Raw genomic sequence first — 44,417 nt, 5'->3', positions numbered from 1 at the left:
TTGCCGCCGTTACAGAGTGGCGGCCTATTTCTTCGCGCAGGGGCTCCGCCATTCGGCTACCTGAAAAGGGGCCCTGACGCTACCTGCAGTACGGGGATCTCCTCGGCGTCTGGAGTACCTAACTTGCCATGAGAGATGCCCGGCTGAATCGCTACCGGCGGCACCATTTTCCCTTTCGAGCTGCAGCGTCCGTCGCAACGGTGGGCGGCGAAGCGGTTCACCAACATCCGATACTGGAGCGAGCCATCACTCGACGGGGCACTTCCCGCGTGGACGACCACGACGAATTCTGTTGAGGAAGAGGAATATTCGATTCGTGCGCAATCGCTTCGTCTGAGCCGGGGAGGGCGACTCGTGACCCACGCGCACCGGCGCAGGATTGTCCGGCGATACCAAACCCGACAATTTCCCTGCACGTCGCCCCTATTCTGCATCCTCGTCGTCGCGGTGTGCGGCCTCGATCACCTCGGGCGAGACCGGCCGCTGTAACCACGTCCTCATCCGCACCAAGCCGCCCGCGACGGTGCCAATGGCCATCACCGCCGCGATGATCCAGAATGCAGTGGACATAGCCCCAGTGTCCGCCTTCGACAGGCCGGATGGGTCGATACGCGCCCCTTCGCCATGAGAGCGATCGCCCACGGATTTCGGATCGACGTCCGGCGGCTGCGGTCCGGGGCGGTCGCGGTCAGCTCACGCCGCGGAGCGTGACTCGCTGGGTCGGCGGCGCAAGTCCACACTGCGCAGGGCGGCCGGAACGAACGCCTGGTCGAGAGTGCCGACGTCCGTGCCGGGGGGAACGATCTCGTCGATCCGGTCCAGGACGTCGTCGGACAGGACGACGTCGACCCCGGCCAACAGGTCCGCGAGCTGCTCCGTCGTGCGAGGGCCGAGCAGTGCGCTGGTGACGCCGGGATGGGTGATCGCGAAGGCCATCGCCAGGTGGGTCAGCGGCAGCGCGGCTTCCTCAGCGAGGGTGATGAGCTGTTCGACGGCGTCGAGACGCCGCTCGTCATTGAACACGTTGAGGAAGCTCGCCCGACGCACGTCGGTCTCCTGTCCTCTGCGCACGCGCCCGGTCAGCATGCCCTGGCCCAGCGGGCCCCACACCAGCACGCCCATGCCGAATCGCTTTGCCAGCGGCAGGATCTCGGCTTCGATGCCGCGATTGAGGATCGAGTACGGCGGCTGCTCGGTGCGAAACCTGGCCAGTCCGCGACGCTCGGCGACCCATTGGGCGTCGATGATGTCGGAAGCCGGTGAGGTCGAGGTCCCGATCGCGCGGACCTTGCCGCTGTGGATCAGGTCTGACAGCGCGGACAGTGTCTCCTCGACGTCGGTGTCGGGATCGAGGCGGTGCACCTGGTACAGGTCGATGTGGTCGGTCTGCAATCGGCGTAGCGAGTCCTCGACCGCGGTCATGATCCAGCGCCGCGAGGCGCCGGCGTGGTTGGCGGCCTCGCTCATCGGGCGGCCGAACTTGGTGGCGAGGACGACGTCGTCTCGACGACCCTTGAGGGCCTTACCGACGACCACCTCCGACGCGCCGTGCGGCGGGATCGAGTACGCGTCAGCGGTGTCGATGAAGTTGATGCCGGCGTCGAGCGCGGTGTGGATGAGGCGGATCGAGTCGTCATGGTCGGGATTGCCGATCGCTGCGCCGAGCAGCATCGTGCCGAGTGCGTAGGGGCTGACGTGCATGCCCGTGCGTCCCAGGGGTCGGTACTTCATTCGTCTGTCCTCGTCTCGGCGCTCTCGCCGGCTGGTACCACTCGGGGAGCGCGCGGTGCCGTACCATCAAAACGGAATGCCTTTCCGTTTATCCGACGATACGGAAAGCGTTTCCGGATTACAACGGTCAAAGTTCGTCGTGACGCAGGAAAGGGGAGTGCGGCATGCCTGAGGCCCGGATGGGTGCGGCCGACGCGGCCGCACCGGCGTCGCGGCGTCCGCGCGTTGATGCGCAGCGCAACAGGTCGGCGCTACTCGCCGCCGCGAAGGTCGTCTTCGCAGCGGCGGGCGTCGACGCGCCGGCGAAGGACATCGCCGACCGGGCCGGAGTCGGAGTCGGAACGCTCTACCGGCATTTCCCGCAGCGCGCCGATCTGGCCAAGGCCGTCCTCGACAGCGAGATCGACGACTGCGCCCAAGCCGGCCCAGCCTTGAGCGCCGAGCACGAGCCCGGTCTCGCACTGCAGAAGTGGCTGCTGCGGTACACCGCGTTCCTGGCCACCAAGGACGGCTTGGCCTCGGCCCTCGCCTCGGGAAGCACTTCGTTCGACACCCTGCGAAACCACATCCTCGACACGCTCGAACCCACCCTGCGAGCGCTGCTCGACGCCGCGACAGCCGACGGCCAGATCCGACCGGACGTCGGCCCACGCCAACTCATGTACGCCGTCGCGAAGCTGTGCTTGCCCGCCGCGGGCGAGCCTGCCGACGACCGCCAGAAAATGGTCGCAGTCCTGCTCGACGGGCTGCGCTACGGCGCCTGACCCGAGTCGGAATGACTGCCCGGTACGGCCAGTCTTGGTGGTGGACAGAACACCGACATACCGTTGTCGCAGCGGTGTCCGACGCTGGCACCATGACTGAGAACACGAACACGGTGCAAACAGACACGGCTGCTGCGGATGCGGCATTGGCGGTGTGGTTGCAGATGTGGAACGCCGACAGTGAGATCGCGCGACGGATCTGCAGTGAGGATTTCCGGATTCACTTCCTGATCCCCGAGGAGGACGGGTCCAACCCGGGCGACGACGTTCTGGGTGGGGACGGTTTCGCGCAGTTCCTGGATAAGTGGCGCCGGCGGCATCCCGGTGTGGTGTTCACCGAGGCCGCACGGGCAGTAGACGGCGCGCACGGCCGGATGCTGTGGAACATGCAGGCCAGGGATGTTGCAGCGGGCGGGATCGACGTCTTCGACTTCACCGACGATGGGCTGATTCGCGAGGTGTGGTCGGTGAACGGGACGCGCGCGCACCTGACCTGAGACCGGGGGAGACTCACCTTCATGAGGAGAGCCGAGCGGTTGTACGCGCTGGTGGATCTGCTGAGGGGATCACGCCGGCCATGGTCGGCCGCTCGGCTCTCGGAGGAGTTCGAGGTGTCCAAGCGCACCATCGAGCGTGATATCCAGTCCCTGCAGCTCGCGGGCGTGCCGATCTATGCCGACCACGGGGTGTCGGGCGGGTATTCGATCCTGCGCGAACACTCGTTGCCGCCGCTGAATCTCACCGTTGCGGAGTCGTTGGCGGTGCTCGCGGGGCTTGGTTTGGTGGAGACCTCGCCCTATGGTGCGGCGGCGCGTCGGGCAAGGGCGAAGGTTCTCGCGGTCAGCCGCGAGGATCAGCTCGCGCCGATCGACGGGGCGTTGGCGTCGATGTTCGTCATCGATGCTCAGCCGTCGTCCGAGGCGGCGGTCACGCTGATTCCGGAGGCGATCGCCGCGCGAAGGGTCGTACGGTTGAGCTATACCGCCAAGGATGGCAAGACCGACACCACCCGGGACGTGGAGGCGCTGGGTCTGCTGCGCGGAGGTGCTGCGTGGTTGTTCGTCGGATGGTGTCGACTGCGCGAGGGCATCCGCGGGTTCCAGCTTGACCGCATCCGACATCTGGAGATCACTGACGAGGTGTTTCCCGAACGCGATCCTTCAGTGCTGGATGAGGATCTGTCGCGGTGGAGCACGCGAAGGCTCGGGTGACGCCCCGATCCGGCTAGCGAACCCGGATCGCTCCTTAGGCGAGAAACGTTTGGCGACAGAGGATTACGCCGGCACGGTAGTGACCGCGGGATCGGACTCGATGGGACCGGACGGAAACAGCAGACCGCAGACCAGCGCGCCGGCGGCGAAGATCACCGCACCCCCGAAGAACGTGGTGGTGTAGCTCTCCATCGCGGCCATCGCCTGGGTCGCTGGGTCGGGTACCCGGCCCTGCAGGTAGTCCGACGCTGCGGCCGCGGCCAGCGCGCTCAGCACAGCCGTGCCGATCGACCCGCCGATCTGTTGGAACGTGCTCACCGCCGCGGAGGCGACACCGGCATCCTCGGCCTGCACCCCGGATGTGGCCGCCGCCATCGCGGGCGCCATCACCAGACCCAGGCCCAGGCCCGTGATCACCAGACCCGGCACCACATGCGTCACGTACGAGCTGTCGAACCCCAACCGCGTGAACAGGAGCAGGCCGACGGCTGCCAGCAACATGCCCGTGAACACCGAGAGCTTGGGTCCCACCGCGGCGGTGACCTTCGCCAGCGCGGTAGCCGACACGGCCAGCGCCGCGATCATCGGCAGGAACGCGAACCCGGTCTGCAGCGGTGTGAACTGCTTGACCGTCGACAGGTAGAAGGTCAGGAACAGCAGGACGGCGAACATTCCTGCGCCGCAGACCAGCAGTGCCGCGTAGGCGCCACCTCGGGTGCGGTCGGCCAGGATGCGCAGCGGCAGCAGGGGATTGGCGACGTCGCGTTCGATGAGCAGAAAGATGCCGATGAGCGAGATGCCCAGGCCGATGCAGCCCAGCGTCACGGCGCTGGTCCACCCCTCTGCTTCGGCGTTGCCCAGGCCGTACACCAGCGCAACCAGACCGCCGACGATGACCAGCGAACCGGGCAGGTCGAGGCGGGCCCGGGCCTCCGAGCGGCCCAGTGCCGGGACCAGGACGATGGTGCCGATGACGGCGATCAGGGCCAACGGCGCATTGACATAGAGGCACCAGCGCCAGGACAGGTACTCGGTCAGAGCGCCGCCGAGAATCAGGCCGATCGCGCCGCCACCACCGGAGATGGCGCCGAAGACACCGAATGCCTTTGCCCGCTCGTCTTTTTCGGTAAACGTGACGGTGAGCAGCGAAAGAGCGGCCGGGGCAAGCATGGCGCCGAAGACACCCTGCAGCGCACGGGCGGCAATCAGCACTTCGACGCTGCCCGCCACGCCACCGAGCACCGACGCAGACGCGAAACCGATCAACCCGATGAGGAACATCGGCTTCCGTCCCACCAGGTCGCCGAGGCGGCCACCGACCAGCAACAGAGACCCGAAGGCCAGGGCGTATCCCGTGATCAGCCACTGCCGGGCGTCGTCGGAGAAGCCCAGGTCCAGCTGGGCCGACGGCAGGGCGATGTTGACGATGGTGGCGTCGAGCACCACGACCAATTGAGCCAGCGCAATGACGCCCAGGATCAACCACTTCGAACCGCCGATGGTGCGCTTCGCGCCAGAGTCGGGTGCGCGGTGCCGACCGCCGGCGCGCGGTTCTGCCGGGCGCGTTGAGCTCAGAGTGGTCACTTGGCCTCCAAAGCGGAAAGTTTGTTCCGTTTCAATGTAGGCTATCCGGAAGAGTGTTTCCATTTCGAAGAGTGGGGTAGCGACGTGGCGTTCAGCACAGCGCGCGGGCACCGACAGCTCGACGACGTCTCGTATCCTGGCGGCGTGCCGCGCCCCGGATCGACCGCCGACTCCGACGGCAAGACGCTGCGACGTGACGCCGCGCGTAACCGGCAGCGCGTTCTCGACGCCGCGGCCGAGGCGTTCGCCGAGGTGGGATTGGACGTCGGCTACGAGGAGATCGCGCGGCGCGCCGGGGTCGGGGTGGGCACCGTGTACCGCCGGTTTCCTGAACGCGCCGAACTCGTCATCGCGTTGTTCGAGTCGCGCGTCGATGTGCTGGTCGACGTGGCGGACGCCGCCCTGGAAAAGCCCGACGGTCTAAGCGGTCTGCGATGGTTCCTGGAGCGGGCGGTGGAGATGCAGGTCGAGGATCGCGGACTGCAGGAGCTGGTGGCCGGCAGTTCATTTCGCGATGAGCGCTTGGTACGGGTGCGCCGTCGGATTGAGCCCGCGGTGGCGAGCCTGCTGGATCGCGCCAAGCGGGAGGGTGCCGTTCGCGCCGACGTGGAGCCATTGGACATCGGCGCGCTCATGATGGTGGTCAGCACCATGCACACCCCGAGCCAGCCCCAACTGTGGCGGCGCTATCTGGAATTGGTGTTCGACGCGATGGCGCCGAGCCCGGAGGGTTCGCGGCCACTGCCACTACGCGCCCCGACCGAACACGAACTGGAAGAGTTGGCGATCAGCATGCGCAAGGGACACTGAGCACCGGACGGCGCACACTGCCAATAGGCGAATGACTCAGGTTCGCAAGGTTGGGGCCAGGGCGGCATCGAGGATCCTCGCGTCGCGGGTCGCGATGGTGAGATTTCGCCGTAGAGCCTGGGCGACGATCACGCGATCGAAGGGATCCTTGTGCTCCCAGGGGAGTCGGCCGGCCAGGATCGCATCGGGAGACTCGATGGGCAATTCGGTTGTGGTCATATCAGCAATGATGTCGGCCCAGGCCGACAGGAGTGCCTCACCGTCAAGGCGGCCCAACCGAGTCTTGATCGAGATTTCCCAGGCCGAGGCCGCGGTCACGCACACGTTGGTGTTCGGATCGGCGATGATGGCCAGCGCGGAGGCGTCCAGCTCCGACGGCGTACTCGCCAGCCATAGAAGTGTGTGCGTGTCCAGCAGCACGTTCACGTTTCGGCGCTTTCCCAGCGCGCCAGTTCCGAATCTGGCAGGGGCTCGTCGAAGTCCTTGGGCACCAGAAGGTTTGGCAGCTGCCCGAACTTTCGCGGCATCAGTTCGACGGGCACCAATTTGGCGACGGGGCGGCCGTGATTCGTGATCGTCACGGACTTGCCCGTGCGTTCCACTTCGGCAAGAAGGGCATTGAGCCGGTTCTTGGCCTCCGTACTCGTCACCGTCGTGTCCACAAATCGACGCTACCAGGATCACGCTAGTCGCGCTAGCGCACCTAGCGTGATCCTGGGCGTTGCCTGCGGCGTGCAGTAGGTCCCAGCCAACGAGAGTCCCGGGGCGCAGCACCTCGGGCTCCGAGGTCTACTTCAATGGCTCGGGCGTAAAGGTGGCGTCGATACCGCCCACGGTCATCGTTACCTGACCTTCCATCACCATGACCTGCGCCGAGACCCGGCGATCGACGCTCTGGGCCAGTTGTTGCACCGGCGCGTGCGGAATCTGCACGACGGACAGATTCGGCAGACCCGCCACTTTGGGTCCCACGGTGCGCCACCAGGTGGCCACGCCGGCGGCGAATGGGAACAGCAGCACCTGGTCGGCCTTGCTGGCCGCCTTGCCCAAGACCCGTTCATCGGGCTGACCGACGACAATCCACTCCAGGGTCCGCTCCGTGTAGTCCGAGAGCCGCAAGTCCGGCACGCCAGGGGTGGACAGGCCCGCGCCGAACGCCAACTCACCGTCGACTTCGCTGAGCCGGTGTGCGCGCAATCCAAACGCCAACAAGCGCACCACCATCCGCTCATCGGTCTCACTGGGATGACGGGCCACGGTCAGCGCGTGATCGGCGTAGTAACCGTGATCGACATCGGAGACGCCAAGTTCGAATTTGAACACTGTTGCAGAAAGGGCCACGTCATAGTGTCCACCCTGGCGAAGCTCACCGATTAGTCGGGCCGCTCTCGTAGCACCTGTGACTGCAGATCCTGTGGGCAAGTTCGGCAGGGTCGGTGCACTCGTGGTCGATCGCAGCGATACGGGCCGTAGGCGCGTACAGCACTCCGAGAAGTCGAAAGCGCGAAGGACGGGGCAGATTCGGGGTGGGGTCAAGCCACTGTGGCGAGGAGGGTGGGTAGCCGTAGCCCGCTGACATCCCGGCACCGGGGCACGGAATCACTCCGGTCGCTGATACTCAAGCTGCAGATGCAGGCAGAATGCTTCTGCGACAGGCTCACTCGAACCTATGTATCTCACACCATCTGCGCGGCCGGAGATTAACCGCGTTCCAACGCGGCCGTCAGCGTTGGGCTGCCAGGCACGCTTGGGTGGTCAGTGTCTGCAGCCTCGGCGCGGCGTTGTCGAGATGGGCTTCCGGCAGAGCGTGGGTGGGCCATGGCCAAGGCGTAGGTGAGCCGATATTGCGCCGGCAACGCCGCGAAATCGGAGGCGGTCAGGTCCCGCTCAGCATCCCCAAGAAACTTTGGCCGAGAAGCTCATGTAAGGATTGATGGATGAATCGGATCTGCGTTTTCTCCGGCTCGAATTTGGGTCGCCATGACCAATATCGCACATCGGCAATGGAACTGGGCGCACTACTGGCTGAGCGCCAGATCGGTCTGGTTTACGGGGGAGCCGCCGTCGGACTCATGGGAGCAGTTGCAGATTCGGCTTTGGCCGCTGGCGGCGAGGTTATCGGGGTGATCCCGCGGGCCCTTGTTGAACACGAAGTCGCGCATACCGGCCTGCAGGATTTGCGGATCGTCGATTCCATGCATGAGCGCAAGGCGTTGATGGCTGAGCTGTCCGATGCCTTCATTGCCCTGCCTGGAGGAATCGGCACTCTCGAAGAGATTTTCGAAGTGTGGACGTGGACTCAGCTTGGCGCCCATGCAAAACCGTGCGGGTTGCTCAACACCCTCAACTTCTACGACGGATTGCTGGCCTTCCTCGACCATGTTGTCGACGAGAGTTTCTTGAAGCCCGTCCATCGACAGATGCTTCTCTCTTCGGATTCACCCACTGACTTGCTGAATGGACTACTCACCTATCAACTCTCAACGGAGACGAAGTGGATCAGGCGCGATGAACGCTGATGGCTCTGGCCCACGCGTCGGATGTGGTGCAGCGATCGTCCAGGACGGTAACCTGCTGCTTGTCCGCCGCAGGCGCAATCCGGAGGCGGGTTGCTGGGGCCTCCCGGGAGGCAAGGTCGACCCGTTTGAGCCCGTGGCGGCCGCGGTGACGCGCGAGATCCGCGAAGAACTCGGCATCTCCATCGAACCGAGCCTGCTCCTATGTGTCGTCGACCAGATCGATCGTCAGGCCGGCCAACACTGGGTGGCTCCGGTCTATCTCATCGAACGCTATGACGGCACACCCTCCGTTCTCGAACCGCAGGCGTTGTCGGCGATGCGGTGGTTCGATCTCGATAATCTGCCCGAGCCGCTGACCGAGGCGACGCGGCAGGCCGCATCGGCTCTTCGGCGTCGCACGTTGTTGAATTGAACTAGGGCCAGCATCTGAGTCCAGTCTCAATGTCGCCGGGACAGCGCAGAACAAAACCATTGGTGTGCAGGGCAATAGGACGTACTTTACTGGTAACGCTGCATATTCATTTACTGCATATCCGATCTAGGTCTACGAGCGCTGGCGCGACCCCGAACTTTGTATATACTGATCCTCAACTTGGTATATACACTGGGAGGCTTGTCGGATGACAAAGCGACTGATCGATCTCGACGATGACCTGCTGGCCGCCGCGCAGAAGGAGCTCAAAACGTCCGGCGTATCGGACACCGTGCGCATCGCATTGCAGCAGGCAGCAGCCTCGTCTGCTCGTGCACGCCAGATCGCTTGGCTGCAAGCCGGCGGCCTAGGGGAGATGGCGGACCCCGATCAACGTGGTGACGTGTGGCGCTGATCGCTCGGCACCTCGTCGATACCAGCGCGGCAGCACGGATGAAGCACCCCGAGGTTGCCTCCAGGCTGGCCCCGCTCATTGAGGCCGGATTGGTCGCAACCACCGCTCAGCTCGACGCCGAGGCGCTCTACAGCGCCCGCAGCCCTAAAGACTATGAACAACTCCGGTCAGACCGCCGTCTGGCCTATGAGTACCTGCCAACCGATGACGAGCACTGGCAGATGGCACTCGGCGCGCAACGGCAGCTCGCCAGCACTGGTCGCCACCGCGCCGTCGGCATGGCCGACCTCCTGATCGCCACCATCGCAGGGGCCCATGATGTGACGCTGATTCACTATGACGCCGACTTTGAGATTGCCGCAGAGGTACTACCATTCCGGCATCAATGGGTTCTGGAACGGGGGACCATCTAACGGTGCGACGTATCAAAACCATTGGTCGGCAACGTAATATGCAGTGATTTACTGGTAACGCTGCATATTCGATTCCTGCACATCTTCCGGCGAGTGCCTGCAGAGGTCGCGCAACACTTCCGTAGGTATGCGATCTTGTCGCGGGTGGCGGGCGTCTCCGACGGCGTTTTCGATCCGCTGATCGCTCAGAACGCGTCTTCGGGCAGATCCATCACCCCGAAGTCGGCACCCGCAACAGTCACGCGAGCCGCCGCTATCTGAGGCAATGCCGTGCGAGCGAAGAACCGCGCTGCGGTTATCTTGCCCTCGTAGAACTGCTGGTCCTGATCCGAAAGCACGTGCAACAGAGCGTCATTGGCTACCTGAGCCTGCCGCAGCAGCAGCCAGCCGGGGAGCGGCGCGGCAGTCCCAACAGTGCCGGAAACCAGTGGGGCTGGTCAGCCGCTTGTGGCATCCACAAATTCAGCGAGGCTCTCACACCACGAAAGCTTGTAACACCGAAAGGCTGTCCTCGTAGATGTGGTGGCGGGTGATCAGCCCGTGCTCCACAGTGAGGTGCAATGCGAAAGCGGCGTCGTAGCTTCGCCCAGTCGGTTTGGCGGTGTTGTGGAGCTCGCCGAGCACGATTGCGTCTGCGCCGTCGACCAGCACAGAAAACACCTCCGCAGAACTCTGATTCGTGATGTGATGCTCGATGATGAGCTTGAAGTGCTCGTTGACACCGGCACGGTCGGATCGCTGCTGGATCCACGGGACGACAGCGGCGTAGTCTCCGGCCGGCCAGTTCAGCTTCCACGAGATCGACTCGGCATATAGCTCGGCTATCCTTGCCGGGTCGCCGGCGGCGATGCGGCGAAGCAGTTCGGCGACGACCTCACGGGTATCCACCGTACGAGTGTGGCATTCGTCGGCGAGTCGAGCCATTACGTCGCAGGTCATCTGTCGTTGGGCGCATTGGGCGGCAGCGCAGTACACAGTCACTTACTGGTAACCCGCCATATTCGATTCCGCCGCATTCCCGGACCCACGCGCGTGGGGTACATGTGGTCGGTCGAGCCGGGGAGAGCCCGGATGCTTGTCGCGATCAACCTCAGTAGGGTGTCCGCGGCGTAGCGAGGGGCGTAGTCCGCAGTTCGCTGATTTTCTCGGGAAGTACCGGTTGATCGAATCGGAGGATTTGTGGTCGGGCTCGGGCATCTATTGGTCGACGTGTCTGCGGAGTTTGTTCAGGACGCCCGATATTTCTACGCCGTCAGGCCCGCAGGGCGCGGGCCACGCACTGCTGAGGAGTTAAGCGCGGCCAGATCAGCAGGACTGCACCAGCCTCGTCGGATCCTCCTGCAGATGAGTGTGTAGTGCGGGCTGGGGGAGTCCCAGTCCCCAGTCCGAACCAGGCCAACAACGATATGCTCGTTGCCATCGGCGCGGCGATGGCTGCGGCGGTGCGCTAGTCGGATGCATTCTGGATTCGCAAATCGTTGTGCCGCAATATTATTGCGGAAGGCAGTTGGCAAACGCCGCCATCGTGGCCGGCCAAGCGCGCGGTAGGCTGGGGCCGGTATTTCAGCTTCGTTCATCGGCAGTCCTTCACGAACGTGCTGCTCGGTGAGACGCCATTTCAGGAAGCACCCGCTACACGCGACTAGCGGTCCAATTGTCTAGCTGCCAGGGCAGAGCAGATTTAGAGCGGACCCTTGGATGGCGAGTCTCTGAATATTGGTGAGAGGCTAGACGGAGTCGGCGAGAATGGCATCCATGCGCGTCCGGGCCGTATCGACATCGGGCGAATACATCGCAGCAGTACATCGCTGATAGCCCGTCTCTTCCGCCGCGATGGGGTCAACGATATTCACGCCCAGATTTTTCCGAAAGTGGTTGAGCCACCTCTCTTCATTTGGGCTGAAAAATCGTGGGTCTGCGTCGGCAAGTGTGCCGGCGTCAGCATCGTGAGTGCGACTACGGCTACCCCAACGCCCATCAACTTTTCAAGAGGAACCTTGCGACCGCGTGTAACCCTGTGCTCCAATCGGTTTCGAAGATGCTGGGATGAAGAAGCCTGAGATTAGTAGCGCCGCACCGACGACCCCTAGGCCTATCGCTAACAACTGAAAGATGCCCTTTTTTCCTTCACACTGCGGTTATCGACCGGCAACCACCACCGCCGCGCCACAACCACCTCCGCGCTCGACTGGCCAGCGATTCGCGTCGTCAGGAAGTTCCTGCCGCACAAGTGCACCGGCTAAGAAGATGCCGCCCCAGCGACTCACGGGGAGAAGGCCCGACCGCTACGCCTAGCCGCCATGCGCTCAGTGAAGCTCCACACTTTGCTATTGCTCTAGTCCGGTGGGGACTGGATGGTGGTTCGCCGGTGGTGGAGTTCTATCGCATCGTTGATCACCAAGAACGCGCCCTGTATCGCTGGCTGAAACCACTTGCGATTGAACGCCGCGCGGTCGTCGCGCAGCTCATCGGCCCAGTAATGCCCCGGGCCGATGCAGGTATCCGACTACTCGTGCGTCGGCACTCCCGCCGTCCAAGGATTCAGTCATGACGACAACATCCGCACCCTCGGAGGTGTTCTCCACCACCTGGCCGACGCGTGTGCTATCGGCGGCGGTGATCGATGACGATCCGGCGTTCGTGGCACAGCACATCGGGGAGGTTCGCCGCCTCAATGCACTCTCCTATCGACGGTTCCCCGCGCCAAAGACGCTCACCGGCCTGTTCGATTTCCTGCCGGAAGTGGTCTCGCTGGCTCATTGGCAGACGCCGTTCAAGGATCAGCTGGACCGGGGCACCTGTTACGCATTCGCCACGTGCGCGGGCATGGAGGCCGCTTACCGACGCCAGCATCACGTCACCCTCGACTTGTCCGAGCAGTTCGCATTCCACATCAACAAGGCGGGCGAACTGATCCCAGGGTTCCACAGCAGCCCGAAACTGCTGCATGAGAACAACAGTTCGTTCTGGGGCTTCCAGGGCTCCTCGGACATCGTCACCAAACTCGCCCGCAGCGCCATCCCGTTGGAACGCCACGCGCGGTATCTGTCACACAGCGACATGAACACGCTGCGCCTCAACACGCCCGGTGCGGGCGCACTGATCTCCGAAGAGTCCACGCCGCAAAGCCAAATCGATGCCTTCGAATACACGCAGGGGCACATCCCGCTGGCATCGCGATATCGGGCCCGGTACCGCGTGACCGGCTTCCGGTCGCTGGGCGACGACCCCTCGGACATCCTGATCCAGGCCGTGCTGTCGCAGGGCCACGAGGTGATCGCCGATATTCCAGGGCACTGCTATCTCATCGTCGGTTATGACCGGGGCAGTCGCGAATGGCTCGTGAAGGATTCGAGGGGTCAGAACACCTTCATTCGAGTGCCCTTCGGTGCTCCGGCGATCCTGGGGGCGCACTACATCACCGCGGTGTGCCCGCCCGAGAGCTCAGTGCAGAAGGATGCCTGGTGGATCGGCCGCTGGAACGTCGACCACGACGGCTGGACGGGCCACCTGGTGATCCGCCGGACGACCGATTACCGCCAGGCAGAGGGCAAGCCGACCAAACTGGGGACCTATTTCCGCGACGGCAAGGGATACGCCGTCAACGGATACGTCGAGGATGACGGCCAGCAGTTGCACTTCTGGGTTGCCGACTCGACCAAGCGGGTGCCCGCGGGCAAACTGACCGGTCAAGAGTTCCGCGCGTATGTGTTCTCCTGGGATCCAGACAACGCTGCCGGCCAGACATGGTGGTCGGGAATCCCGTTCGGGGTAACCATGAGTCGGGACCCTATTCACACGCTAGGAAACCGGGGATTCGATGCCAGTCAGTGGATCGGCACCTGGGACATGAACCACGACGGGTGGGGGGGACGCTTGGAGATCTCGTCGGTCGCGCCGCTTCGCGTCCGGTACACACCGGACGCCGGGGAGTCGCTCGACGTGGTGGGCAGCCTGGTCTCCCCGCACGAACTGCGCCTGATGATCATGTTTCCCGACGGCATCCAGCCATTCACCCTGTTGGCCCACACGTGGGAGCTCGGCCGGTTCTCCGGTGTTACACGGTGGGGCGGCGGACCCTTCAACTGGGGTGGGCGCCGGTTCGGCGTCCAGGGCGTGAAGCGCTGATCCTGTGGCGGCGCTATTACCCGCGCCACGCCTCGGCGGCTGGGCCAAGACCGAGGGCGCGTCGGTAACCCGAGTTCGAAGCGCTCACTAGACCCACATCGTTGTCGGACCACAAATACGCGCCACGGCCGAGTCGACGGGCTGTACGGCTACCGATAGTCCGCGGTCTCGGGAAGCGCGGCCAGTACCCGGAGAATACGTACGTGAATCGATTTCTGCAGCTCCAGTTGCTCGTACTCGAACGCTATGCACCGCAGCAGCAGGCGCTCGAGTTCTCGAACTTCGATGGAGGTTGGGGCGAGCGCCACGATCCCCAGGTTCGATGCGAAAGCCGCCAGATCTATTGAGATCGAACAGACAGGAAGTGGACGAAACACGCGGCGGGTGGCGGTCACTTGAGGCGTCCCTGATTCATCAGGTGACCATGGCATGCTTTACGGGTAACCCTGCATATTCGATTGCTGCATAATCGTTGACGAGATGCCCACGTGTCGTGCGCGGTTCCCGTCAGGTGCGGCGTATGAGGCTGGCACATAACGTGAGCAAGCGCTCGATCGCCGACGCCGTGCTGTACGGCGCCCTGCTGACGATCGACGCGATGGCTACGCCGACGGCGCCGAGCGCCTCATGAGAGGCGCAGCCACGCTGGCGAAGTCGATGATCCGTGCCCCGATTTCACGTACCTGCTGCTGCGTGAGTTGACGGTACGGCTGCGCGGAGACCGACATAACGGCGGTGCCGTGCTCATCGAAAATCGGTGCCGAGATTGTGGCGAGGGGATGGGCATCCACCTCGGGCAACTCGTCGGGTAGAAAGTCGACGACTGTCAGGTCGGCGACGGCACCGGCCAGACGAACCGAGACCGGATCCGGCCCGTTTCCATTGTCGAGGGCCAGCAGCGCGGTGTACACGCGCAGCAGGGGGTCGCTGAGGCGTTCGATACCGAATCCGCGTTCCCGAACCTCTGTCAGCACCTTTGGCATCCGCGCCCGGTAGACATCATTGGCCGCACCGGCGGCGTCCATCCAGCGCTCGTGCGCGGCTGTGGGTGCCCATGCGACGAACTCGCGGCCGAACGGTGCGACGAAGGGCAGGCGCACCCCGGCGCGAACAGGGGGAGGATTGGCTCCGGGAGACGCCGCGTCGATGACGGTGATGGAACCATCGCTCACCTCCGAGATGCAGACCGCCATGCCGAGCTCGGTGCACAGCTTGTGCAGAGGCGCTCTGAGAACGCGTGACAGCGGTGTCGCGGCCGACGGTGGGGTAGGCAGGCCCGGGCCCGGTGAGTATTTCCCGCTGAGTGGGTCACGCAGAACCCACTCGCACACGCGCAGTGTGTGCAAGATGGCGTGCCCGGTGGATCGGCTGATCCGCAGCTCACGGCATATCTCAGCCAATGTCAACGGGGTGCCGGCACGATCGACCAGTAACTCGACGACTGCGACGACACGTCGGGTCGGGGGCGAAAGGTCTTGACCGTCGGGGTCTTCCTCGCCTAACTTCGCGTTCATATAGTCGAATCATAACTCGAATATTCGACACACTGCCATTCTGAAGAGGATGCCCGCGATGGCGCAAACAGTTCTGGACATCGACGATCTGACAGCGCCGGTGCTCGATCCGATCCAACGGCAGGTCCTCGAACACATGGCTGCGGTATCGGTCGAACTCGATCCGGCCACCCTGATCGACGAGGCGATCGAGCGAACTGGAATGGACGACTTCGGCCCGGGCGACTTTCGTCCCCGGCTGGAGGCATACGCCGCGGCAGTGGACGCCGATTCGGGCAACACGAACCTGAACAGGCTGATCATCCGTAACCGGATCATCCGACTGCTGTCACAGCGGTTGCTGCTGGCCGACCTCTTGCGTCGCTACCCGGAGATCCACGCCATCGAGATCGAAAGTCCGTTCATCGTCGTCGGTCTTCCCCGCTCGGGTACAACGCATCTGGTGAATCTCATAGCGGCCGACACCCGTCGGCGCGCGCTGCCGTACTGGGAAAGCCAGGAACCCTTTCCGTACCTGGGTGAAGGTCCCGACGTCGGCGGCGTCGACCCGAGATTCACGCGCAGCGTCGAAGAGCACGAATCGGCCAAGATGATGACGCCCCTGGTGCAGGCGATGCACGACCGATTCCCGCAGGCCATCGAGGAGGAAGTCGAGCTCCTCGACCTCGACTTCGCGAGCTATGTCCTGGAGTGGCACGCCCGGGTGCCGCAATGGCGAGACTTCTACCTCGGGCTCGACCAGCGCGAACATTACGGCTACCTGCGGACTGTTCTGCAGGCGCTGACCTTCCTGCGTGGTCCACGCCAGTGGGTCCTCAAATCGCCGCAACACTGCGAGCAACTCGGACCGCTGATGCAGACCTTCCCGGACGCCACAGTGGCGTTCACCCACCGAGACCCCGTGGCCGTCATCCAGTCCGCCGTGACCATGCTGGCCTACGGGGACCGGATGCGCCGCAAAGAGATCGACCCCGAGGGACTGGTGGAGTACTGGATCGACCGGATCGAACGGTTGCTGCGCGCCTGCGTGCGCGACCGCGAATTGATCGGTGCGGACCGCAGCGTCGATATCCCGTTCCATCAGCTCAACGGCAACGAGATTTCGATCCTGGAGACGCTGTACGAGTGCAACGGAACGGAACTCACGCCGGAGGCTAGTGCGGCTTTCCAGAGCTACCTCGACGCCAACCCCCGGGGCAAGCACGGCCAGGTGCGCTACGACCTCGCACGGGATTTCGGGCGGACCCCTGAAGAGATACGGGCGAGGTTCGCCTTCTACTTCGACCGGTTCGATGTGCGGGCCGAAGTATGAGCACATTCGAGCCCATTTATCTGAGCCGGCCGGGAGGCGACGCCATCGTCGGCGCCGGGGCGCCCGCCGAAGAGGTCGCGCCGGGGATCTGGATGTCACCGGGCCTGTCGAACTCCTTCCTGTTGACGACCGGCGAGGGCCGGATCGTGGTGAACACGGGGATGGGCTTCGAGGGGCCGGTTCACCGCGCCAACTACGACGCCGTCGATTCGTCGCCGATCCGGTACGTCATCCTCACCCAGGGGCATGTGGATCACGTGGGCGGTGTCGGCACTGTCGCCGACCCGGACAGTGACATTGTCGCCCAGTCGAACTGGGAGATGTGGCGACGGGACAACGAGATTCTGGCCGCGTTCCGCGCGCAGAATTCTGCCTTCGCCTGGGTGGACAAGGTGATGGACACGATCAACCACGCCACGGCTCGATTCGGTACGCCGCCGCCACAGAGTGCCCCCACCCCGACCATCGTGTTCGACGACGAATTCCTCATCGAACTGGGCGGGCGGCACCTGCAGCTCTATGCGACACCAGGCGGCGAAACCACCGACAGCCTCGTCGTGTGGCTGCCCGACGAGGGTGTCTGCCTATGCGGCAACGTGTTCGGGGCGCTATTCGGGCACATCCCGAACCTGGTGACGATCCGCGGCGACCGGTACCGCGATGCGCTCACCGTCGTCGAGTCCATCGACAGGGTGCGGGCGCTGGGAGCGGAGACGCTTCTCACCGGCCATTTCGGCCCGATCGTCGGCAAGGAACGGATCCACTGGGAGTTGACTCGCCTTCGTGACGCCGTGCTGTCCATCCACGACCAGACTGTGGCGGGGATGAACGCAGGCAAGGATGTACACACGCTGATGCGTGAGGTGGTGTTGCCGCCCGCGCTGCAGGTCGGTGAAGGCTACGGGATGGTGCGGTGGAACGTGCGAGCGATTTGGGAGAACTACGCAGGCTGGTTCCACCACCGCTCTACGACCGAGCTCTACGCCGAGGGCCCGGACTCCGCAGAGCACGCGCTGTTGGAACTTGCCGGGACAGAAGCTGTTCTGGGTCGGGCGGCAGCCCTCCTGGAGGCGGACGAACCCGTTCAGGCCATCCACTTGGCCGAGATCGTCAACCGCAACTACCCGGACGACCAGGATGCGCGGCAGCTTCTGGTCGCTGCACACAAGCGGCTGCTGGGAGGCAGCACCAACTTCTGGGAGTCGGCATGGCTGCACAAGAAGATCGAGGAGCTCGCATGACGAATCGTGTTCAGTTCGACTTCACCGGCACCACCGCGCTGGTGACGGGCGGAACCAGCGGGATCGGTCACGCGACAGCGTCGCTGCTGCGTGACAGCGGAGCGACGGTGACCATCACCGGCACCCGGCAGGGGCCCGACGACTACGACGACGTCGACCTCTCGGGCCTGGACTACCGGCAGCTGTCGCTGACCGATGACGCCGGCATCGCCGCCCTCGCCGCGTCGTTTACCGAGCTGGACATCCTGATCAACAACGCGGGGGCCAACTTTCCCGGTGGGCTCGACGAGTCCACCCCCGAAGGCTTCACTCTGTCGGTGGAGGTGAACCTGTTGGCGCCGTTCAAGTTGACCGAGCGGTTACACGACGCCCTGAAGCGATCGACGGCGCCCGGGGGAGCCAGCGTGGTGATGCTCGCGTCGATGGCGGCGATCCGGTCGGTACCGGTGGTCCCCGGATACGGGTCCGCGAAGGCAGGTGTGCTGGCGTTGACCCGCAATCTCGCCGTGAAGTGGGCGGCCGACGGCATCCGGCTCAACACCGTCGTACCGGGAGTCGTCGCGACCCGGATGACGGCGCCGATGGATTACGTGCCGGAAATCAAGCAGGGGCAGGTCGACCACATTCCCCTCGGTCGGTTCGCAAGACCCGAAGAGATCGCGTCGCCGATCGTGTACTTGTGCACTGAAAGTGCTTCGTACTGCACAGGATCGGCATTTGTCGTCGACGGCGCCTACAGCGTGCTGTGACCGGCACAACCCGATGAGACAGGTTTGATTGGTATGACTGAAACAGAAGTTCTGTACAACACGTCGACCCCGGAGTTCCAGACCGACCTTTGGGACATCTACCGCACGATGCGCGATGAGCATCCCGTGTACCACGACCCCGACCAAGGGTTCTACGCACTGACCCGGTTCGACGATGTGTGGGCTGCCGCAGCAGACCACGAGACCTTCTCCAGCAAGGTTGCGGAAGCCAACGAGCTGCTGCCGCAACTCATCTTCATGGATCCGCCCAGGCAGACCGCGCTGCGCAAGCTCGTATCTCGCGTGTTCACCCCGCGCCGGGTCGCCGGGATGGAAGCCGATCTCAGTGCGTCGATAGAACGACTGATCGACACCATCGCAGCCAAAGGCACGTGCGAATTCCAGCACGAATACGCCGCGGTCATCCCGAGCGTCGCGGTCGGCGGGATGATCGGCCTCGACGAAAAGTATCTCGCCCCGATGCGCGCATGGACCGAGGCGTTCATCGGGTTGACGGAGAACAACGAGGATGCGCTCAACGCCGCCGTGAGCATCTACACGACGTTCGCCGAACTTCTCGAAGAGCGCCGTCGTGAACCGCGTGAAGACATGATGACCGCACTGCTCAACGCGGAAATCGACGGCGAGCGGCTCAGTGACGAGGAGTTGCTCGGATTCTGTTTGCTGCTGGTACTCGGCGGCAACGACACCACAGCCAGCCTGATCGGTTCCGGCACGGTGCTTCTCCTACAGAACCCGGATCAGCTGGATCTGCTGCGCCACGACCCGTCACTGTGGTTGTCCGCGGTCGAGGAGATCAACCGTATCGAGGCTCCAACCCAGGCCCTGCCCCGGACCGCAACCCGCGACGTCGAGTTGCACGGCGTACGCATCCCGGCCGGCTCACGGGTGCTGCTGGTATGGGGCGCAGCCAATCACGACGAACGCGAGTTCCCGGATCCGGAGCGATTCGACGTGACACGACGTGCCCAGCGCCACGCGTCATTCGGTCACGGTGTGCACTTCTGCATGGGCTCAGGTCTCGCGCGCTTGGAAGCCCGGCTCGCCTTCGAGCAATGGTTCACGCGCTTCCCCGAGTGTGAACTCATCGGTGCGCCCACGCGGATGGTGTCCACCTGGGCGCGGGCGTTCGAGTCGATTCCCCTTCGCGTCAACGAGAAAAGGACATCCCAGCCATGAGGTCAGCCATAGTCTCCGGTGCAGGTACGACCGCGATCATCGACGTTCCCACACCGCAGGCAGGCCCCGACGAGGTCCTCGTCCGCATCCGCGCGTGTGGAATCTGCGGGTCGGACACGTTCTACATCTCCATCGGGGGTCTTCCACCGCATCAGGGCAGCATGCCTCTCGGGCATGAACCGGCCGGCGAGGTCGCCGCCGTCGGTGAGAACGTGACCGGTATCGCGGTCGGCGACCGCGTCGTCATCAATCCGATGGCCGTACCCGACGACATCATCGGAAACGGGGGATCCGCCGGTGGCCTCGCCGACTACCTGTTGGTCAAGGACGCCGTGCGGGGCCACAGCATCGAGGTCATTCCCGACTACGTTCCCTACCAGGTCGCTGCGCTCAACGAACCCATGGCCGTGGCCCGGCACGCGGTGAACCAGGTGGCTCCCAAGCCCACAGATCGCGTGGCGGTGTTCGGCGCCGGGCCGATCGGACTCGGCGCGACGATAGCCCTGAAATCCCTTGGAGTCGGCCATGTGGTTGTCATCGACCTGCTGCAGACTCGCCTGGACAAGGCAATGAAGGTCGGGGCGGATGCGGTCATCAATTCGGCCGACGAAGACGTCGTCGCGCGGTTGATCGACCTGCACGGCCCGGGTGAGTCGATCTGGCCGGGAAAGTCCGGCACGGACATCTACCTCGATGCCGCTGGTGCGTCCGAGGTCGTCACGACGGCATTGGCGGCGGCGCAGCGCGGAGCCACCCTTGGGATCGTCGGTGTGCACAAGGAACCGGTGACCGTCGATCTCATGAACGTGATGAGCAATGAACTCACCATCGTCGGCTCGATGGGCTACCCGGACGAGATCTTCGAAGTCACGAAGGACATCATCGAGCACTGGGAGAAATACGCCGTGATCGTGAGCCACACCTTCGCCTTCGACGACCTCGATGAAGCTTTGCGCTGCGCCGCCACGCCCGGCGCGTCCGACAAGATCGTCATCACCTTCGACTGAGGACGGCGTAGGCCCCCGGCTCGCCGGCCGACGGGGAGATCAGTGAGGAAGTCCTGCAACGCGGCCGAAACGACGGGAGGGAGTGGTGGCCGGCACGAGCTCAGGGATGATCCATCTGATGCAGTATGCAGTGCTTTAGTTGACATAATGTGGCTTATCGGCACAATGCTGACTTGCGAGAACAGACCACGTGGGCCTTGCGCGTCGTTTGTGCAGGTCTGCGCTGATCTGGGCGATCTGTCCACCGCTGCAGTTTCTGTCCAGCCCTCTCCGAACTACCCCGTACCGTCGGTCGGCTGCTCGTCGCCAACTGTCGCCATCATCGTCGCCCGCGGCGGGCCATCGTCTGTATCGGCTGAGGTCGGGCTAGGCCGGCCTGGTGGTCATCGCAGACTCGGCCCGCGAGGCTTGTCTGACGGGATTGCCAGTGGTTAGCGCCCTCGGTCCCGGCCGTCACCGGAGCCGTTCGGTCGATTCAATACGTCACAGTGACAAATTGAGTCTGCGCCGCTGGACCTAATTGCGCTGTCCTGCAAACGCATCCGTAGCTTTGCGGGTGTCGGAACTTGAACGTCCCGTTGATGTCCGGCCGTGCAATCACTCACTCGCGGCCGCGATCTGAATTCCCTCCGGTCGTCGGGTTGTTTCGCCACACGTGTTGATCGATGATGTTTCCGCGTGCTGCGGGAGTCCCCCGGGACTATGCCACCCTTCCCCGTTTCACGCTCGAATAGCGTCACTGTGACGAATTGGGGGCGCATGGCCGGAACCCAATTGCGCAGCACCACATTGACTTTCGTCAGCATCCAGCAGGCTCCCTAAGGTTCCACCTGGTTCGTATCTGTTCGGCGAACACGAGACTTGACGTCGCTCTCTTTTCCGGTCACGTGTCGTCAAGCCCTGCAAGCTATTTCCGATCAGGACGGCGCGGCCCCGCGCACGGCGGCGGCCAGATGATCGTGTCGCCGCTCTCGCGGACGCCCCACTTACGCTTCGAGGGCTGCCGCATGTCCGGGTGTGAATCCTCGACCGGGGTGATCGCCACCGCGACCCACACCGCGGTCAGCGTCGCAGCGGCCACCGCGGACACGCCGGACGAAATCGCCAGGATCGGACCCGCCGAGCTGGTCTGGCACCACCAATACGCGCCGACCCCGGCGACCGTCGACAACCCCGACAGGTAGGCCGCCGCAGCGCACCACCGGAACCGGCGACGCCGCAGCGTGACGACCGAACACATCGCGCCGCCGGCGGCCAGCACGGACGCGGCCAGCGGGACCGTCCCGACGTCGTGGCCGACCACCCATGTCGTGATCCCACACGCAACCAACACCAGGACGGCTACCCACGCCACGCGACGCGCCCATACGGGCAGATGAACGTCCTCGAGCACCCGGTGTTCGATCTGCCTGAGGGCCGCCTCGAGCGATCGGTCGCGCTGCCGCAGACGGAACACCACACTCACCTCTTCGAGAAAACTGCCTGGTGTCGAGGATAGTCGCGGCCACAAACCGCCTGGTCAGAACTTGCCGTCGAGGTACTCCGCGTAGGCCGGCAGATCCAGCTGGCCGTGTCCGGACAGCCCGATGACCACCACCTGCTCCCGCGGATCGTCCGCGACATGCTTGGCCGCGGCCGCGATGGCATGCGTCGCCTCCGGCGCCGGCACGATGCCCTGCGTGCGCGCGAACTGCACACCAGCAGCGAATGCGTCGTGCTGCGAGATCGCCACGCCCTCCACCAGTCCGAGTTCGACGGTGTGGCTGAGCGCCGGCGCCATGCCGTGGTAGCGCAGGCCGCCGGCGTGGATCGGGTCCGGCACGAAATCCATGCCGAGCGTGTGCATCTTCAGCAGCGGGGTCAGCCCGGCCACATCGCCGTGGTCGTAGCGGTACTCACCCTGGGTGATCGACGGGCACGCGGCCGGTTCGGCGGCCACGATCCGCGGGTTCGACCGGCCGTGGATCTTCTCTCGCAGGAACGGGAACGACAGCCCGGCCAGGTTGGAACCGCCTCCGGCGCAACCGAATACGACGTCGGCACCGTCGGCTTCCACCAGCGCCAACTGCGCGACGGCCTCCTGGCCGATGACGGTCTGATGCAGCACCACGTGGTTGAGCACGCTGCCCAGCGCGTAGCGCGCCTCCGGGTCCGCCGCGGCGACCTCGACAGCCTCGCTGACCGCCATACCGAGGCTGCCGGTGGTGTCCGGATCCTTGGCCAGGATCGCGCGGCCCGACTCGGTGAGCGTCGACGGGCTCGAGTGCACCGTGCCGCCGTAGGTCCGCATCAGATGCCCGCGATACGGCTTGGACTCGTACGACGCGCGGACCTGCCACACCTCGATCTCCAGGCCGAACTGAGCCCCGGCGAACGACAGTGCGCTGCCCCACTGGCCGGCGCCGGTCTCGGTGGTCAGCTTCCGCACACCGTCGATGGAGTTGTAGTAGGCCTGGGCCACCGCCGAGTTGGTCTTGTGGCTGCCGACCGGGCTGACACCCTCGTACTTGACGTAGATGTGCGCTCCGGTGTTCAGCGCCTTCTCGAAGCGGCGAGCGCGGATCAGCGGAGACGGGCGCCACATCGCGTAGATCTCCCGCACCTCCTGCGGGATCTCGATGTAGGTCTCGGTGGCCACCTCCTGCGCGATCAATCCGCTGGCGAACAGCGGCGCGAGGTCATCCGGGCCGACCGGTTCCTTGGTGCCGGGATGCAGATGAGGCGGGATGGGCTCGGAGAGCTCGGCCGCCAGGTTGTACCAGTGCGTCGGCACCGTGACGGTGACGAGGTCCGGATGGGTGGCGTCGAGCTGTTCGGTCATGCGGACACCCTAACGGGCGACGATGCGGGCGCGAGGCGCCGTCAGGAGTTCGCCCCCCTCCAGAGAACTACGCCTCTTTCGCCCCGATCAGGGCCTCGGAGATCACGCCGGTCGCCCTCTTCAGAGCGGGAACAGCACGGGCGATCAGATCCTTGCCCATCCGTCCCGAGGGGCCGGAGATGCCGATCGCCATCGGAGTCGGAGCACCCGGCACCGCCATCGCGACGGAGCGAACACCGATCTCCGACTCCTCATCATCGATGGCATAGCCGTCGGCGCGCACGCGCTCGACGTTCGCGAACACCGCGGAAAGGGTCGACGCACTGTTCTTCGTCGGCGCCGGAAGCCCGGACTGCGTCACCAGTTTCAGAATGCGCGCATCGTCCAGTTCAGCCAGGACGGCCTTGCCCACGCCGGACGTGTGCAGACCGACGCGCTTGCCGACCTCGTCATTCGGCCGCGTCATCTGCGGAGAACGCACCTGCCCGGTGTAGATCACCATGTCGCCGTCGAGCACCGCGAGACTCGCCGCTTCCGACAGTTCGTCGACCAACGACTCCAGCACCGGACCGGCGACGGCGCCCAACTGGCGGTTCGCGACCTCGCCGAGTCGAATCAATCTCGGGCCCAACGCATAGCGGCGATTGGGTAACTGGCGCACGTAGCCGAGGCCGACCAGTGTGCGCAGCAGGCGGTGGATCGTCGGCGGCGGCAACGGGGACTCCGCGGACAACTCCGTCAGCGAGCACTCCCCTCCGGCACGTCCGATCAACTCCATCAATTCGAACGCGCGCTCGACCGACTGCACGCCGCCCGATTTCTCTGCCATCCATCTACTCCTGGCCGCCGATGTGGATTCCATTCAACAGTCCAGGAATCGATTCCACAATATGGAACAAACTGAGCCTCGACAGAACCTTGCGTGTACATTTCCCAGCCCGCACCCTAAACTCCACAATGTGGAATTCCGCCTCCCCGTCCAGCTAGGGCGCCACCCGTGACTCGATGCCTCGATGACGCGGCGCTGGCCGATATCGATCGTCGCCTCGCGGCCGCCGACGCCCAACTGGTGGCTCGATACCCCGGCGATGACGGCCGCCGCCAGCCGGTGCACACGGTCTACATCCCGGGCAACCGGTACTCGGCGACGATGCCCGCCGAGTGGGGATCCACCGCTCTTGCAGCCGCGAAGGATGCCGGCGGGCTCGACGCCGTGGCCGCACTGGTCGGCGCGAGCAGCGGAACCGACTGCGAGCCGGAGACTCTCGCAGCTCTTGTCGAGTACAAGCTGACCACCGAGCCGATCGAAGACCTCCGCATCGACTTCGAGGACGGCTACGGCACCTTCGACGATGTGACCGAGGATGCCGATGTCGCACAGGCGATCGCCGCGCTGCGGATCGCGCTCGACGCGGGCACCTCGACACCGTTCGTCGGTACGCGCTTCAAGTGCCTGGAAGCAGGCACCCGTGCACGCGGACTGCGCACGCTCGACATGTTCATCAGCGGACTCGTCGACTCCGGCGGCCTCCCTGACGGCCTCACCCTGACCCTGCCCAAGGTGACGTCCGTCGACCAGGTCGAGGCCATGGTCGCGGTCGCGAGCGCCCTCGAAGCCGCACAAGGACTACCGGATGGCCGGATCCGCTTCGAAGTGCAGGTCGAGACACCGCAGGCGATCCTCGGCGCCGATGGTCGCGCACCCGTGGCCCAGTTCATCCACGCCGGCCAGGGCCGCGTCAGCTCATTGCATTACGGGACCTACGACTACTCGGCCTCCCTGGGTATCGCCGCCGCGTACCAGTCGATGGAACATCCGGCGGCAGATCACGCCAAGAACGTCATGCAACTCGCGGTCGCGGGCACCGGTGTGCACATGTCCGACGGTTCGACCAACATCGTCCCGGTCGGCGATCCCGACAACGTCGCCATGGCATGGAAGCTGCACGCCCGACTGGTCCGCCGCCACCTGGAGCGCGGCATCTACCAGGGCTGGGACATGCACCCGGCCCAGCTCGTAACCCGGTACCTGGCGACCTACGCGTTCTACCGCGGCGCCTTCTCCCCCGCCGCGACGCGCCTACGCAACTACGTCCACCAGCTCGACTCGACCGTCATGGACGAGCCTGCCACCGCCCGCGCACTTGCCACCGTCATCCATCGGGGCAGTGTGTGCGGCGCCCTCACTGTCGACGAGGTCGAGACCGCCGTCGATCTGCCCATGTCCACCGTGCGCGATATCGCGCTCGGCCGCCCCACAAGGAGCAACCAGTGACCCTCCCAGTGCCCGCAGCGTCGTACTACACGCCCCGCGGCGGCCTGCCCCCGCAGACCGATCTGCTGACCGACCGCGCCATCGTCACCGAGGCCTACACGGTGATCCCGCGCGGCGTCCTCTCCGACATCGTCACCTCGGTGTTCCCGGAGTGGACCAATACGCGCGCATGGATTCTCAACCGGCCGGTCGCCGGTGGTGCGACGACGTACTTCCAGGCGATCGTCGAGGTCAAGCCCGGCGGCGGTGCGCAGCGACCCGAGCCCCAGCCCGAGGTGCAGAGCTTCCTGTTCGTCACCTCCGGCGCGCTCACCGTCAACGCGGCCGGCCAGTCGCAGACACTCACCGAGGGCGGCTTCGCCTACCTCCCGGCGGGCACCGACTGGTCGGCGCACAACAACGGTGACGCCGATGCGACGTTCGTCTGGATCCGCAAGCGCTACGAGGCCGTCGAGGGCCACACCGCATCGGTCAAGTTCGGCAACGAGCAGGACATCGAACCGTCAGCCATGCCGGGAACCGACGGCAAGTGGCGCACGACACGCATGCTGGACCCCCAGGATCTCGCGTACGACATGCACGTCAACATCGTCACGTTCGAGCCCGGCGCCACCATTCCGTTCGCCGAAACTCACGTGATGGAACACGGCCTGCTGATGCTCGAAGGCAAGGCCGTCTATCACCTCAACGGAGACTGGGTGGAAGTTCAGGAAGGCGACTTCCTGGCGCTGCGCGCCTTCTGCCCGCAGGCGTGCTACGCGGGCGGGCCGTCGAACTTCCGTTACCTGCTGTACAAGGACGTCAACCGCCAGATCATGCTGTAAGACGTTGCCCTACAACTGAAAAGGCCAGCCGATGACCTTCTTCTCGCGCGGAGTCGCGTAGGTACGCACCTTCGATGTGGACAGACCCATCCGGACCAGACCTTCGGCGATGGTGACCGCCGAGCGGACTCCGTCGACGATCGGGACGCCGGTCGCGGCCCTGACCTTCTCCTCGAGTTCGGCCATGCCGCCACAGCCCAGACAGATGACTTCGGCGTGATCGTTCTCGACGGCCTCCCGCGCCTGGCGGACGATCGCCTCGACCGCACGATCGGGATCTGATTCGAGTTCGAGCACACCGAGTCCGGACGCCCGGACCGACGCGCACCGTGCGTCGAGTCCCGCGAGCTTGAGACGGTCTTCGATCAGCGGCACGGTGCGGTCGAGCGTGGTGACAACCGAGTACTTGTGTCCGAGATACATCGCCGTCGACGCGGCCGCCTCGGTGATGTCGACCACCGGGACGTCGAGCAACTCCTGCAGACCTTCGCGGCCGTGCTCGCCGTAGCCGGCCTGGATCACGGCGTCGAACGGTTCGGGGTACGACGTCACGGCGTCCATCACAGCGATGGCCGCAAGGTAGCTCTCGAAGTTTCCTTCGCACGACTCCGCACCGAACCGCGGTGTGATGCCGACGATCTCGGTACCCGCAGACGCGACTGCGCGCGCCGACTCGGCGATCGCCTCGGTCATCGAGGCCGTCGTGTTGACGTTGGCGACGAGGATTCTCACGGCGCTCCCCTAGTGCGTACTGGCCACGGCGATGGGCTCACCGGAGACATCGTGGAACGGTCCGCGGCGGTCTGCAACCGCCAGGTAGACGATCGCACCGAGTCCGGCGCCGATGAACCAGGAGAACTCGGAGACAATCGCGAACGCCGGAATGAACGCCATCAGCAGTGCCACCACCGCGGTGACGACAAGGGCGATCACGGCGCGGACGTTGACCCCCTTCGTGTAGTGGTACTCGCCGTCCGCATCGGTCGTGAACAGGGCCAGCACGTTGATCTTCGAGCGACGCACCAACCAGTAGTCGGCCATGACGATGCCGAACAGCGGACCGAGAATGGCGCCGAGTCCGCCGAGGAAGTAGTTGATGACCGCGGGGGTGTTGTACAGGTTCCACGGCAGGATGACCAGGCCGATGACGGCCGAGATGAACGCTGCGCGACGGAAGTTCAGGTGCTTCGGGAACAGGTTGTTGAGCGCATAGATCGGGGCGACGAAGTTCGCCATCAGGTTCACGGCGATGGTCAGGATCAGCAGCGCGAGGGCGGCGAGCACCAGCAGCAGGGTGTTGGGCACCTCCTGGACGATGTCGGCGGGTGCCTCGATGATGCGTCCGTCGATGCGGAACTGCGCACCGGCCATGGTGATCACGATGCCGCCGAACACCAGCATGTTGAGCGGGATACCCCAGAAGTTGCCGCGCACGATTGCCGACTTCGATGTGGCGTTACGGGTGAAGTCGCAGAAGTTGAGGACGAACGTGCCGTAGATCGCGACCCACAGGCTGGCGCCGCCGATGATCTTCAGCCACATGTCGAGGCCGGTCAGCGAGTCGGGCGTGCTCCACGCGATGCTCCAGTCGGCGTTGTTGAGCATCCAGATCGCCAGCGCGATCATCGTGAACAGGATGACTGGGCCGGCGAACGCCTCGTACTTGCGGATCATCTCCATGCCGTAGCTGACGATGATCACCTGGACCACCCACAGCGCGACGAACGAGATCCAGCCGAGCGTCGAGAGCCCCAGGAAGCTGTTCGAGTCCAGCGCCTCGGCCGACGGTGCGAGCGCGATGATCATGATGCGCAGCACCACTGACGCGAGGTAGGTCTGAATGCCGAACCACGCGATCGCGACCGCCCCGCGGATGAGGGCGGGAATCTGCGCGCCGCTGGTGCCGAACGCGATGCGGCTCATCACCGGGAACGGGACGCCGGTCTTCTCTCCCATGAACCCGGACAGGTTGAGCAGCAGGAAGAGGAACACTCCGCCGAGCGTCAGGGCGAGCAGGATCTGCCACCCGCCGAGGCCGAGCGCGAACAGCCCGATGGCGAACGCATAGTTGCCGAGGCTGTGGACGTCGTTCGCCCACAGAGTGAAGATGTTGTACGCACCCCACCGTCGACCTTCGCGCTTTGTGGGCGCGAGATCGGGGTTGTACAGATCCGGACTCACGCCGGCGAACGGGGCATCGTCACGACTGGAGTCGCCGATCAGCCCGGTGGACCCTGTGCTCATGGACACACCTGTCACGGTCGGAGCGCCGACGCTCCGCGTCGTCGCTGGAATTCCACCTTGTGGAAGTTGTATTCCACAAGTTGGGTAAGTAACTCGCATCGGGACGGCACCTGTCAACCCTCGGCGCGATTGACGACAGTTACCCCCACCTCTAGAGTCACCGAAAAGTGGAGCGTGAGTTCCACCATGAGGAATATCTCGCAGCAACGGAGACCATCCATGACCGCCGACACCCGCGAGCAGCCGAACCACTCCGATCTCGACCTGGTGGTCCGCGGCAAACGCACGTTGACAACGGCGGGAATCGTCGCCCGCGAGATCGGTATTCGCGACGGTCGCGTCGTCGCGATCGAGCCGCTGGGCAGCGGCCTCCCCGGCGCGGAGATCATCGAGCTCACCGACGAGCAGGTCATGATCCCCGGCCTGGTCGATACGCATGTGCACGTCAATGAGCCGGGCCGCACCGAGTGGGAGGGGTTCGACTCCGCTACCCGGGCCGCGGCGGCGGGCGGCGTGACCACGTTGATCGACATGCCGCTCAACTCGATTCCGCCAACGGTCAACGTCGAAGCACTCAACGTCAAGCGTGCGGCAGCATCGGGCAAGCTACACATCGACGTCGGTTTCTGGGGCGGAGCAGTCCCCGGCAATACCGGCGATCTGCGCGGTCTGCACGACGATGGCGTGTTCGGCTTCAAATGCTTCCTGCTCCACTCCGGCGTCGACGAGTTCCCGCATCTCGACGCCGACGAGATGGAGAAGGACATGCGGGTGTTGGCCGAGTTCGACTCCATGATGATCGTGCACGCCGAGGACTCCCGTGCCATCGATCATGCCCCCACTGCCGAGGGCGACCGATACAGTCGCTTCCTGGCGTCACGGCCGCGCGGCGCCGAGAACGTGGCGATCGCCGAGGTCATCGAGCGCGCCCGGTGGACCGGTGCCCGCGCGCACATTCTGCATCTGTCGTCGTCGGATGCTCTGCCGATGCTCGCCACTGCCAAACGCGACGGCGTCAGGATCACGGTGGAGACGTGCCCGCACTACTTGACGCTGCTCGCCGAGGAGATCCCCAACGGTGCGACCGCGTTCAAGTGCTGCCCGCCGATCCGTGAGGCGTCGAATCGGGAACTTCTGTGGCAGGGCCTGCTCGACGGCACGATCGACTGCATCGTCTCTGACCATTCACCGTCGACGATCGACCTGAAGGACGTGGAGAACGGCGACTTCGGCGTGGCGTGGGGTGGCGTCGCCTCGCTGCAGCTCGGCCTCTCGTTGATCTGGACCGAGGCAAAGCGGCGCGGCGTGGCACTTTCCCAGGTCCTCGAGTGGATGGCGGCCAAGCCCGCCGAGCTCGCGGGGTTGAACAACAAGGGCAAGATCGCTCTCGGCTACGACGCCGATTTCGCGATTTTCGAGCCCGAGTCCGCGCAAGTGGTCGACGTGCACAAACTGCATCACAAGAACCCGATCAGCCCGTATGACGGTCGTGCACTCGCCGGCGTCGTGACGGGGACGTGGCTGCGCGGCAAGAGAATCGACTTCAAGACCCCGCAGGGCAGGATGCTTCGGCGCGGCGGCGTGTAGCCCAGCGTCTTCGTGGGTGCCGGCCATGAATTCGCCGATCAGCGGTGCGGTCCGTACCCTTCCCCCGTGAGCGCCATCGACCCCGACAAGCTGAGAACCTGCCTGCAGGTGCTGGCCGACATTGAGGCGTTGCCGCCCGAACACCCCGACGCCGTCGCTGTGCGCCGGGCCACGGCGGGCATCTTCAAGTCGGTTCGCAAGGCCCGCCGGCACGCCAAACGCGACGCCGTCGCGGCGGCTGACCGTGCCGTGATCGCCGCCACCGCCACGGGCGCACCGGGCCGCATCGACGACGAGACGGCCGGGCTGCCCCTGGTGTCCACCGCCGAGGGAGCCACCGCCGGCACCCTGCAGCGGTCTCGGGCCTGCTACGTCTGCAAGACCCACCACACCGTGGTCGACGCGTTCTACCACCAGCTCTGCCCGAGCTGCGCGGCACTCAACAGGGCCAAGCGTGACGCCCGCACCGACCTGACCGGCCGGCGTGCCCTGCTCACCGGCGGCCGCGCCAAGATCGGTATGTACATCGCGCTGCGACTGCTGCGCGACGGGGCGCACACGACCATCACGACGCGCTTTCCGCACGACGCCGTGCGGCGCTTCGCCGCGATGCCCGACAGCGCCGACTGGCTGCACCGGCTGCGCATCGTCGGTATCGACCTGCGCGATCCCGCGCAGGTGGTCGCGCTGGCCGACACCGTCGCCGCGCAGGGTCCGTTGGACATCCTGATCAACAACGCCGCCCAGACGGTGCGCCGCTCTCCGGGCTCGTACGCAGCCCTCGTCGAGGCCGAGCGCACCGCGCCGACCGAACTCGAACTCGTCGACGTCATCTCGTTCGACCGCGTCAGCGACGCCCACCCCGCTGCGCTCGCCGGGAGCCTGGCCGAGCAGCACACCCCGCACGCCGTCACCGAGCTCGCGCTCGCGGCGCGCAGCGCCTCGCCGGAACGGATCGCGGCAGGCACGGCCATCGACGCGGGCGGGCTGCTGCCCGACACCGCATCGGTCAACAGCTGGACCCAACGGGTGCACGAGGTCGACGCGATGGAACTGCTCGAAGTCCAGCTGTGCAACCAGACGGCGCCGTTCATCTTGGTCAGCCGGCTGCGGCCGGCGATGGCCGCCTCGTCGGCGCGCCGCAAGTACGTCGTCAACGTCTCGGCGATGGAAGGCCAGTTCAGCCGGGCCTACAAGGGGCCCGGTCACCCGCACACGAACATGGCCAAGGCCGCGCTGAACATGCTGACGCGGACCAGCGCCGGCGAAATGCTGGAGCAGGACGGCATTTTGATGACCGCGGTGGACACGGGCTGGATCACCGACGAGCGCCCGCATCCGACGAAGCTGCGCCTGGCCGACGAAGGCTTCCACGCCCCACTGGATCTGGTTGACGGAGCCGCGCGCGTGTATGACCCGATCGTGCGCGGGGAGGCCGGCGAGGACCTGTACGGCTGTTTCCTGAAGGACTATTCGCCGGGCAACTGGTAGTGGGTTCTGCCCGCACCGCCGCGGTGATCTGGATACTCGGCGCGACTGCCTATCTGGTGTGCGAGGCCGTCGCGGCGGCGGGCTTTCCCGGCTACAGCTACCTCGCCGACTACATCAGCGATCTGGGCGTCAGCGACGTGATGAACATCGGCGCGTTCATGGTGCACGGCATCCTGTTCGGGCTCGCAGCGGCAGTGCTGGCCCGCGGCTGCACGACGACGGCGGCGCGGGTGTTCGTGGTTGCCGCCGTGGCGAATGCGGTGGGCAACATCCTGGTGGGCATGTTTCACAGCGGGACGCCCGATGCGCACTGGCATGTCGTGGGAGCGGGTCTGGCCATCGGCGGCGGCAACGTCGCGGTGATCGCGGCGGGGTTCGCCGGCCGCGCGCTCCGGGCGCCTTCCTGGGCGCTCCGGGCGAGCTTCGCGCTCGGAACCTTCGGCCTGGTGTGCCTGACCACCCTGATCATCGACGGCGCCACCGGTTCCCGCGTAGTAGCGGCCGGCCTCTTGGAGCGCGGGTCGGTGTATTCGATCATCGCCTGGAACTGCTCGCGGGCTTCACGCTCATGCGTCGGCGGTAGACGATGGCGCCTCCGGCGGCACAGGCCCACCGCGACACACACGCTGATACGCCGGGTAATCCCAGGTCCGCAGGAACTCCTCGGCGGCGCGCACCCCGCGTTGGTAGAGCGCGTCGCGTTCCTCGGCGCTGATATTGAAATCGAGGGGGCCGATATTTTCGGTGGGTACGAAGATCGTCCGCTGGACCGTGCACGGGTCATCGATGTAGGCGGCGTCCTGATCGCTGATCAACGTCTCCAGAGCTGCGAACGCCAACGACAGCGGGCCGTGGATTTCGTGGGTCGGCGCGCGCCCAGCCGGCGCCGAGAGTCGGATCCCGAAGGTCGGCCAGCGCGGCTGGTCGTCGGAGCTGTCGAACAACTGGACCGGAAAGTTCGACAGCAGACCACCGTCGACCCACGTAGCCCCGCCGACCTCGACCGGCTCGAATGCGAATGGCACCGCCGACGACGCGCGCACCGCCCGCGCGACCGGGAACTCGTCGGGATCCAGACCGTAGTTGGGCAGATCCCAGGGAATGCGGACCAACCGACGTCGTGACAAATCACTGGCGGTGACCACCAGCGACCACGCGTTGCGCTCCGGCTCCTCGCCGGTGCGCAGATCACCGAACGTACGAACGCCCATCTCACCGAGTAACTCCGTCAGCAGGTTCTCCAGGTACTCGCCCCGGTACAGCCCGTTGTGGGCGGCCAGCGACAACGCCGGGCCCACAACCGGTATCCGCGTGAGCACCGTCGGGTCGGCGAATTTGGAGTAGTCGATCTCCTGCGCGAGCTCGTCGAGACGCGACAGCGGTTCCCCGGCGGCTTGAAGTCCCGCGATCAGCGCGGCCACCACCGAACCCGCGCTCGAACCGGCGACCCTGGGGAACTCGTAGCCCACGGCGGCGAGCGCATGCACGGCTCCGACCAGGCCGATACCGCGGACACCGCCGCCTTCACACACCAGATCTGCGCGGTTCATGTGCGCCTCCTTCGGCACTCGATCCCAGGCTAGGCCGCATCAGCCCCGACCGTGTCACCTCTCACCGTCTGTGGTCCGCACGTGTAGGGACCACCAAGCGACTCCACAGCACACTCCCAGCATCATCCAGGACTACATAGCCTCCCTATGTTCGTTGTGCCGGATGACGGCCACCCGCCGCCGTCCCTACCGATCGACCGGAAGAGTGTCATGCCCACTTCAGACCACGACCAGTGGCTTCGCCGCTTCGAGCAGCTGACCTCCAGTGATGCGCAACTGGTTGCCGCCCAACCGGATCCGGCCGTCACTGACGCCATCAGCTCGCCCGATGCGCGGCTCGTCGACGTCATGCGGACCGTCATGACCGGATACGCCGACCGGCCCGCCCTCGGGCAGCGCGCCGTCGAGTTCGTCACCGACGTCACGGGGCGTACCGTCGCCGAACTGCAACCCCGCTTCGAGACCCTCACCTACGGCGAGACCTGGGCGCGGGTCCGGGCGCTGGCGCACGCGCTGATCAATGATCCCGTGCGCCCCGGCGACCGAATCGCGACGCTGGGCTTCACGAGCGCCGACTACGCCGTCGTCGACATGGCCGTGTCCCTGACCGGGGCCGTCGGGGTGCCTCTGCAGACCAGCGCCGCACTGGCGCAGTTGCAGCCGATCGTGGTCGAGTCCGCGCCGGCGGTGATCCTGTCCAGCGTCGGTGATCTCGCCGACGCCGTGGAACTCGCGCTCAGCGCCCATGCCCCCGAGCGGGTGATCGTGTTCGACTATCACCCCCAACTCGACGAACACCGCGACGCCTTCGCCGCCGCCGCCGACCGCCTGCACGACATCCCGCTGGAATCCCTCGACGATGTGATCGCCCGTGGCGCAGAGCATCTCGCCGAGTCCGAACCCGACGCCGGTGCCCCTGACGACCTGCGTATGCTCGTCTACACCTCGGGCAGCACCGGCGCCCCGAAGGGAGCCATGTACACCGACCGGCTGATGGCCAACTGCTGGCGCGGCTGGTTCTCCCCCGAGCGCAACGTCGACGGCAGGCTCCCGGCGATCACCCTGGACTTCATGCCGCTGAGCCACGTGATGGGCCGCGTCGTCCTCTACGGCACCCTGGGTGCCGGCGGCACCGCCTACTTCACCGCGCGCAGCGACCTGTCGACACTGCTCGACGACCTCGCACTGGTACGACCGACCCGACTCGATTTCGTACCCCGCATCTGGGAGATGCTGTTCCAGGAGGTGCAGAACAGCGGCGGACAGGGAAAGGACCTCCTCGGCGGGCGACAGCTGTTCGCGATGACCGGGTCGGCGCCGACCTCCCCGGAACTGCGACAGTGGGCCGAGGACTACACCGGCATTCACATCATCGACGGCTACGGCTCCACCGAGGCGGGCATCGCCCTTGTGGACGGCGAGATCCAGCGCCCGGCGGTGCTCGACTACAAACTGGTCGACGTGCCGGACCTGGGCTACTTCACCACCGACCGACCACATCCGCGTGGCGAATTGTTCCTCAAGACAACGAATCTCATTCCGGGCTACTACAAACGACCCGACGTGACCGCCGAACTGTTCGACGCCGACGGCTGGTACCACACCGGTGACGTGATGGCCGAGGTGGGACCGGATCGGCTCGAGTACGTCGACCGCCGCAACAACGTGCTCAAGCTGGCGCAGGGCGAGTTCGTCACGGTGTCCACATTGGAGGCCGCCTACGGTGGGCACCCATCGATCCGGCAGATCTTCGTCTACGGCAACAGCTCCCGCTCCTACGTGCTGGCCGTCATCGTGCCCACCGACGACGTGCTGGCCGGCGTCGGCGGCGACGTCACCGCGGTCAAACCGGTTCTGGCCGAAGCCCTGCAGGCCGTCGCGCGCGGCGCCGGCCTGCAGTCGTTCGAGATCCCTCGCGACTTCCTCGTCGAGACCCAGCCGTTCACCCTGGAGAACGGACTGCTCACCGGCATCCGCAAACTGGCCCGCCCGCAACTCAAACAGCGCTACGGGCCCGCGCTCGAACAGCTCTACACCGACCTCGCCGAGGGCCAGGCCGACGTGCTGCGTGAACTGCGGCGCACCGGCGCGGACGGCCCCGCGTTGCAGACGGTCACCCATGCGGCCGAGGCGCTGCTGGGCACCACCGGCGCGGCCCCGGACACCGCGTTCACCGACCTCGGTGGAGACTCGTTGTCGGCGCTGACCTTCGGCAATCTGCTGCACGACATCTTCGATGTCGACGTGCCGGTCGGGGTGATCGTCAGCCCGGCCAGTGACCTCGCCGCCATCGCCGCCTACGTCGAGGCGCAGCGCGCCGGCGGCGCCACACGGCCCAGCTACGACGCCGTCCACGGCCCGGCCGCAACCGAAGTCCACGCGAAAGACCTGACCCTGGACAGGTTCCTCGACGAGGCCACCCTCGCGCACGCCGCCGCGCTGCCCGGCCCGAGCGGGGAGGTCCGCACTGTCCTGCTGACCGGCGCCACCGGATTCCTCGGCCGCTACCTCGCCCTGCACTGGCTGGAGCAGATGAGCCTCGTCGGCGGCACGGTCATCGCCCTGATCCGCGCCAAGGACGACGCCGCCGCGCGGGCACGCCTGGACGCGACCTTCAGCAGCGACCCGCGACTGCTCGCCCACTACCGGGAACTGGCCGCCGAACACCTCGAGGTGCTGGCCGGCGACAAGGGCGAGGCCGACCTTGGCCTGACCCGCGCGACCTGGCAGCGACTTGCCGACACCGTCGACCTGATCGTGGACCCCGCAGCGCTGGTCAACCACGTGCTGCCCTACCGACAGCTGTTCGGGCCCAACGTCGTCGGCACCGCCGAGCTCATCCGGCTGGCCCTGACCACCCGCATCAAGCCGTTCGTCTACGTCTCGACGATCGGCGTGGGCGACGGCATCGCGCCGGGCCGCTTCGTCGAGGACGCCGACATCCGGCAGATCAGCGCCACCCGCACCATCGGCGACAACTACGCCAACGGCTACGGCAACAGCAAGTGGGCCGGTGAAGTCCTACTGCGCGAAGCCCACGACCTGGCCGGCCTTCCGGTGTCGGTGTTCCGCTGCGACATGATCATGGCCGACACCACCTACGCCGGGCAACTCAACGTCCCCGACATGTTCACCCGCCTGATGCTGAGCCTGGCGGTGACCGGCATCGCCCCCAACTCGTTCTACGAGCTCGACGAGGGCGGCAGCCGACAGCGTGCCCACTTCGACGGCCTGCCAGTCGAATTCATCGCCGACGCCATCTCCACCATCGGTGCACAGGTGATCGAGGGTTTCGAGACCTACCACGTCATGAACCCGCACGACGACGCCATCAGCCTGGACACGTTCGTCGACTGGCTCATCGCGGCCGGATATCCCATCGTCCGGGTCCCCGGATACGCGGCCTGGCTGCAACGGTTCGACACCGCACTGCGGGGCCTGCCGGAGAAGCAACGCCAAGCCTCGCTGTTGCCGCTGATCCACAACTATCAGCACCCCGAACACCCGATCAACGGCCCACTGGCGCCGGCCGACCGCTTCCGCGCCGCGGTACAGGAGGCCAAGATCGGACCGGACAAGGACATTCCGCACCTTTCGGCGCCGGTGATCGTCAAGTACCTCACCGACCTGGAGTTGCTCGGCCTGATCTAGTTCCCCTGGCGGGCCGACCGTCCTACCGTGAAAGCCATGCCCGAAGCGATCGATGTCGCCCACCCCCCGCAGGCGCTGCTCAACGTCATCAACCCGACCTTGAGGTTCGCGCTGCGCACACCCCTGGGTGGCGCGCTCAAGCAGTTCATGATCGTCAGCTTCACCGGCCGCAAAACCGGCCGCCGCTTCGCCGTGCCCGTCAGCGCCCACCGCCTCGACGGTGACCTCTACGTCATTCTCGAGGCGGGCTGGAAGCACAACTTCCGCGACGGAGCCACCGCCGAGGTCACCTACAACGGCACGACGACACGGATGCACGGTCAGCTCATCACCGACCCGGCGGCCGTCGCCGACATCGTGCACCGCGTGGCGGCCTCCTACGGCGTCAAGAAGGCCCAGCAGAGCATGGGCATGAAGTTCAGCGGCGGCGTCGTCCCCTCGAAAGAGGAGTTCCAATCCGCGGCAACGCGTCTCGGTATCGCCGCCATCCGGCTCACCCCGGCGGCATAACCGCGTTTCGCGCGTCCTCCGCGGAGATCGTCTCCGGCCCATATGTCCTGCACCGCAGGCCATATCGCCACCGCTGTCGGCTACCTATCCGCGCCGACGCGGCGCACTGATCTACTCGCCGTTCCCGGTGACACCGGTCAGCCCGGTACTCCCCCGCGACCGGATTTGCCGCGTGCCGGGCTCAGCGGGCAAACCGCAATGAACTGTTAACAACGCGGACCAAGATCAGTAATACGCGGCAACCTACACTTTCGATACAAATTTGAAACCGCCGATTAGCCGTCCTTCGTAAACCCTACGAAGGCATCTCTGCCTTTCGCGACACCACGCGACTGGCATGAGCAATCAGTCCCGATCCATTTCCTCAGCGCGTGCCGTTCATTCTTGTCCGACTACCTAGCCCGCTCCGTAATCGGGGCCAGAAAGGCTTCACATGCTCACGGCTGCCAAAAAGGCCACACTCGGAAGTTTTGTCGGCACGACAATCGAATGGTATGACTTCTTCATCTATGGCACGGCCAGCGCACTGGTCTTCCGCCATGTCTTCTTTCCTTCCCACGACCCCCTGGTCGGCACCCTGCTCTCTTTTGCGACGTTCGGCGTGGCGTTCGGCGCCCGCCCTCTCGGAGGGTTGATCTTCGGGCACTTCGGGGACCGTGTCGGCCGACGCCCGATGCTCGTCGTGACACTGATCTCGATGGGTGTGGCAACCGGCGCCATCGGTCTTCTGCCCGGTTACGACGCGATCGGCATTGCCGCGCCGTTGCTGCTCGTCACACTCCGGGTGTTGCAAGGACTTTCGGTCGGCGGCGAGTACGGCGGGGCCGTGCTGATGTCCGTCGAGCATGCACCGCCGGGCAGCCGTGGGCTCTATGGCAGCTGGGTCCAGGCAGGATCGCCGGCGGGCCAGATTCTCGCCAACGGTGTCTTCCTGACCACCACAGCGGTGATGTCGCAGGAGCAACTTCTCTCCTGGGGCTGGCGAATCCCGTTCCTGGCAAGTTTCGTGCTGGTGGCGGTCGGGCTCGTCATTCGGCTGACCGTGGAAGAGAGCCCGGAATTCCAACGGGTCGATCAGCGAAAGGAAAAAGAGGACAGCCCGGTCGTCACCATTCTCCGGCAGTACCGTAAGCAAGTCGTCCTCATGGCTGGTTCGTACCTCGTCACCGGCATCGTGATTTACGGGGCCGCGGTATATAGCCTCAGCTATGGAACAACCAATCTTGGATTCAGCTACAGCCAGATGTTGTTGATGGTGCTCCTGTGCCAGGTTCTCACCTTCATTCTTATTCCGCTTTTTGCGCATGTTGCAGATCGTGTGGGAATCAAGAAAGTATTCATGCTCGGGAACATCGGCATGGGGCTCATGGGTATCCCCTGGGTCCTTCTCTTGGACACCGGTGATTTTGCGCTGGCGGTATTCGGCTACTTCCTGATATTCGTCCCCTACGCGGCGACCTACGGGACGATGGCCGCATTCTTCGCCAGCGTCTACGACACCCGGGTCGGCTATTCGGGGCTTTCGATGGGCTATCAGCTGGGCTCCATCTTCGGTAGCGGTCTCACGCCGCTGGTTGCGGCCGCGCTCATCGCCTCAACCGGCACAGTGGTCGCGTTCGGCGCCTACATTGCGGTGGCGGCCGTCCTGTCGATCGTGGCGACCATCGGGCTCAACGCCCTCGAGGGCGGTTCCGAATCGCCGGCCCCTCCGGCTCACAAGATTTCGGTGTAAGTTCCTGTTGCCGAATCGATTTCACCAACCGCATAGGGCTAACCGTTGCCTCCGGGCGACACCGAACCCCGCGGAGACTCTTCAGGAAGCTCCGCATAATCCCATTGATGCTGCCGGGCAAGATCACAGGCGACGTCGACGACCCCCTTCAGCAGTGAGTCCAACAGCACACGATGATCATCAGCGATCGTGACCAGTTCGGGGGCGGACGCCAACATCGTCACCGAGGTCCACGCCTCGATCTGGAGGTTCTCCCAGGAGCGTTTGAGGAGGCCGTTGCCGGCCGCCTCGACGATGTGCCGGTGGAACGCGACCGTCTCCAACCCGACAGCCTCGACGTCGTCGTGCTCGGCGGCACGGTACATGCTCGCGACATCCTGTTGCAGTTGCTCGACCGGCACCGCGCCGGCCAGCAACACCAGCCGGGTCGCGGTCTCCTCCAGTGCGGCCCGCAGGACGTAGCTTTCCCGCACCGTCTCTCGGATAAAGGAACGAACGAATGTGCCACGCCGCGGCCGTATCTCGACGAGGCCGAATGTTTCGAGGTCGCGTAGCGCCTCCCGGACCGGAGCCTGACTGGTGCCGAACTGCGCCGCAACTTTGGTCTCCACCAGGCGCTCGCCCGGCCCCAGCTCCCCCGACACGATCTGATGCACGAGCGTGTCTCTGATCTGGTGGCCGAGCGTTTGACGCAGGCCAGGCGGGGGGTGCGCGGGCATGGTCTGAAGATACGGACTCATCGTCTGTGCGGGACGACCGGCCTGGCCTGGACGGTCAGAGGTCCACGACGAGGACCGCGGACCTTGATCGGGACACGCAGGGCAGAATCATCTCGTGCGAATCGCGCTCTGAATCGCTGAGCACGTCGTCGTGATGCTCCGGGATGCCGCCGAGCACCCGCAGTTCGCAGGTGCCGCAGATGCCGGCCCGGCACGAGTTGTCGATCTCGATGCCGGCGTCTTCGAGTACGTCCAGAAGTGTTCGGTCGGCAGGAACGCTCAGTGTCGTGCCTGTCCGGGCCAACTGCACATCGAATTGGCCGTCAGCACTCAGGGGCGGACGTTCTCGGGGTGTGAAGCGCTCCAGATGCAGCGCACCCGCGGGCCAACTGGCGCACCGGAGTTCGACGGCGTCGATGAGCGGACCCGGACCGCAACAGTAGACCGCCGTGTGCGGAGCGGGGCTTCCGAGGAAGCGGTCGAGGTCGAGCAGGCCGTGCTCGTCGTGGGGCAGCACATACAGTTCGCCATCCGATACTGTGCTCAATTCGTCCACGAAGGCCATCGAGCCACGCGTTCGTCCCCCGTAGACGAGCGTCCACGCCTTCCCGCGTCCGGCGACTTCGTGGATCATCGGCAGCATGGGCGTGATACCGATCCCGCCGGCGATGAAGAGATAGCGGTCGGTGTCCACCAGTGCGAAATTGTTCCGCGGCCATGACGCGGAGACGAGGCGACCCGGCCGGAAGCCGTCGTGGATCAACGCGGAACCGCCGCGACTGTTGTCGTCGCGCAGGACCGCTATACGCCAGCGCTGAGCGTCGGCCGGATTGCCGCACAGTGAGTAGTGACGGACGATCTTGTCGGCCAGTTCGATCTCGATGTGCGCACCGGGTGTCCATCCCGGCAGCGGCGCTCCGTCTTCTGCGCAGAGCTCCAGGCTCACCACACCGTCGGCCTCCTGCTGGATTGCCGAAACTCTCAGTCGTGCAGGCAATGTCGTTGTGCTGTTCAACAGAACTCCAAGGCGGTGGGTGAGCCACGGAACGTGCGGGACCTGGGACGGCCGACAGTCACCCCTGGGGTGCCATCAGCCGGGTGGCCGTCTCGGGAGTGAACATGTTCGCCGCGATGTCGTGCATGCCTCGCATGGCCCGGAGGATCTCTTTGCGGTCCTCATCAGTTTTCGCGTACCGCGCCAGCATCTGCCTGCCCAGTCCGACATGGAACTTCTCGTCGATCTCGATTTTGCGATGCACCCGCACCACCTCGTCGAAGCCGTGTCGTTCTCCGGCAAGGAATGTCGGCTCGAGGCTTCCGGTTGCCGAGGTCTCCGAAGCGTTCCACGCCGCAATAGCGGCAAGGGGATGGCGATCGAGACAATCCCAGAGGAACTCACTCCATTTCTGGGTGTCCGGCGGGATCGTGGTGGGCGCCGTGCCGCCGAGCGATTCGACCGCGTTGCTCACCAGTTCGTAGTGCTCAGCCTCCTGGAACGCTTGCTTCGCCAGCAGGGTGATGTGCTTGCGCTCGAAACCCAGTCCGTACCGGTGGATCTCGGCATTCAAGAGGAACACGTAATCGATCTCGCGCCAGGCACGCGTCGCCAGCCACTCGGCCAGGATGATGGGCTTGGGGTCCCGGCTGAAGTTGTCGAAGAAATCCTCACTGGTGCGTTTGGCGTTGGCGAAGATGGCGTCGAGAATCTCGTCGACTTCTCCGATGATCGGGTCGAGGCCCGTTCCTCCCCTGACATTGCGCACATCTACCACTGCCGATCTCCTCTGCCGTCGCCGTCCTATCGATTATCGATTGTTCTGCAGGTGTGTCGTACCGTCAAACGGAAGAGCACATTCACTCGTCGGTTGGCGCCGGGTATCCCTCGGCCGGCGAACGCCTGGACGGCTTCCGGCGAGTCGGACGGCGGCGAGGCCGCGGCCGCCGCCCCCGAAGCCCGCGATCACCGAGTTCGCCATCACCATCGGCGAACCCATACGGAAGGCCGCAGCCTGTCCAAATAACGAATTTGGTTGCAGTGATGGACTTTTGCCGCCTGCCAGTACCTGTAACGCCGTGTCCGACCGCGGCGATAAGGAGGACGGCGACGCCGCGATGACGTCACTATGACGAACGACTGGGAGGGTTGCCAAAACGGTGCCGCCCAGAATCCGGGTCTGTCATAGTTCTGCGCAGGGAATGTTGGGGGGAATGAATGGCCGCTGGTTTGCGAACCGCCGGTCGCCTTGTGGGGGCGACAGCTCTGGCGTTGGCCGCGCTACCGATCATCATCCCGGTGGCGGACTCGCAACCGTGTCCCGACATCGGGGTGGTGTTTGCCCGCGGCACCGCCGAACCGCCCGGCGTCGGTGGCGTCGGCCAGCGATTCGTCGATTCCCTGCGAGCGCAGGTAGGCCCGCGGACGGTGGGCGTCCACGCCGTGAACTATCCGGCCAGTAGCAACTTCAGCGGCGGACCGGTCTTCACCATGAATGTCGTCGAGGGCATGCGCGACGAGACCAACCACCTGCGCGGTGTGGTGTCGGTGTGCCCGAACACCCGCATGGTTCTCGGCGGCTACTCTCAAGGCGCGGTGGTGACCGCCCTGGTCACTTCGGGCGTCGTGCCGACGGACGTACCCGCCGGAGCCGCTCCCCTTCCGATCCCCGGCGACGTCGCCGACAACGTCGCCGCAGTGGTGCTGTTCGGCATGCCTGCGGGGTGGTCTGCCGCGAAATACAACGCACCGGTCATCGACGTCGGGCCGGCCTACGCCGCCCGGGTCCTCGAGCTCTGCGCACTGGGTGACACCGTCTGCTCCGGTGCCCCCGCCACCGGTTCCCCTGCGGCACACCAGCAGTACGCCAACAACGGAATGGCCGATCAGGCAGCAACCTTCGCCGTCGGCATGCTGGCCCAGCCCGCTCCCACCCTGACCCTCCAGTGAGACGTCAGAGGGCTACCGCCCGTCAGCAGGCGTCCGGCGCCGATTCGTACGCGTCGATGGCCCCGACCTTGGCTGCCGACGCACTCTGCGGATCGAACTCGTAGCCGAGCCACTCCCCTACGAGGCGGCGCGCCAACTCCAGCCCGATAACCCGCTGCCCGAAGCACAGCACCTGTGCGTTGTTCGACAGCACTGAGCGTTCGACAGAAAAGCCGTCGTGCGCGGTGACCGCGCGGATCCCGGGCACCTTGTTGGCGCTGATCGCGACCCCGAGCCCGGTACCGCACACCAGCAGGGCGCGATCTGCCTTGCCCTCGGCCACCATTCGCGCCGCCGCAACCGCCACGTGCGGATAGGCGGTGTTCTCGTCGGCACCGACTCCGACATCGGTGACATCGGCGACGCGCTCATCGGCGAGCAGGTCACCTTTGAGCGCTTCCTTGTACTCGTATCCGGCGTCGTCGGCTCCGACGACGATCCGTAGGCCAGACGGCATGGTGGTCACGTCCCTTTCGCTGTTCGCGGAGCCCATGGTTACGGGGTCCATCTTTACGGGGTCGAGGTGAAGTTCTCGGCGGCGGTGCGCAGACACATCGCCAGCGAGGTCGCGCCGGCGTCCGGAGTGCCGACGCTGCGCTCCGCGAGGGGTCGCGCCCGACCCACCTTAGGCCGCAGTTCAGCGGTCGCCCGCGCCGCCTCGGTAGCGACCTCGGCCGCTGCCTGCCACGCATCCCGCCACTCCTGACCGTCGGCCACCCGCCGCTGCAGGTCTTCGACGAACGGAAGAAACGCGTCCAGCATGGTCTTGTCTCCCGGCGCGGCACCGCCGAGTGTGATCAACGCGTCGTAGCCGTCGCGCATTCCGGCCGCAATGGTGGTGGCGTCGGGCCGTCCGGTGTCGCCGAGTCGCGCACCGACAGCGGACAGCAGGGCACCCCAGAGCACGCCCGAGGTGCCGCCCGCCTTGGCGGCCCACTCCTTGCCCGCCGCGGCCAGGACCGAACCCTGGCCGGCTCCGGCCTCGGCCGCGCTGCGGGCTGCCTCGGACGCTGCCGACGA

Annotated in this window: 44 protein-coding genes and 2 pseudogenes (1 of these 46 running past the window's edge); 23 read left to right on the top strand and 23 right to left on the bottom strand. The window is 65.3% G+C overall.

Going from position 1 to position 44,417, the window contains the following annotated elements:
• Nucleotides 1–423 precede the first annotated feature (423 nt).
• Nucleotides 424–570, bottom strand: coding sequence for a hypothetical protein (locus MVA01S_RS30730; RefSeq protein WP_003932496.1), 147 nt, complete (start codon nt 568–570; stop codon nt 424–426).
• A 123-nt stretch (nt 571–693) separates the two neighbouring features.
• The gene (locus MVA01S_RS01050; protein ID WP_003932497.1) at nt 694–1,731 is read right to left on the bottom strand and encodes an aldo/keto reductase; all 1,038 of its coding nucleotides are present in this window, start codon (nt 1,729–1,731) and stop codon (nt 694–696) included.
• A 164-nt stretch (nt 1,732–1,895) separates the two neighbouring features.
• On the opposite strand from MVA01S_RS01050, the gene MVA01S_RS01045 reads away from it, so the two are divergent.
• The 3 genes from MVA01S_RS01045 to MVA01S_RS01035 all read left to right on the top strand — a co-directional run bounded on the left by MVA01S_RS01045 (nt 1,896) and on the right by MVA01S_RS01035 (nt 3,706).
• On the top strand, nt 1,896–2,495 hold the full coding sequence (locus tag MVA01S_RS01045) for a TetR/AcrR family transcriptional regulator (RefSeq protein ID WP_040542431.1): 600 nt from the start codon (nt 1,896–1,898) through the stop codon (nt 2,493–2,495).
• A gap of 92 nt (nt 2,496–2,587) precedes the next feature.
• The gene (locus MVA01S_RS01040) at nt 2,588–2,992 is read left to right on the top strand and encodes a nuclear transport factor 2 family protein (RefSeq protein ID WP_040542581.1); all 405 of its coding nucleotides are present in this window, start codon (nt 2,588–2,590) and stop codon (nt 2,990–2,992) included.
• A 21-nt stretch (nt 2,993–3,013) separates the two neighbouring features.
• Nucleotides 3,014–3,706 carry a helix-turn-helix transcriptional regulator gene (locus tag MVA01S_RS01035; protein ID WP_040542433.1) on the top strand — a complete coding sequence of 231 codons (693 nt, stop codon included), beginning with the start codon at nt 3,014–3,016 and terminating at the stop codon, nt 3,704–3,706.
• Nucleotides 3,707–3,769: 63 nt separating this feature from the next.
• Here MVA01S_RS01035 and MVA01S_RS01030 read toward each other — a convergent pair whose 3' ends face one another.
• Nucleotides 3,770–5,290, bottom strand: a complete 1,521-nt coding sequence (locus tag MVA01S_RS01030; protein ID WP_003932501.1) for an MFS transporter — start codon at nt 5,288–5,290, stop codon at nt 3,770–3,772.
• On the opposite strand from MVA01S_RS01030, the gene MVA01S_RS01025 reads away from it, so the two are divergent.
• Nucleotides 5,291–6,100, top strand: coding sequence for a TetR/AcrR family transcriptional regulator (locus tag MVA01S_RS01025; RefSeq protein WP_081529148.1), 810 nt, complete (start codon nt 5,291–5,293; stop codon nt 6,098–6,100). It abuts the gene before it with no gap.
• A 36-nt stretch (nt 6,101–6,136) separates the two neighbouring features.
• Here the strand turns inward: MVA01S_RS01025 and MVA01S_RS01020 are convergent, their stop codons facing one another.
• The 3 genes from MVA01S_RS01020 to MVA01S_RS01010 form a co-directional block, all read right to left on the bottom strand.
• Entirely contained in the window at nt 6,137–6,526 is a 390-nt protein-coding gene (locus tag MVA01S_RS01020) for a type II toxin-antitoxin system VapC family toxin (protein ID WP_003932503.1), read from the bottom strand.
• Nucleotides 6,523–6,762: a type II toxin-antitoxin system Phd/YefM family antitoxin gene (locus MVA01S_RS01015; protein ID WP_003932504.1), complete on the bottom strand. Its 240-nt coding sequence runs from the start codon at nt 6,760–6,762 to the stop codon at nt 6,523–6,525. Before MVA01S_RS01015 ends, MVA01S_RS01020 begins: the two co-directional genes overlap by 4 nt.
• A 127-nt stretch (nt 6,763–6,889) precedes the next feature.
• The gene (locus MVA01S_RS01010) at nt 6,890–7,441 is read right to left on the bottom strand and encodes a YaeQ family protein (protein ID WP_003932505.1); all 552 of its coding nucleotides are present in this window, start codon (nt 7,439–7,441) and stop codon (nt 6,890–6,892) included.
• Nucleotides 7,442–8,037: 596 nt separating this feature from the next.
• Between MVA01S_RS01010 and MVA01S_RS01005 the strand changes: the two genes are divergently transcribed.
• From MVA01S_RS01005 to MVA01S_RS00990, 4 genes are all read left to right on the top strand, one after another.
• Entirely contained in the window at nt 8,038–8,619 is a 582-nt protein-coding gene (locus MVA01S_RS01005; RefSeq protein WP_040542435.1) for an LOG family protein, read from the top strand.
• Complete coding sequence (locus MVA01S_RS01000) at nt 8,609–9,031, top strand: NUDIX hydrolase (RefSeq protein WP_040542437.1); 423 nt, start codon at nt 8,609–8,611, stop codon at nt 9,029–9,031. The genes MVA01S_RS01005 and MVA01S_RS01000 overlap by 11 nt, the downstream gene beginning before the upstream one ends.
• A 208-nt stretch (nt 9,032–9,239) precedes the next feature.
• Nucleotides 9,240–9,446: a hypothetical protein gene (locus tag MVA01S_RS00995; RefSeq protein WP_003932508.1), complete on the top strand. Its 207-nt coding sequence runs from the start codon at nt 9,240–9,242 to the stop codon at nt 9,444–9,446.
• A complete protein-coding gene (locus MVA01S_RS00990) occupies nt 9,437–9,859 on the top strand; it encodes a PIN domain-containing protein (protein WP_003932509.1) in 423 nt (140 codons plus the stop codon). The genes MVA01S_RS00995 and MVA01S_RS00990 overlap by 10 nt, the downstream gene beginning before the upstream one ends.
• 185 nt (nt 9,860–10,044) lie before the next feature.
• On the opposite strand, the gene MVA01S_RS30140 is transcribed toward MVA01S_RS00990, so the two are convergent.
• From MVA01S_RS30140 to MVA01S_RS31810, 3 genes are all read right to left on the bottom strand, one after another.
• Nucleotides 10,045–10,236: an acyl-CoA dehydrogenase C-terminal domain-containing protein gene (locus tag MVA01S_RS30140; RefSeq protein ID WP_255251664.1), complete on the bottom strand. Its 192-nt coding sequence runs from the start codon at nt 10,234–10,236 to the stop codon at nt 10,045–10,047.
• Nucleotides 10,237–10,333: 97 nt separating this feature from the next.
• Nucleotides 10,334–10,747: a nuclear transport factor 2 family protein gene (locus tag MVA01S_RS00985; protein WP_003932511.1), complete on the bottom strand. Its 414-nt coding sequence runs from the start codon at nt 10,745–10,747 to the stop codon at nt 10,334–10,336.
• Between the two features lie 839 nt (nt 10,748–11,586).
• Nucleotides 11,587–11,712, bottom strand: a complete 126-nt coding sequence (locus MVA01S_RS31810; RefSeq protein WP_255251663.1) for a hypothetical protein — start codon at nt 11,710–11,712, stop codon at nt 11,587–11,589.
• Between the two features lie 721 nt (nt 11,713–12,433).
• On the opposite strand from MVA01S_RS31810, the gene MVA01S_RS00980 reads away from it, so the two are divergent.
• Complete coding sequence (locus tag MVA01S_RS00980; RefSeq protein ID WP_003932512.1) at nt 12,434–13,987, top strand: C1 family peptidase; 1,554 nt, start codon at nt 12,434–12,436, stop codon at nt 13,985–13,987.
• Nucleotides 13,988–14,136: 149 nt separating this feature from the next.
• On the opposite strand, the gene MVA01S_RS31185 is transcribed toward MVA01S_RS00980, so the two are convergent.
• From MVA01S_RS31185 to MVA01S_RS32330, 3 genes and pseudogenes are all read right to left on the bottom strand, one after another.
• Nucleotides 14,137–14,382 (bottom strand): hypothetical protein, encoded by a 246-nt coding sequence (locus tag MVA01S_RS31185; protein WP_144033074.1) that lies wholly within the window; start codon nt 14,380–14,382, stop codon nt 14,137–14,139.
• A 207-nt stretch (nt 14,383–14,589) separates the two neighbouring features.
• Nucleotides 14,590–15,180, bottom strand: a complete 591-nt coding sequence (locus MVA01S_RS31805) for an IclR family transcriptional regulator (protein WP_003932513.1) — start codon at nt 15,178–15,180, stop codon at nt 14,590–14,592.
• Between the two features lie 123 nt (nt 15,181–15,303).
• A pseudogene (locus MVA01S_RS32330) lies at nt 15,304–15,501 on the bottom strand (helix-turn-helix domain-containing protein); the annotation flags it as partial.
• Nucleotides 15,502–15,559: 58 nt separating this feature from the next.
• Between MVA01S_RS32330 and MVA01S_RS00970 the strand changes: the two are divergent.
• The 5 genes from MVA01S_RS00970 to MVA01S_RS00950 are packed head-to-tail and all read left to right on the top strand — an operon-like array spanning nt 15,560 to nt 21,010.
• Nucleotides 15,560–16,813 (top strand): sulfotransferase family protein, encoded by a 1,254-nt coding sequence (locus tag MVA01S_RS00970; RefSeq protein WP_003932514.1) that lies wholly within the window; start codon nt 15,560–15,562, stop codon nt 16,811–16,813.
• Nucleotides 16,810–18,054 (top strand): MBL fold metallo-hydrolase, encoded by a 1,245-nt coding sequence (locus MVA01S_RS00965; protein ID WP_003932515.1) that lies wholly within the window; start codon nt 16,810–16,812, stop codon nt 18,052–18,054. The genes MVA01S_RS00970 and MVA01S_RS00965 overlap by 4 nt, the downstream gene beginning before the upstream one ends.
• Nucleotides 18,051–18,803, top strand: coding sequence for an SDR family NAD(P)-dependent oxidoreductase (locus MVA01S_RS00960; protein WP_003932516.1), 753 nt, complete (start codon nt 18,051–18,053; stop codon nt 18,801–18,803). Before MVA01S_RS00965 ends, MVA01S_RS00960 begins: the two co-directional genes overlap by 4 nt.
• Nucleotides 18,804–18,836: 33 nt before the next feature.
• The gene (locus MVA01S_RS00955) at nt 18,837–20,003 is read left to right on the top strand and encodes a cytochrome P450 (RefSeq protein ID WP_003932517.1); all 1,167 of its coding nucleotides are present in this window, start codon (nt 18,837–18,839) and stop codon (nt 20,001–20,003) included.
• Nucleotides 20,000–21,010: a zinc-dependent alcohol dehydrogenase gene (locus MVA01S_RS00950; RefSeq protein ID WP_003932518.1), complete on the top strand. Its 1,011-nt coding sequence runs from the start codon at nt 20,000–20,002 to the stop codon at nt 21,008–21,010. Before MVA01S_RS00955 ends, MVA01S_RS00950 begins: the two co-directional genes overlap by 4 nt.
• Before the next feature lie 907 nt (nt 21,011–21,917).
• On the opposite strand, the gene MVA01S_RS00945 is transcribed toward MVA01S_RS00950, so the two are convergent.
• From MVA01S_RS00945 to MVA01S_RS00935, 3 genes are all read right to left on the bottom strand, one after another.
• Complete coding sequence (locus MVA01S_RS00945; RefSeq protein ID WP_003932519.1) at nt 21,918–22,466, bottom strand: hypothetical protein; 549 nt, start codon at nt 22,464–22,466, stop codon at nt 21,918–21,920.
• Nucleotides 22,467–22,529: 63 nt separating this feature from the next.
• The gene (locus MVA01S_RS00940; RefSeq protein WP_003932520.1) at nt 22,530–23,831 is read right to left on the bottom strand and encodes a TrpB-like pyridoxal phosphate-dependent enzyme; all 1,302 of its coding nucleotides are present in this window, start codon (nt 23,829–23,831) and stop codon (nt 22,530–22,532) included.
• A 67-nt stretch (nt 23,832–23,898) separates the two neighbouring features.
• Nucleotides 23,899–24,660 carry an IclR family transcriptional regulator gene (locus tag MVA01S_RS00935; protein WP_003932521.1) on the bottom strand — a complete coding sequence of 254 codons (762 nt, stop codon included), beginning with the start codon at nt 24,658–24,660 and terminating at the stop codon, nt 23,899–23,901.
• Between the two features lie 168 nt (nt 24,661–24,828).
• Here MVA01S_RS00935 and MVA01S_RS00930 point away from each other — a divergent pair, with 168 nt between their 5' ends.
• Both MVA01S_RS00930 and MVA01S_RS00925 read left to right on the top strand, forming a co-directional pair.
• Nucleotides 24,829–26,106, top strand: a complete 1,278-nt coding sequence (locus MVA01S_RS00930) for a DUF6986 family protein (protein WP_003932522.1) — start codon at nt 24,829–24,831, stop codon at nt 26,104–26,106.
• An 8-nt stretch (nt 26,107–26,114) separates the two neighbouring features.
• The gene (locus tag MVA01S_RS00925; protein ID WP_003932523.1) at nt 26,115–26,930 is read left to right on the top strand and encodes a bifunctional allantoicase/(S)-ureidoglycine aminohydrolase; all 816 of its coding nucleotides are present in this window, start codon (nt 26,115–26,117) and stop codon (nt 26,928–26,930) included.
• 9 nt (nt 26,931–26,939) lie between these two features.
• Here the strand turns inward: MVA01S_RS00925 and MVA01S_RS00920 are convergent, their stop codons facing one another.
• Complete coding sequence (locus MVA01S_RS00920) at nt 26,940–27,662, bottom strand: aspartate/glutamate racemase family protein (RefSeq protein WP_003932524.1); 723 nt, start codon at nt 27,660–27,662, stop codon at nt 26,940–26,942.
• A 9-nt stretch (nt 27,663–27,671) separates the two neighbouring features.
• Complete coding sequence (locus MVA01S_RS00915) at nt 27,672–29,174, bottom strand: NCS1 family nucleobase:cation symporter-1 (RefSeq protein WP_003932525.1); 1,503 nt, start codon at nt 29,172–29,174, stop codon at nt 27,672–27,674.
• Between the two features lie 219 nt (nt 29,175–29,393).
• Between MVA01S_RS00915 and allB the strand changes: the two genes are divergently transcribed.
• The 3 genes and pseudogenes from allB to MVA01S_RS30130 all read left to right on the top strand — a co-directional run.
• Nucleotides 29,394–30,761, top strand: coding sequence for an allantoinase AllB (gene allB / locus MVA01S_RS00910; protein WP_003932526.1), 1,368 nt, complete (start codon nt 29,394–29,396; stop codon nt 30,759–30,761).
• Between the two features lie 66 nt (nt 30,762–30,827).
• On the top strand, nt 30,828–32,252 hold the full coding sequence (locus tag MVA01S_RS00905; protein ID WP_003932527.1) for an SDR family NAD(P)-dependent oxidoreductase: 1,425 nt from the start codon (nt 30,828–30,830) through the stop codon (nt 32,250–32,252).
• Nucleotides 32,252–32,737, top strand: a pseudogene (locus MVA01S_RS30130) (DUF998 domain-containing protein); the annotation flags it as partial. The gene MVA01S_RS00905 and the pseudogene MVA01S_RS30130, both read left to right, overlap by 1 nt.
• 81 nt (nt 32,738–32,818) lie before the next feature.
• On the opposite strand, the gene MVA01S_RS00895 reads toward MVA01S_RS30130, so the two are convergent.
• Nucleotides 32,819–33,802 (bottom strand): patatin-like phospholipase family protein, encoded by a 984-nt coding sequence (locus MVA01S_RS00895; protein WP_003932528.1) that lies wholly within the window; start codon nt 33,800–33,802, stop codon nt 32,819–32,821.
• A 210-nt stretch (nt 33,803–34,012) separates the two neighbouring features.
• Between MVA01S_RS00895 and car the strand changes: the two genes are divergently transcribed.
• From car to MVA01S_RS00880, 3 genes are all read left to right on the top strand, one after another.
• A complete protein-coding gene (car, locus tag MVA01S_RS00890) occupies nt 34,013–37,453 on the top strand; it encodes a carboxylic acid reductase (protein ID WP_040542444.1) in 3,441 nt (1,146 codons plus the stop codon).
• Nucleotides 37,454–37,489: 36 nt separating this feature from the next.
• Complete coding sequence (locus MVA01S_RS00885) at nt 37,490–37,963, top strand: hypothetical protein (protein WP_003932530.1); 474 nt, start codon at nt 37,490–37,492, stop codon at nt 37,961–37,963.
• Nucleotides 37,964–38,396: 433 nt separating this feature from the next.
• Nucleotides 38,397–39,695, top strand: coding sequence for an MFS transporter (locus MVA01S_RS00880; protein ID WP_003932531.1), 1,299 nt, complete (start codon nt 38,397–38,399; stop codon nt 39,693–39,695).
• A 38-nt stretch (nt 39,696–39,733) separates the two neighbouring features.
• Here the strand turns inward: MVA01S_RS00880 and MVA01S_RS00875 are convergent, their stop codons facing one another.
• From MVA01S_RS00875 to MVA01S_RS00865, 3 genes are all read right to left on the bottom strand, one after another.
• Entirely contained in the window at nt 39,734–40,414 is a 681-nt protein-coding gene (locus tag MVA01S_RS00875; RefSeq protein WP_003932532.1) for a GntR family transcriptional regulator, read from the bottom strand.
• A gap of 55 nt (nt 40,415–40,469) precedes the next feature.
• Nucleotides 40,470–41,411, bottom strand: coding sequence for a PDR/VanB family oxidoreductase (locus tag MVA01S_RS00870; protein ID WP_169801739.1), 942 nt, complete (start codon nt 41,409–41,411; stop codon nt 40,470–40,472).
• Between the two features lie 76 nt (nt 41,412–41,487).
• The gene (locus MVA01S_RS00865) at nt 41,488–42,186 is read right to left on the bottom strand and encodes a hypothetical protein (RefSeq protein ID WP_040542447.1); all 699 of its coding nucleotides are present in this window, start codon (nt 42,184–42,186) and stop codon (nt 41,488–41,490) included.
• A 440-nt stretch (nt 42,187–42,626) separates the two neighbouring features.
• On the opposite strand from MVA01S_RS00865, the gene MVA01S_RS00860 reads away from it, so the two are divergent.
• The gene (locus MVA01S_RS00860) at nt 42,627–43,358 is read left to right on the top strand and encodes a cutinase family protein (RefSeq protein WP_040542450.1); all 732 of its coding nucleotides are present in this window, start codon (nt 42,627–42,629) and stop codon (nt 43,356–43,358) included.
• Between the two features lie 22 nt (nt 43,359–43,380).
• Here the strand turns inward: MVA01S_RS00860 and MVA01S_RS00855 are convergent, their stop codons facing one another.
• Both MVA01S_RS00855 and derK read right to left on the bottom strand, forming a co-directional pair.
• On the bottom strand, nt 43,381–43,854 hold the full coding sequence (locus MVA01S_RS00855; RefSeq protein WP_040542597.1) for a ribose-5-phosphate isomerase: 474 nt from the start codon (nt 43,852–43,854) through the stop codon (nt 43,381–43,383).
• Between the two features lie 53 nt (nt 43,855–43,907).
• On the bottom strand, nt 43,908–44,417 hold the end of the coding sequence (gene derK, locus MVA01S_RS00850) for a D-erythrulose 4-kinase (RefSeq protein WP_003932537.1). It continues 1,230 nt past the right edge of the window; only the last 510 of its 1,740 coding nucleotides appear in the window; its start codon lies beyond the right edge, outside the window; its stop codon occupies nt 43,908–43,910.

Origin of the sequence: Mycolicibacterium vaccae NBRC 14118 = CIP 105934 (assembly GCF_001552715.1) — a bacterium.
In the GTDB taxonomy this organism is placed as follows: Bacteria; Actinomycetota; Actinomycetes; order Mycobacteriales; family Mycobacteriaceae; genus Mycobacterium; species Mycobacterium vaccae.
Note: the sequence above shows the minus strand (reverse complement) of the source record. Positions and strands in the feature narration are given on the sequence as shown.

Excerpts from the sequence above, each read along its gene's own strand:
- MVA01S_RS30730 (WP_003932496.1), bottom strand. The coding sequence starts at position 570 with ATGTCCACTGCATTCTGGATCATCGCGGCGGTGATGGCCATTGGCACC.
- MVA01S_RS01050 (WP_003932497.1), bottom strand. The coding sequence starts at position 1,731 with ATGAAGTACCGACCCCTGGGACGCACGGGCATGCACGTCAGCCCCTAC.
- MVA01S_RS01045 (WP_040542431.1), top strand. The coding sequence starts at position 1,896 with ATGCCTGAGGCCCGGATGGGTGCGGCCGACGCGGCCGCACCGGCGTCG.
- MVA01S_RS01040 (WP_040542581.1), top strand. The coding sequence starts at position 2,588 with ATGACTGAGAACACGAACACGGTGCAAACAGACACGGCTGCTGCGGAT.
- MVA01S_RS01035 (WP_040542433.1), top strand. The coding sequence starts at position 3,014 with ATGAGGAGAGCCGAGCGGTTGTACGCGCTGGTGGATCTGCTGAGGGGA.
- MVA01S_RS01005 (WP_040542435.1), top strand. The coding sequence starts at position 8,038 with ATGAATCGGATCTGCGTTTTCTCCGGCTCGAATTTGGGTCGCCATGAC.
- MVA01S_RS01000 (WP_040542437.1), top strand. The coding sequence starts at position 8,609 with ATGAACGCTGATGGCTCTGGCCCACGCGTCGGATGTGGTGCAGCGATC.
- MVA01S_RS00995 (WP_003932508.1), top strand. The coding sequence starts at position 9,240 with ATGACAAAGCGACTGATCGATCTCGACGATGACCTGCTGGCCGCCGCG.
- MVA01S_RS31805 (WP_003932513.1), bottom strand. The coding sequence starts at position 15,180 with ATGGCGGTCTGCATCTCGGAGGTGAGCGATGGTTCCATCACCGTCATC.
- MVA01S_RS00970 (WP_003932514.1), top strand. The coding sequence starts at position 15,560 with ATGGCGCAAACAGTTCTGGACATCGACGATCTGACAGCGCCGGTGCTC.
- MVA01S_RS00965 (WP_003932515.1), top strand. The coding sequence starts at position 16,810 with ATGAGCACATTCGAGCCCATTTATCTGAGCCGGCCGGGAGGCGACGCC.
- MVA01S_RS00960 (WP_003932516.1), top strand. The coding sequence starts at position 18,051 with ATGACGAATCGTGTTCAGTTCGACTTCACCGGCACCACCGCGCTGGTG.
- MVA01S_RS00955 (WP_003932517.1), top strand. The coding sequence starts at position 18,837 with ATGACTGAAACAGAAGTTCTGTACAACACGTCGACCCCGGAGTTCCAG.
- MVA01S_RS00950 (WP_003932518.1), top strand. The coding sequence starts at position 20,000 with ATGAGGTCAGCCATAGTCTCCGGTGCAGGTACGACCGCGATCATCGAC.
- MVA01S_RS00940 (WP_003932520.1), bottom strand. The coding sequence starts at position 23,831 with ATGACCGAACAGCTCGACGCCACCCATCCGGACCTCGTCACCGTCACG.
- MVA01S_RS00935 (WP_003932521.1), bottom strand. The coding sequence starts at position 24,660 with ATGGCAGAGAAATCGGGCGGCGTGCAGTCGGTCGAGCGCGCGTTCGAA.
- MVA01S_RS00915 (WP_003932525.1), bottom strand. The coding sequence starts at position 29,174 with ATGAGCACAGGGTCCACCGGGCTGATCGGCGACTCCAGTCGTGACGAT.
- allB (WP_003932526.1), top strand. The coding sequence starts at position 29,394 with ATGACCGCCGACACCCGCGAGCAGCCGAACCACTCCGATCTCGACCTG.
- MVA01S_RS00895 (WP_003932528.1), bottom strand. The coding sequence starts at position 33,802 with ATGAACCGCGCAGATCTGGTGTGTGAAGGCGGCGGTGTCCGCGGTATC.
- car (WP_040542444.1), top strand. The coding sequence starts at position 34,013 with ATGCCCACTTCAGACCACGACCAGTGGCTTCGCCGCTTCGAGCAGCTG.
- MVA01S_RS00885 (WP_003932530.1), top strand. The coding sequence starts at position 37,490 with ATGCCCGAAGCGATCGATGTCGCCCACCCCCCGCAGGCGCTGCTCAAC.
- MVA01S_RS00880 (WP_003932531.1), top strand. The coding sequence starts at position 38,397 with ATGCTCACGGCTGCCAAAAAGGCCACACTCGGAAGTTTTGTCGGCACG.
- MVA01S_RS00875 (WP_003932532.1), bottom strand. The coding sequence starts at position 40,414 with ATGCCCGCGCACCCCCCGCCTGGCCTGCGTCAAACGCTCGGCCACCAG.
- MVA01S_RS00860 (WP_040542450.1), top strand. The coding sequence starts at position 42,627 with ATGGCCGCTGGTTTGCGAACCGCCGGTCGCCTTGTGGGGGCGACAGCT.
- MVA01S_RS00855 (WP_040542597.1), bottom strand. The coding sequence starts at position 43,854 with ATGCCGTCTGGCCTACGGATCGTCGTCGGAGCCGACGACGCCGGATAC.